Raw genomic sequence first — 57,374 nt, forward strand, 5'->3', positions numbered from 1 at the left:
TGCGGATGCCGAGGGACAATTTCACGAATCCGCTGCGGTGTGGTGTGTGCAGGGTGCGTATGGATGCGGTTGGCCACGCTGTGAGGGTGTCTCCGGTTAGTGTCAAGGATTTGTCGGTGAATAGTTCGGGGTGTCGGTGGCGCAGGTGTTGTAGTTGCCAGGGGTGGATGGGCAACACTGTGGCGTCGCCGTCGGGTTCGATGAGTCCGGGTATGGGGTGCCCGGCAGTTTTTAGTCCTTGTGCGCGTACTAGGGGGACATTGAGTGGTTCGGTGGTCTCGAGGTCGTATGCGGTGAAGTCGTGTGGTTTCCATCCCAGTCGTGTGCGGGCTAGGGCGTGTAGCCAGTGTCCACCGGTGGCTAGTGGTTCGAGGTGTCGGGTGATGTGGTGGTCGAATTGGTGTGGTTGGAGTGCGGCGGTGTAGTGCGCTAGTCCTTTGTCGGGCGAGGTTGCGACTGTGGTGGCTAGGGTGTCTCGATGTGTGGTGGCGCGATTGGTGGCTAGTTGGTGGCCGTGGACGGCGCTGGCGAAGTCGGCGGTTAGGTGGGTGGGGGTGGGTTGTCCGGTGATGGCGGTGAGGATGTCGTCGGCGGGTGCGGGTTGGCCGTTGAGGGTGGGTGGTTGGTGGAGGGTGAGGTGGTTGAAGGGGCTGTGGGTGGCGGTGAAGTGCAGGGGCCCGGATGCGGTGTTGAGTTGGTGGTGGTCGCCGTTGATGGTGGTGCGGTTTCGGATGTGGTTGAGGTTTTCGCGCCAGGCGGCGGCGATGGTGCGGGTGGCGACGTGGGTGTGGGTCACGGTGTGGTCGTCCGTTTGGTGAGTGGGTTGGTGGTGTATGCCCATATTTCGGCGGTGGGTTGGTGGGAGAGTCGCATGGCGGTGGTGGCTTTGAGGGGCCACGGTTTGCTTAGGGTTGCCTTAGCTATTTCAGGATAGTCTCTTGTGGCGGCGTGGGCGGCCTCTGCTAGGTGTGTCCACCACATGTGGGGGTCGATGTGTGTGTACCAGTGGCTGAGCGCGTCAACTAGTTGGTTGAGGGTGGTGTGGTAGGCGGCCAGGAGTTTGCGGGTGCGGGCGGGGGCGTGGGCTTCGTGGAGTGTTCCGGGGAGTTCTGGGGCGAGGTCGGCTGGTATGGCGATGCCGCCGAGGTCGCGGTAGATGATTCCGGTCGGGTTGGGGCCGGTGAGGGTGATGATGGTGTTTTGCCCGTGGGCTTCGAGGGCGACTCCGGTGGTGCCGAGGAAGGTCAGTGGCCGGGTGTAGAGCTCGCATAGTTGTGCCCACCATTGTTCGACGCTGTGTTGCGATTGTTCGATGAGGGCGGCGGCGATGGGGCGGCCGGTGGTGGGGCATTTTTCGGCCAGCGCGGCGATGGGTGTGGGGGTGGTGCCGGGGTGGAGGGTGTGGGGGGCGGGGCGGGTGATGGCGGAGAGTGCGCCGGGTTGGGGGTGGTTGGTGGTGATGGAGGATTCGCCTTGGAGGGTGATGCCGTGGTCGGCGAGGGGGTCGGTGAGGTGGGTGGTGAGGTGGGGTCCGCAGGTGGTGGCGTTGGGGGAGACGCCGCGGATGGCGGAGGTCATTTGGATGTCGATGGCGAGTTTGATGTGGTGGGTGCCGGTGGAGAGGGTGCGGAGGTTGGCGAGGGGGGCGGTGTTGGGCAGGTGGTGGGTGGGGTCTCCGAGTTGGGTTTGGTAGCGGTTGGCTTGCCAGGGGTGGACGGGTAGGGAGGTGGGTGGGTGGGTGCCGGCGGTGGTGGTGCCGGTGGGTGGTTGGTGGTGGGGGAGGTTGATGGTGGGTTGGTGTTCGGGGGCGTAGGTGCGGGTTTGGGTGTCGGTGAGGGGGTGGCGGTGGCGGGCGAGGGGGTGGGTGGGGTGTCCGGTGAGGATGAGTTGTTCGAAGAGGACGGAGGGGTCGGGGTGGTGTTGGTGGGCGGCGGTGAGGATGTTGGTGGGGTGGGTGGTGGCGGCGGTGAGGGCGAGGGCGTAGCCGTGGGTGGCGTGGGTGATTTCTTGGGTGAAGCGGTGGGCGTGGGGTGAGTTGCCGGCGAGGTGGGTGGCTAGGTGGGTGGGGTTGGTTTCGGTGCCGGTGTTGGTGCCGGGGAGGGGTTCGTGTTTGGCGGCGTGGTGGAGGCGTTGGCAGATGGCGGTGCGGGCTTGTTGGTGGTGGTGGGGGGTGATGGTGGTGTTTTGGTGTGCGTTGGTTTCCACGCCTCGAAGGTACTCGGGGTGGGGTGGGGGTGGGTAGGGGTTGTGGTGGGGGTGACGGTGTGGGGTTAGACGGGGCTGGTGTCGGGTTGGGTGGGGGTGAGTTGGATGGCGGTGAGGCGGTCGCGGAGGCGGCGGAGGGTGGGGAGGTGGAGGTGGTGGGCTTGGGGGGTGAGCCAGGTTCCGATGTCGGAGGCGGCTTGGTTGGTGGGGAGGTGGCTGATGGTGGTTTCGGTGCTGATGATGCGGTCGTCGGGGAGGGTGGGCCAGATGATCCAGCCGCGGATGTGGGTGTCGGGGAGGGTGTGGCGTAGTTCGTTGATGATGTCGGGGAGGGTTTCGGGTGTGGCGTCGTGGGGGTGGCGGGGGATGGGTGAGGCGATGATGGCGGCGCGGTTGCCGGCGAGGATGAGGTAGTCGGCGTGGTGTCCGGTGGTGGTGGGTACGGCGGCGAAGAGTCGGGCGGAGGGGATGTGGGTGAGGAGTTCGCGGAGGAGGGCGCCGGTGGCGCGGTCGGCGCGGGGTTGTTGGCCTGGTGGGGCGAAGGCGTTGTATTGGGTGAGTGCGGGTTTGATGGTGGCGCGTAGTTGGATGGTGAGGCGGAGTCGGCGGATGGTCCAGGGGACGGCTAGGCAGGCGAGGGCGTGGAGGGTGAAGGTGATGCCGATGGGGGAGGCGGAGGTGAGGTAGAGCATGGTGAGGGTGGCTAGGCCGGTGAGGATGGGGCCGGTTTTGGGGGTTTTGGGGGTGGCGGGGCGGGTGGATGCGTAGGTGATGAGGATGGCGGTGGTGGAGAGGAGGGGGATGGCGGTGGCGTGGAGGAGGGCGCCGTGGGTGTGGGTGAGGAGGGTGTGGGTGTAGAGGATGGCGGTGGCGATCCAGGTGAGGATGGCGCCTGCGGCGAGGCTGGTGCGGGTGAGGAGTGAGGGGGTGTGGGTGAGGCGGTTTTTGTGTATGCGGGCGTGCCAGGGTAGGGCGATGAGTTCGGTGGTGGTGGGGTTGTTGGTGGGGGGTTGTTTGGTGGTGGGGTTGATGCGCCAGGAGTGGGGGCGGCGGTGTTTTGAGCGGGTGTGGGTTTTGCCGTAGCGGCGGGCGGCGCGTTTGCCGTATTGGGCGAGGTCGTATTCGCGTCGGTGGCTGGGGTTGGAGAGGGTTTCCCAGGCGGTTTGGACGGCGTGGAATTCGGTGGTGGTGCCTCCGGCGTCGGGGTGGGTTTCGTGGAGGCGGCGCAGGTATGCGCTGCGGATGGTTTTGGGGTCCGCTTCGGGTGTGATGTGAAGTGTGCGGTAGTGGTCGGGTTCGCTCACGCCGTTGCTCCCGGATCAAGGTCAGGCGAGTGTGGGAGTTGCGCGCATGTGTGGGGGAGCGTGTGGTGTTGGCGTTGTGGTGTGTCCCCGTGGTGTCGCGCGTGTCCCGTGTCTGGTGACGGATTTACGACAGGTTCTCAGGGAGGGAAGTGTATCTATTGTTGGTTGGTTTGGGCTAGGGATTGGCGTGACTTTTGCTGGAGTTTGTGGATTTGTTGGTGGTTGGTGTTGTACCCGCACCTACCTGCGGATTGACTTTTGTCGATTTGGTTGTTGCGTTTGTCCTGACGCGACAAGTGAATGCCTCATTGGACAGTCGAATGGTGCGACGGTGGACGCGTTTTTGTTCGCCACCGGCCATCGCAAGGAATGTTCGAGTTCTTTTAGTTACTCCACCAGCGCGCCAACGCCGAAATGCTGGGGTCACGGTCGGCCTGGGCCGCCTCCCACGTGTCGTGGCCGCCCAGATCCGCCGGAGAGGGTGAGTCGAAATCCCCGCCGGGAATGAAGGCGACCGATTCGTGGCTGCCCAAGGCATCCACATCGGTCCAAGGGAACCCGTCAGATGGTTCAGGGGTGTCAATGTCCAGAATGGGTGGGGCCTGCCACGCCTGATCGGTGTCGCTGTAATTCTCAGCCACCAAAGGCAACTGCGGATGAGCCTCCACCGGGCCGGAATCGTCCAGAAACGTCCACTCCTCTTCGGGGAGACTCCCATTGGGTTCACCCTGACCCTGCAAGCCCACATCGCCCTCAGCGGCATCGCCAGTGTCGTTGACATCCAGATTGGCCCACGCATCAAGGTCTTCAAAGTCCGAGGGAAACAGCGGCCCATAGGCCTCGTCTGACTCGTGTCCCTCGGGTTCGTGGTCGTCGAGGTAGTCGTTGAAGTCATCCATGGAAGGCCCCTTGGGGAGTGATGGTGCGGGTCTTGGCCAGAACTTCGTCCAGCTGGCGAACTTTTTGACTCATGGCATCACGGCGACGCTTGAGCTGATCCTTTTTCTTAGCGCGAAGGTCCTTGTCAGCAACAGCGGCGGCCTCGGCGGTGCTGATACGGGCATCGATGGCCTCACCACGACGTCGCAAAGCCTCATCCAAAGCAGTGGTAAAGACGTACTCGATCTCGGTAAACCGATAGGCCACCTCCTCTTGCAGCGCAATACGAGCATCGACGAGAACATCGCGAACCCACCGGGCCGCGGCCTGCCGGTCACCGGTGATCTTGCGCCGATACAACAAAAACGCCCCAGCGGCGACCCCAATACCGATACCAGTGGCCGACAGCGCGGCGGTGGCCACCGTACCCAGGGCCCCCAACCCCAAAGCCCCAGCCCCAGCGGTGGCGGCCCGACCAGCCAGGAAAGCCACCCCAGCGGTGGAGGCAATCAAGAGAGCCGAATCGGCGTTGGCCTCCCTGCGGCGCCTACTCGGAGAAGTCGCGGTCAGCTGCGTGTGAATAGAACGGGTCGCCCTATCAAGCTCCGATTCAGTCAACAACTCAGACAACACCCGATGAGCCAGCAGCATAAACCTCTCGTGCAACTCCTGAGACAAACGCGAAGAGATAACCTGAAGAGCAACATCAAGCTTCTGCGGAAGAGCCTCGAGATCACTCTTCGAGGCACGTTCAGTATCGGTCAACAAAGACTCTTCGAGCTCCTTGAGATGACCCTTCAACCGAGAACCAACCTCAAGACGAGCACGAGCCGTCTCAGTACGCAAAGCCAAGTTCGCGCTGCGACTTTCGCTGTTCTTACGCTGAGCCAACAGCTTCTTCTCTTCACGCAGACGACTCACCACCTCAGGATCGGGATCCCAATCGGCCATCTCCTCCCCAGCCTCGGTAGCCAAACGCGCGAACTCAGAACGAGCCGCCCGCACCACGTTAGCCTCAGCCAACGCAGTGGAGGCCGAAGCGGCCGCCAACAGCGCCCTTTGCAGTTCACCCAAGCCCGACTGGGTGATGAGGGTGTGCTTGAGGTCGCCCTCGTAATGGTGGGCCTGTTGAGCCAAAAGAGCCGAGACCGGGTAATGAGCAGCAGTGCGGAAGCGGGAGGCGTGAGCGGCCAGGAGGTTCTTGTTTTCGGTGGCGATGGTGTGCCATCCAGGGTAGGCGTCGATCTTGGTGGTAGCGAAGACGACGTGATTGACCCGGCGGGAAGCCTCGACCAGGAAGGCCAGTTCAGTGGCGGTCATGGGAGTGGAAGCGTCGGTGACCATGAGCAGACAGGTGGCGCTGGCGGCGGCTTCGAGAGCGATGTGGGCGTGGTCGGGGTCCAGCCCGCCAGTGCCGGGGGTGTCGATGAGTCGGATGTGTTTGAGCAGCCCAGCGGGGTGACTGATACGCATGCGGCGTGGGGGCGCGATGCCCTCGGGTAGTTGTCCCAGCGCCGAGGCCCAGTTGGGGATGTCCTCGATCGGCACAGCGATGGGCTGATCGTGTCCAGGTTGCCAAGCTTGGGCTGCCAGGGTGGGGCCATGGACGAATTCGATGTAGGTGGAGGTGGCGGTGCGAACATCGACCGGGGAGAGTCCCGGCGCGGCCAACAGGGCGTTGATGAGGGAGGATTTGCCGCGTTTGGTTTCGCCGACCACGACGATGGATGCCTCACCGTGGGTGGATTGGGCCAACTGGTCGATGCTGGCCGCGGCAGTGGGATCGATAGTGCGCAGGCTTTGCCGAGCCGCTTGAGCGGCCTTACGGCACAAGTGCGTGATGTCGCTGCCGTGTGCGGAGGCGGTACTCATGAGGCGGCCTCCTGCTGAGAGTTGAGCTGTTGGGCCAGGAGGAAGAAACCACGGTGGGCCACGTGAGCGACGCGGGCTTGTTGAGGGGTGGCCATGCCGTTGGCGAAGGCACGCCAGCGTGAAGCGGCACTGAGTGCGGCGGTGCGTAGTTGCCGGTCGGTAGCCCCGGGCATGGCCAGCACCTGTGCGGGATCTTGGGTCAGCGCTAGCCGGGCCACCTCGGCTTCCATGTCTTCGGGGAGTGCCACCTGAGCGGTGGTGACCGCTGCGGCGGCGTCGAGAATCTTCAGCTGGTGGAATTCGGGCTTGGCCAGCAGCGTTTCGATGCCAGCGCGGATGATGTCGCGGTCGGCGTCGGTGGCGTTGGCCGCGTGTGCGCTCAGGCGCGAAAGCGCGAAGGAGGCTTTGATGATGTCGGCCCTTTGGGCGAAGGACTTGTGGAGGGTTTGTTGCAATCGGGGGTAGCCCGAGGCGGCTTGGAGCAATCGCAGCAGGTCGGCGGTGGCCAGGTGTGGGTTGGCGCGTAGTTGGGACAGTGCGAAGGAGATGCCGTACAAATCGAGGCGTTCCAGCAATCGGGTGCGGGCCTCGACGTCGACATCGCACGGCAGGGAGGTGAACAGGCCCACCGCTGTGCACATGAGCTGTTGGGTGGTTTGGGGGAGGGTCGCGATGGTGCGCAGGTGTTGGCAGTCGGTGGCGGTTAGCTGCCCGGCTTGAGCGGTTTCGGCTAGGAGGCCCACCAGTGGCACCACGTCGCAGACGTTGCGGCGTAGTACTTGGGCTTGTTCGCGGGCCAGTTCATCGGCGGTGGGCCAGGGGTCGGCTCCTGCTTGGGGGGCTAGGTGGTCGATTTTGTTGAACAGGGCCAGCGAGTTGACCGGGGAGGAGGACAGCTTGTGGGTGAGGGAGGCAAACGCTTCGAGGGCGTCGATGTCGTCGGAGCGTACTTGTTGGGTGAATACGTAGATGATTGCCTCGGCGGCTTCGGCGGCCGATTGGGAGTCATCGTCGATGTCCTCGGCTAGGGGCGCGTGGGAGAGGGCGGCGCGTGCGGCCTCGGAGATGGAGTCGTTGACTGATTGCAGCCCGGGGGTGTCGATGACGGTTAGCTCGCGCAGGTTGTCCGAGGCCAGGGTGACGTTGAGGTAGGCGATGTGGGAGGTGGGGCGGTCCAGGTGTTGTGGCACCATGCCCGCGTCGTCCAATGGCATTGAGCAGGTGGTGCCGTCGCGGCCGACGATGTCGACTCGGTCGGTGGGCCCATAGTGGTATTCGGTGACCAGTCGGGTGCATTCACCAGCGGCGGTGGGGGCTACGCGGCGCCCAATCAGGGCATTCACTAGAGTGGATTTTCCGGCCTTGAGGCGACCGGCGACAGCTACCCGCAGGGGCTGGTTGAGTTTGTCGGAGACTGGTTGGATCTTGGCGCGCGTCGCAGGTGTGACCTCGGTGACCAATTGCCGACACAAGGCAAGTACTTGGCCTGTTAGTTCACCGGTCACCTGCATACTCCTCATCGCCTCTAGTGTGCATGGACTAAATCGTGGACTGCAATATGTCGGGCGCTCTCATATGATGTCACTATCGGCCCGTTGTGCTTTCCAACTTAATGCCGCAACGCTTGCTTTCACCTCCCTGATTCGTGCCAAACGAAGGAGCGTCCCTCGTGCCCGAGACGGCCCACCTGCACCCTGCCAGCCACGCCCGTGCCGTGGAGAGGGTGTGCGACCTGGCCGACCAGGGTGCCTTCGTTACGCTTGTGGGGGCCGCCGGGGCTGGCCGATCGTGGGTGTTGCAGCAGGTTGCGCACCGATTTGGGTCCCGAGCGTTTGTGGGTGGCGGATTGGCCGCGCTTTCGTCCCATCCGGCGTTGGCGCTCATGCGAGCGCTGCGGGTGTCACTGCCGGGCGATGATGTGGCTCTATGCGCTGAGGCGGTCCTGTCGCGCACTCGTGGCGGCGTGGTGATCATTGACGATGCCCAGTTTTGCGATCCGGTCACCTTGGCGGCCCTGCCGCTTTTGGCTGGGCGGGTGCCCGTGGTGGTGGCGTTGCGTCAACCACATCGGCTCAGCGATACGGTCGAGGCCGCGCTGCTGGAATGCTCCCAGGTGGTCACCCTTGGCCCCTTGGAATACCAGGAAGCCGCCAGCATTGTCACCGCGATTCATCCCACCGCCCACCGGGTCGACATCGACCGTATCGTCAAAGCCTCAGGCGGTAACGCGGTGGCGCTCAAAGCCCTGGCGTGGCGTCACCGTACTGGCGCTGCGCACCGGGTGGCCGCCTCCGATGCGGAACTCACAGCGCATCGCGACAGCGATGCGGCCCTAGAGGCCATCGCCGAGGCCATCGCGGATGTGGATCGGGCCTGCCGTACCGCCTTGGTCGCCTTGGGGCTCCTGGGGCGACCCGCCCACGCCAGTTTGCTGGGAGACGCCGCTGGGCGCCTAGCCGAGGCAGGTTGGCTACGAGCAAGCCGGCACGGGCAAGGCTTTTGGGAACCGGTCTCCTGGTGGATGGCCGAATGCGCCGCCGGGCTGGCTGAAAAAACCGAACGAGACGACATTCACCGCCGATTGGGCATGGCCACCAAAGGTGTCGAATCAGCCCGCCACCTGGCTGCGGCCGGACTCGACGTCCCGGCCCGGGCCGCGGCCCTGACCGCAGCCGAGGAGACCACTTCGATTACCGACAAAGCCGAAGCCCTCCTGATAGCCCACCGGCTTAGCGACCAACCCGACCCCGACCTGGCAGTACAAGCCGGTCGGGCCGCGTTGGAGGCCGGACGCGGCCAGCAGGCGCTCGACGCGGTCGATGGCGTCGCCGGAGACCAGGCGGCCTGTATCCGCTCCTGGGCCCACCTATCGGCCGGACGTCGCAGCCAGGCATTGGAGGCAATCGACCAGGTGAAGGGGGCCGAAGCGGCCCGGCTGCGACTGCTGGCCAACCCCGAAGCATCCGTGGCTGACCACCTTGAGGATGAAACCGACCCGGCCTTGCAATGCGCCATCGCCGTAGCGCGCGCCCGCACCCGCCCCGGCTGGGAAGGCGACATCTCCCGGGCCGCGGCGATGGCAGAATCCAACGCAGACCTCCTGACGGCCCGGTGGGCCCTGTGGGCACTCACCTGCGCGCTCATCGACGAAGAACGCCTGGAGGAAGCCCACACCACCGCCACGGCCGCAGCGGCAGAGGCCAAGGCCGCAGGAGCCTACTCCTGGCACACCCGATTCATCTCCGCGGCCCTGTGGTGCCGCGCCTTGCAAAGCCACAGCCTCGATGAGGTCATCGCCGAGGGAGGAGACCTGGCCGACCGGGCCCTACCCGCTCACGCCCACGGACTCACCACCGCGGCCGTGGCGTTGGCCGAGGCCGACACCGGCGCGCTTCGCTCGGCGCGAGACCGGCTCGAAGCGGTAGGTGGCATCCCCACCGATATTGCCGCCTCGGTGGCCTGGGTTGCCTGCGAGGCGGCCTGGCTGGATGGACAACCGGCCGCGTTTGCTCACATCCCCTCGACGGGCCGTTCTCTGCCGGGGGGACTGGCTCACATCACCGCGCATTGGGCCGCTAGCGATGCCGGTATTTTCCCACCCCAGACCCCCGATGGGCGCTGGGGTGGCGCCGTGGAGACCACCTTGGAGGCCTGGCGGAAAGAAAACCCGCAGTCTTTTTGCCACGCCGCGGCCGCCTGGGATGGTCTGGCCGTGCGCGAACAGGCCCGATCGTTGATCGCCGAGGCCATGTTCGAGTCCGATCGTGACCGCGCCATCGCCTGTTTGCAACAGGCTGAGGCACTAGCCACCCAGGCGGGATTGGCGGTGCTGTGTGGCCGCATCCGCCGTTTGCTCCGCCAGCACAACGTGCGCCGTGATTCCCGGTCGCAACGTTCGGTCGGTGACATCACTCGCCGGGAAGCCGAAGTGTTGCATTTGGTCGCCGCTGGCGAACCCACCCGTCGTATCGGCCAGACCCTTGGCATCACCCCAGAGACCGTTGAGACGCATATCCGTTCGGGGATGCGTAAACTCGGCGCCCGTACTCGCACCGAAGCCGCTGTGCTCTTGGCCCGTCGAACCCAATGAGGTCACCATGCGCCCGCTACACGTTGTCGCCTCCACGGCCGAAGCCGAGGCCCTGATACGTAAATTGAGCCTGGCCGGATGGACCCGCCGCGACGGGTTCGCCCTCATGGACACCTCCTGGGACATCGGGCCGCAAACGCTGGTGTGCGTGGGGCGCCTGGGCGATACCCACACCGCCTCCCAAGCGGTGTTGGCGGCGGCTCGCGGCGCTGGCGTGGTGGCCATTTGCGACCCTACCGGGGCGTTGGGGCGGCGGGTGCGCAGAGACCTTGAGCGTATCGGCCCGCTGGGGTGGATGCCCGGTACAGGTGAGGCCAGCGCCAATGATGTGGGTTTGGATGAGCAGCAGTGCAAGCTGTTGGATCATTTGGCGCAAGGGTTGACCATTGCCGCTGCCGCCGAGGCTGAGTTTATTTCCTTGCGTACGGCCAATCGGCGTATTGCCGCGGCTCGGCGGTCTTTTGGTGTCTCCACTACTCGGCAGGCTGTGGTGGCTTATGTGCAGCACATTTCGGCGGCCGATGGCTAGGTGTGCCGGTCGGTGGCGCGGTTGGCTTTTTCCAGTTCAGCGATGCGGGCCTCGAGGCCGTCGAGGAGTGCGCTGAGTCCGAAGTGTAGTGGGTGGGGATGTCCGGGTGCGTTGTCGTCCCATACGTCTTCGTCCAACGCCTTCATGTGGGGGTATTCGCCGGTTTCCATGGCTCGTTCTAGGTAGGGCATTTGTGCTTGCCAGTATTCTTCGTCGCTGGCTTGCAGGTCGTCGGGGTGTTGTTGTGCGGCGGCCATGGCGGTGCGGGCGCATCCGTTGATGAAGTTGTCGATTGTTAGCAAGATGGCGATTTTTTCTTTGTCTGTGATGTTGAGGTTGGCGTAGGAGGCCAGTGTGGCTTCGAATCCGCGCAGCATTTTGGGGCCGAACACGGGGCGGGCTTGGTTGATTTCCAGCATCCAGGGGTGGGCCCGGTAGGTTTCCCACGCTTTGTCTGCCATGTGTTCGGCGGCCTGTCGCCAATGAGAGTTGCGGTAGGTGGCTTCGGCTTCGTCATCGATGGCGTTGAGGGTTTCGACCATGAGGTCCAGTAGTTCTCCTTTTCCGGGTACGTATCGGTAGAGGCTCATGGTGCCCGCGCCGAGTTTGTCGGCGACTGAGCGCATGGACAGGGCCGCTAGGCCTTCGGTGTCGGCGATGTCGATGGCGGCGTTGACGATGGCGGTGAGGGTCAGTTTTGGTTTGGGGCCGGGTTTGGAGGTCTCGTTGGGGGGCGTCCACATCAGTTCCAGTGAACGTTGTGGGTTACCTGCACCGGTGTGATAGCCAGCCATAATTAACAGACCTCCATATGGGTATGTTGTACGCGATCATTGGGTATAGTGTACGTTGATAAGTGAGTACGCGATACCCAAACAGGGATTAGTTCTGAGGAGTACCACCGTGAACACGCCCACCGTCGAAGCGACAGGCATCGGCAAAAACTACAAAAAAAACCACCGCCCTCACCGACTTCGGCCTCACCGTCCCCAGCGGAGAAGTCCGCGGACTCCTCGGCCCCAACGGGGCAGGCAAAACCACCGCCGTCAAGATACTCACCACCTTGCTACGCCCCGACACAGGGACCGCCCACGTTGGCGGCCACAACATCCGCACCCACCCAGCCCAAGTGCGCTCCTGCATCGGACTCACCGGCCAACACACCACCGTCGACGACGTCCTCTCCGCCAAACAAAACCTCACCCTCTTCGGCCGCCTCTTCCACCTGTCCAAAGCCGACGCCATGCGCCGCGCCGAGGAACTACTCGACCAATTCCACCTACGCCAAGTCGCCAACAAAGCCCCCTCCACCTTCTCCGGCGGCATGCGCCGCCGCCTCGACCTCGCCGCCAGCATGATCCTCGCCCCCAAAGTCCTCTTCCTCGACGAACCCACCACCGGCCTCGACCCCGCCGGCCGCCGCGAAGTATGGAACACCATCGGCCACCTGGCCTCCGGCGGCACCACCGTCCTGCTCACCACCCACTACCTGGACGAAGCCGACCAACTCTGCGACCGCATCACCCTGATCAACCACGGCCGCAACATCCGCGAAGACACCCCCGAAGGCCTCAAAAGAGCCATCGGCGCCGAAAGCCTCCACATCGTCGCCCACCACAGCGAAGACCTCAACACCATCAACACCATCATGGCCAAACACACCCACAGCGAACCGACCATCAACACCGAAACCCTCACCATCACCGCCACCTGCGACACCGGCGTGACCGCCCTCGCCGCCACCGCCGCAGACCTACGAGACCACCACATCGACCTAGCCGACATCAGCCTGCGCAAACCCACCCTCGACGAAGCCTTCATCGCCCTGACCACCGACGCCTAAGGACACCACCATGACCACCATCACCACACCCACCCCACCGAAGAACACCACCATGCGCGCCTACTGGGCGGTGCGCGACTGCTGGACCATCGTGGTCCAAGAACTCCACCACCACATCCGCCAACCCTCCATCTTCGCCTGGCAACTCGGCTTCCCCGTCGTCATGGTCTTGCTATTCGTCTACGTCTTCGGATCAGCCATGGACGTCACCGGAGCCGGAGCCGGCGAAGGATACCTCGCCTTCGCCATCCCCGGACTCCTCGCCATGACCATGTCATTCGGATTCATGAACACAGCCGTAGCCGTCGCCTACGCCAAAGAAAAAGGCTTCACCGACCGCTTCCGCTCCATGCCCATGGCCCCATCAGCCTTCGTCACCGGACGCGGCGTCGCCGACATCATCCACGCCGCAGTCGACCTCACCATCCTCATCCTCCTAGCCCTAGCCCTCGGATGGCGACCCGACAACCTCAGCGGAGTACTAGCCGCAGCCGCCATCCTCCTATGGCTACGCCTAGCACTCATCTGGGTCGGCGTCTGGATCGGCCTCCTCGTCGGCAACAGCGAAGGCGCCAACAACCTCTTCGCCCTCGCCTTCCCCGTCGGCATGATCTCCTCAGTCTTCACCCCACCAAGCATGATGCCCAACTGGCTAGGCACCATCGCCGCGTGGAACCCCGTCTCCGCCACCGCCACCACCGCCCGCGACCTCTTCGGAGCCCACAGCATCGCCTCAGACACCTGGATCGAAAACAACGCCGCAGCCGCCTCACTCATCTGGCCACTCATCATCACCGCGATCTTCCTACCCCTGGCCATCCACCGCTGGAAAAAACTCAGCCGCTAACACCAAAGGGAAAGCCCGGGAGCCCGAAAAACTCCCGGGCCCCACCCACACCAACCAACACCGCCAGCGCCTCTGGCCCCACCACAAATCGATCTAGCCAACCAAGCCACCGACAGCTACAGTCTGGACATGATCGTCGTACACGTCACCTTGCGCACCAACGAAAAAAACCGCCCCGCCACCATTGAGGCGCTGCGACAACTCCAAGACAACACCCGCAAAAAAGACCGAGGATGCCTCGCCTACAACTTCTCGGCCGACCTCGACGACGCGAACACCTTCTACTGCACCGAAGAGTGGACCTCCATGGGCGCGCTAGAAACCCACCTAGCCTCCGACCACATGGCCCAATCCGACGCGACCCTAGAAAAACTCCTCACCAGCAAAGCCGACGTCTCGGTCTTCACCGCCCAGAAAGCCCACATCCCCCAGCCCTAAACCAGCCCCACACAAACATCCCCCGCATCGGACGATGCGGGGGAGTGCCTTTATCCCTACTGCAACTGCGCCAAACGCGCCTCAGCGGCCTCCAACTGTGCCCGCAGCGCCTCAGCCTCAGCGCGCGCCTTCTGACGCACGCCCTCCAAGACCTCCTCAGCCACCGCATCCACCTCAGCAACCTCAGCGGCGTGAATCATCTTCTGCGCCACCGAAATATCCACCGCCGTAGCCGCCACCACCTTGCGCGCACCACGCGAAGCCGACACCTCCCAGGCCCCATCATGGAACGTCAACGTCACCGTCAACTCCGGATGCTTATCCTTAACCTTCGCCCGCTGCCGTGGAGCCGACTTCTTCTTAATCTTCGGCTCAACTACCTCAGACACACCATCCCCCTTCTTTGACACCGAATCTTCCTTCACCACAGAGGCGACCGACGAAGCCCTCTGACGAGGCACATCGGGCTCATCGTCATCCAACAACAAACCCGGCCCCGGCGGCGCAGCCACAGACTCCACCACCGGCGCAGGCTCGGAAGACTTCCGACGCCGCGACAACTCGCCGCGCTGCGGAAGCCGCACCTCATCGGCCGCGAACGGCAACTGATCGCGACCAAACGCCACCACCACAAAGTCACCCTCACGCGGCTGCGTCAGCTCAACAACCTTCCCAGTCCGGCCCGACACCTGCCCGGCCAGCTCCGTGAACACCACTCGCGGCTTCTTACCCGAGGCCAACGTCGACTCAACCGTGGCAATATCTGCCTCAGACAGACCCACAACCATCACATCCCTTTACACAGGTAGGTCACCTATACACCTACCGCATGCCCCCGACACCCCACACCACAACCCGCCCCTCACCAGCAGCAACGAACCCACCCCGGTTAGCGAGAACGACCACCCAAAGCCACCACGACGTCAACACCGATCCACCACGACGTCAACCAAACCCGCCACAGTGACACCATGAAAGTCGCACTCATCACCGAATCCTTCCCACCACACATAGACGGAGTCGCCGGAAGCGTCCTCCGCAGCGCCGAACACCTCCACGCCACCGGCCACCAACCCCACATCATCGCCCCCGCCCCACCCCGAAGCCACCACCGCGACCACTACCCCTGGCCAGTCAACTACGTACCCTCAATCCCCATACCCAGCTACCGCAGCTTCCGCGCCGGACTACCCACCGCCACCCTGACCGACACCCTCAACCACATCCGACCCGACATCATCCACCTAGCCAGCCCCATCGGATACACCACCACCGCCACCACCTGGGCCACCAAAACCCACACCCCAACCGTCGCCATCTGGCAAACCGACCTCCCCTCCTACACCGAGGCCTACCACCTAAAAAGCGCCGCAAACCTCCTATGGAAACACCTACGCCGCATCCACAACCGCGCCAACCTCACCCTCGCCCCCTCCCACAACGCCCGCACCCGACTCGAAACCAACGGCATCAACAACGTCAAAATCTGGCCCCGCGGCGTCAACCTCACCCAATTCCACCCCCGCCACCACAACCAAACCCTCAAAGACGCCCTATGCCCCAACGGAGAACTCCTCGTGGGCTACATCGGCCGCCTCGCCCGAGAAAAAGAACTCCCCACCCTCAAACCCCTCACCGAACTACCCGGCATCCGCCTGGTCATCGCAGGAACCGGCCCCCAACGCCGCCGCCTCGAACGCACCCTCCCACGCGCACTCTTCCTCGGCAAACTCACCGGAAACCACCTCAGCGCCCTCTACGCCACCCTCGACCTCTTCATCCACACCGGCCCCCACGAAACCTTCGGCCAAACCCTCCAAGAAGCCCACGCCAGCGCCACCCCCGTAGCCACGGTCAACGCCGGCGGAGCAGCCGAACTCGTCACCCACCACCGCGACGGAATCCTCCTACCAACCAACAACCCCGGCACCATCGCCCGCACCATCGGCCAACTACAACCCCAACGCCACACCCTGGCAACCTGGGGCCAAGCCGGACGCGCCAAAGTCGAACACCGCAGCTGGCACGCCATCGGCAACCAACTCATCACCCACTACCAGCACGCCCAAGGCCACCACCGCGAAAACCAACCCGACCCTACTGGCGCGTAACCACGCGTGTCGTAATATCAGCCCATGACAACCGCCACCACCACCGACACCACCCCCCGCCTACGCGGCTGGCTCCACCTAGCCACCCTCCCGATCATCATCATCGCCGGACTCACCCTCACCGCCCTCGGGCCCACCCTCCCCGCCCGCGCCGCCGCCGCCATCTACGCCCTAGCCTCCATGTCACTCTTTGGCATCTCCGCCCTCTACCACCGCGCCAACCTCACCACCCGCACCCGCCTAGCCCTCAAACGCTTCGACCACGCAAACATCTACCTCATCATCGCCGGCACCTACACACCCATCGCCCTCATCGCCCTCGAAGGCACCCCCCGCATCATCGTCCTCGCCACCATCTGGATCGGCGCCACCGCCGGAGTCATCTTCCGCACCGCCTGGACCGCCGCCCCCCGCTGGCTCTACACCGGCCTCTACATCGCCCTAGGCTGGATCGCCATCTTCTTCATCCCCCAACTCCTCCAAGGAGCCGGAATCACCGCCACCATCCTCGTCATCTGCGGCGGCATCCTCTACACCATCGGCGGCATCATCTACGCCCTCAAACGCCCCAACCCCTCCCCCCAATGGTTCGGATTCCACGAACTATTCCACTCCTTCACCATCGCCGCCTACATCACCCAATACATCGCCGTCTCCATCGTCATCTACACCGCCACCTAACCACCCCCACCACCACCAAAGGAACCATCACATACCCTCAACACCACACCCACCACAAACAAAAGGAAACACCCATGGGGCAGCCAGAACCACCAGCACTACCAATCACCCACCACATCGCCAACAGCACCACCAAAAACCGAGCCCTCGCCGCCCTATGCGCCACCATGGCCCTCAGCTGGACCATCACCACCCTCCTCGTAACAACCAACAACCCCGCCCGAGAACTCGCCTCCACCATCGACTACGCCATCAACCTCACCCTGCTAGCCGCCAACCTCATCGCCGCGACCGGACTATGGATCACCGCCAACAACCTCACCCACGGCGAAACATCCACCCCCGCCGAACGCAACAAACACTTCCTCATCGCCGCCCTATGCATCGTCACCGCCAGCGCCATCATGACCATGACCGACGTAGCCATGTACAACGAACGCATCGCCCACGCCACCGAACACGAACTAGAATCCGGCGACATCACCGCACTACAAAACATCACCCGCTGGACAGTCTTCACCTTCTGCATAGCCGCCAGCGCCGTCATCGTCGCCATATTCGCCATGCTGGCCCGACACCGCGCCGCCAGCGCACTCACCAAAGAAACCTTCATCGCCCAGCGCCAAGAACGCTCCAACGACCACACCGGCTGGTAAACCCAACGCACAACAGTTGAGCCACCACCCCCACAGCCCTAAACTCAAACCATGCTCACAGTCATCGGAGCCGGCCTACCACGCACCGGAACATCCACATTGCGCCAAGCGCTCACCGAACTACTCGGCCAACCCTGCCACCACATGACCGCCGTAGCAGCCGACCCAGAAACAAACATCCCCGCCTTCACCAAAGCAGCCCAAAACCACCCAGTGAACTGGGACAACATATACTCCAACTACGCGGCCGCCGTCGACTGGCCCACCTCCGCATTCTGGCCCGAACTCACCGCGCACTACCCCCAAGCACTAGTCATCCTCTCCGTACGCGACACCCCACAGGACTGGGCTCGCTCCATGAGCGACACCATCATCCCCACAATCCTGAACCCACAAAACCGCGACCACGAACCACCCGGATTCGACCGCATGGTCAACCTCATCTGGAAACGCGCACTGGGAATAACACCACAGGCCGACCCCAAAGACCTCGCCGAAGCCTACACAGCACACTGCCAGGCAGTCCGCCACCACATCGACCCCGCACGACTCCTGGAATGGAACGCACGCCAAGGCTGGCAACCACTGTGCGACGCCCTACAACTACCCGTCCCCAACAAACCATTCCCACACCTAAACACCACCGCAGACTTCAACCGCGACCACTAAAACCCACACAAAACCGCGCTGGCCGCACCCCACGTTCACATGTGGGGTGCGGCCAGCGCGGTGGGTTAGCGGGTTGTGTGGGCTCCGCCGTTGACGCGGATGGATTGGCCGGTGATGTGGGAGGCTCCTTCGGAGGCTAGGAAGAATGCTGTGTTGGCGATGTCGGTGACGGTGCCGGGGCGTTTGTTGTGGGTTTGACTGATGAGGCGGTCGTGTCGTTGGTCGGTCATGGCTCCTTTGAAGAATGCTGTGTCGACCACATAGCCTGCGGCGATGACGTTGCAGGTGATGCCGCGTGGGGCGAGGGTTTGTGACAGGGAGATGTTCCAGTTGGCCAAGGCGGCTTTTGCTGCTCCGTAGTTGCCTGCTCCGGTGTCGGCGGCGATGGAGCCGACACTGATGACGCGGCCGTTGTCGGCCAGGCGGTCTTTGAGCGCTTCGACGGTGAGGACTGCCGAGGTGACGTTGAGCGCGAAGGAGTCGGCCCAGGCGTTGGCGATTTTGGTCAGTGGGGGAGTGTCGCTGTGGTCGGCGTCGATGAGGCCGCCAGCGGAGTTGAATATGACGTCGACGGGGTCGCCGATGTGTTCGGGTAGGGCCGCGACTTGGGTGGGGTCGGTCGCGTCGCAGGCGATGGCGGTGGCGCCGATGTGTTCGGCTGCGGCGGTGACGGTGGTGTGGTTGCGGCCGGTGATGATGACGTTGTCGCCTTCGTTGATGAATCGTTGGGCGACGGCCGCGCCGATGCCGCTGGTGCCGCCGGTGATGAGTACTGTGCGAGCCAAGGCTCCTCCAAGCTACAATGCAATTACGTTTAGACCTAAATATCATAGCTAGGAACAGCGACAACGTCCAATGAATAGTGACCAATCTTCACACGAGGCAACTTCGGTGGCTGACATCACCGCCGCTTGGCAGCGCGAAAAGCCCGGAATGCCCACCGACAGCATCGCCATCCTCACCCCGATTACCCGCCTGGCCAAACTCCTCAACGACGACCGGGCCCGGCTGCTACGCCGGGCTGGCATAGACTCAGCCACCCTCGACCTGCTTTCGGTACTGCGACGCAGCGGGCCCCCATACGTCCTGACCACCCGCGACATCAGCGCCCGCAGCCTCGTCACCGCCGGAGCAATCTCCCAGCGGCTGAGTCGGGCCGAAAAAGACGGACTCATTCGCCGTGCCCCCAGCCCCACCGGACGCCGCGCCGTCGCCGTCACCCTCACCGACAAAGGCCACAGCCTCGTCGACGACGTGGTCGAGGACCTGCTCACCCACGAATCACACCTCATCGGTGACCTGACCGACCCCGAACGAGAAGCCTTGAAGACATTGCTGGACAAACTGGCCACCAGCCTCCAGCGCCACCTATCCGAGATCGGCGAGGATTCACCACCGGCATGAACCCGAGAGGGGAGAAGCACCACAAACGTGGAGGGTGGAAGGAACACGGGTTCCCTCCACCCTCCACTCGCGCGTTAAGCACCGACGTAATCGGCCAAATGTTCACCAGTCAACGTCGAACGAGCAGCGACCAGATCGGTGGGCGTGCCCTCGAACACCACCTGGCCACCGTCATGGCCCGCGCCCGGACCCAAGTCGATGATCCAATCGGCATGCGCCATCACCGCCTGATGATGCTCGATGACAATCACAGACTTGCCCGAGTCGACCAAACGGTCAAGCAACCCAAGCAGATGGTCCACATCAGCCAAATGCAAACCCGTGGTCGGCTCATCGAGCACATACACCGCGCCGTTGTCGCTCATCCGCGAAGCCAACTTCAGCCGCTGCCGCTCCCCACCGGACAACGTCGTCAACGGCTGCCCCAAACGCAGATAACCGAGCCCCACATCGACCAAGCGCTCCACCACCTTGTGCGCGGCCGGGATCTTCGCCGACCCCGAGGCGAAAAACTCCGCCGCTTGCGCCACCGACATCGCCAACACCTCGCTGATGTCACGGCCACCGAACTCATACTCCAACACCGAGGCTTGGAATCGCCTACCCTCACACTCCTCGCAAGTAATCGCGACCCCGGCCATCATCCCCAAATCCGTATACACCACCCCAGCGCCCTTGCAATGGGGACATGCGCCCTCCGAATTGGCACTGAACAGACCCGGTTTAACACCATTGGCCTTAGCGAAAGCCTTCCGAATCGGATCGAGCAAACCGGTATAGGTGGCCGGGTTGCTCCGGCGCGACCCCTTGATGGGAGCTTGATCGACCGTCACCACCTCCTGCCGATTCGCCACCGAACCGTCGATCAGTGAACTCTTCCCCGACCCCGCCACACCGGTAACCACGCACAAGAGCCCCAAGGGGATGTCGACATCCACATCGCGCAAATTATGAGAAGACGCGCCACGCACCTCAAGGGCACCCGTGGAGGACCGCACCGAATCCTTCAGCTTCGCCCGATCATCGAAATGTCGACCCGTGACGGTATCGCTGGCACGCAGACCCTCCACTGTGCCCTCAAAGCACACGGTTCCACCCTCAGAACCAGCCCCGGGACCCAGATCCACCACATGGTCGGCGTTGATAATGGCCTCTGGCTTATGCTCGACCACCAACACGGTGTTGCCCTTGTCTCGCAGCCGCAACAACAAGTCATTCATGCGCTCGATATCGTGCGGATGCAAACCAATCGTGGGCTCATCGAACACATAGGTCACATCAGTCAGCGACGACCCCAAGTGCCGAATCATCTTGGTGCGCTGAGCCTCACCACCGGAGAGCGTCCCCGAGGGCCGATCCAGCGACAAGTAACCCAACCCGATCTCAACGAACGAATCCAGCGTCTGAGCCAAAGCCACCAGCAGCGGCTTCACCGAAGGCTCATCGAGCTGGCGTACCCACTGCGCCACATCACTGATTTGCATCGCACACACATCCGCGATGCTGACCCCGTTGATTTTGCTGGAACGGGCCGCCTCCGTCAGCCGTGTCCCCTCACATTCAGGACAGGTCGCGAACGTGACCGCCCGCTCCACAAACGCCCGAATATGCGGCTGCATCGCCTCGGGATCCTTCGACAAAAACGACTTTTGCAGCTTGGGAATCAAACCCTCATAAGTTAGATTCGCCCCGTCTACCTTCACCTTGACCGGATCCCGATACAGAAAATCGTTCATCTCCCTCTTGGTGTACTTGCGAATCGGCTTATCGGGATCAACAAAACCCGACGCCGCATACACCCGCACAGTCCAAAAACTGTCCGACTTCCAACCCGGGATCGTAAAGGCACCCTCCGACAAGGACTTGGAGTCGTCATACAACTGCGACAAATCAATGTCGGACACCGACCCCCGGCCCTCACAGCGCGGACACATACCGCCGGTGACGCTAAACTCGCGCCGCTCCTTAGTCTTGCGGCCACCCTTATCCAACGTCACCGCACCAGCACCACTGACAGAGGCGACATTAAAGGAAAAAGCCTGCGGCGAACCAATATGTGGCCGCCCCAGCCGACTGAACAAAATCCGCAACATCGCACCCGTATCAGTCACCGTGCCCACAGTCGAGCGAGAATCACCGCCCATACGCTGCTGGTCGACAATGATCGCCGTAGTCAACCCCTCCAACACATCCACCTCAGGACGAGCCAGAGCCGGCATGAAACCCTGCAAGAACGCACTGTAGGTCTCGTTGATCATCCGCTGCGACTCCGCGGCGATCGTATTGAACACCAACGAACTCTTACCCGAACCCGACACCCCGGTAAACACCGTCAACCGCCGCTTCGGGATCTGTATATGCACGTCTTTGAGATTGTTCTCGCGCGCACCCCGCACCCGAATCACATCATGGCTGTCAGCAACATGCACAGCAGAAACCTTCCGGGCCATACGTCATCACTTTCTCCTTGCAGGCAATACCCCACACCATCGGAGGCCAAAGCGCACGGCTCAAGCCCGCTGCTGAATACGAATCAAATTGCCCGCCGGATCACGCACCGCGCCGTCACGGACCCCATAGGGCTGATCCATCGGCTCCTGCACCACCTCGACATCAGCCGAGGCCAGCTGCGCGAACAGAGCGTCGAGATCCGAGGCGGCCAAAATAACCGCGGCATAAGTCCCCTTGGCCATCATCTGTGCGATGACCTGCTTCTCCTCCTCGGTGATCCCCGGATCAGCACCAGGCGGGTGCAACACGATCGAAGTATCGGGTTGACCGACCGGCCCCACCGTTAGCCACCGCATCCCGTTGTAACCGACGTCGTTGCGAACCTCGAAACCCAGCGCGCCGCGATAAAACTCCAGTGCGGCTTCCGCATCATCATGCGGAAGAAAACTTGTGTGAATGGTGATGTCCATGCTGGTCAGCCTAACTCTGTGCGGAGCTGCGCGCTTCTTGATTCCTGATCGGTCTGGACACCTGTTTGGCCACACACGCGGGAATCCCTTCCCACGCCTGAGCCTCCTGCTTGCGATAGAGGCTTGGCGCCACCCCCACCAACTCGGTAAACCTAGTGCTGAAAGTGCCCAAAGACGAACACCCCACCGCAAAACACACTTCGGTGACGCTCAAATCTCCCCGCCGCAACAACGCCATAGCCCGCTCAATACGCCGAGTCATCACATACGAATACGGAGACTCCCCATAGGCCAGCCGAAACTGCCGACTCAAATGACCCGCCGAGACGTTGACATCGCGCGCCAACGCCTCCACATCCAGCGGCTGCGCATACTCACGATCGATGCGGTCACGAACCCGGCGCAGCCGCGCCAAATCACGCAAACGCTGCTGTTGGGCCGAGGAAGAACTCATTTTCTGATCGTGCCACGCCCCAGTGACACCTTCAACATAAATGCCCAACAACTAACCGGAAACTAGGGGAGTAGCTCCTAGGAATCGCTGGCCGCATCATCGGGAGCCTGCGCATGCGCCACCAAAGACTCGGCGCGCAACGCCCGCTGTGTCCACGAAGCCACTTCGGCGCGCAACGAGCTCACATCTTGGCGCAACACCTGTGTGGACTCCGTGGCCGCATCCAGCCGCGCCCGCAATGACGCCACCTCTTGCGCCGCACTATCGCGCTGCGCGGCTGCCCGCAATGCCTCTTGACGGGCTTCATCGGCCTGTTCTCGATCCCGCTGCGCGGCAGAGACCGCCACGGCCTGGGCCTGCAACGCTTGCTGCAGCTGCCCTTGCGCCTCCGCTGCATTCTCGGCGGCCGTATCGCGCTGCAACTGCAACTGTCGGGCCTCCTCGGCAGCCATATCGGCACGTTCTCGCGCCGCAGTCTCACCGCGACGGGCCTGCTCAGCGGCCGCTTCGGCCTCAGCAGCCGCATCCAGAGCCTCGTGGCGCTGTGATCGGGCCTGCTCAGCGGCCTCCTGTGCTTCCTCGGCCACTTCCTGGAACCGCTGGGCCTCCTGGATCGCCGCGTCGCGCTGCGCCTGAAGCTGTTTCACTTCCGCAGCGGAGGACTCTGCCTCAGCCTGAGCGGTAGCAGCCTTGTGGTCGGCCTCGCTCATGGCCGCTCGGGCATCCTCAAGCTGGCCGGTGAGCGAATCAATCGTCTCGCCTAGCCGCGCGATCTCATCGCGCAGGGCCACGGCCTCTTCCAACGCCGCGTCGCGCTCAGCACGCGCCGAGCGGACCCGGCCTTCGGAGGCCGCGTTGATGTCGGCGATCTTCGCTTCGATACCCGCCGGATCCGTCTCATAGCGCAACGCCTCGGCCAGGGGAGTAATGGCAGCGGTGAAGGAGGCCTCCATCTGCTCGTAGAGATCCTCGGCTCGGGCCAGCGCGCCTTCTAGACCGGGAGTGGAGCGGCGCATCGCGCGGGTCTTTTTCGCCTGTGCCGCACAGTCACCCTCAGGGCAATACATGCGCGGGCGTCCCCGGCCGCGCTGTTGTGGGATCGGATTTCCGCATCGCTTGCACAAGGTGACGTCTGTGTTCATACCGCCCAGCATACATTATTGATTTCCGGAAAATAAAAATATAAAAAGAAAATTAAAGCGTGTCCTCGGTTTCTTCCCGTGCGCAACATAACTCACGAGAAGTGCCGTTCCCGCAAGTTATGTGTTTTTGGGTCCGATGGTGAGGGTGCAGCAAATGGGCGCTCTTGAAGCTGTCGCAGCATGATGTGGGCCCGAACGGGCTGTCACAGACGGCGCGGCTCGGGTGGCGTAGTCGGACTACCTAGGGCTCGGCTAGGTCCGGTAAGCGACCTCGCGGCACTGATGTCGCCTTGATGATCACAAGTCGGATTTACGACATGTCTCGTTAGTGACGTTGTCTCCCATTTGCAGATGACTTACCTTGTGTGGACCTGTAGCCCCATCATTACTGCCCACCTGGGAGTTCTCATGACTGTACAGCCGTCTTCGCCAGAATCAATTCCCACTGGAATGCCAATGGAGAGAGAAACCCGGTATGACCCTCCAGCGGCCCTGACAGCGCTTCAAACCCACCCGCTGCGGCGCATCAAGTACTATCCCGAAGGCGTCGAGGGTTGGCTGGCCACCGGCCATGCCGAATCGCGTGCGATCCTGGCCGACCCCCGCTTCGCCTCGGGTGAGCCGTTCGTGCACTCACCAACCGAGATGCCACACATTTTCGTCGCATTCTCCCAACAAGCCCCGCCTGGATTCTTCATCTTCGATGACCCGCCCGAACACACTCGCCTGCGCCGTAAAGTCGCTGGAGTGTTCACCGTCAAACGGCTGAAGAAACTCGAACCACATATCGCCCACATCGTCGACCAGCGCATCGCGGCTCTACGCGAGGCTGGACCCGGTGCGGACCTGGTCAGTCAATTCGCCCTACCGGTACCTTCACTGGTCATCTGCGAGATGCTCGGTGTTCCCTATGCGGACCGAGACCAGTTCGAACGCGACTCCGCGGCCATGATTGACCTGAGCGCGTCAGTCGAGGAACGCAACGAGGCCATGGGGAGGGTACTGGCCTATATTCACCAGCTGATCCCCCGCATTAGAGCCAATCCGGGCAGCGACATGCTCAGCGCTCTTGTAGCCGACCCCGACCTCAGTGACGCCGAAGCTGCCGGAATCGGCCTGCTGTTGCTAGTGGCAGGGCACGAAACTACCGCGAATATGCTCGGGCTGGGCGCACTCTCCCTGCTGGAACACCCCGAGCAGCTGGCCCAATTGAGGTCCAATCCTGACCTCATGCCCACGGCGGTCGAAGAGCTACTGCGGTACCTGACCGTGGCCCACAATGGCATCATGCGGGTGGCCAAAGAGGACACTGAAGTGAACGGACATCTCATCCGTGCCGGTGAGCACGTCACCGTGGCGCTCCAAACAGCCAACCGCGACCCAGCTCAGTTCGACCAACCCGACAAACTCGACTTCGATCGCGACCCACGAGGTCACCTGGCATTCGGACACGGTCTCCATCAATGCGTAGGGCAACAACTGGCGCGAATCGAAATGGTCATTGGTCTGGGCAAGCTTCTGGAAGCGTTCCCTCAGTTGCGGCTGGCCGTACCAGTTGAGGACATACCGCTACGAAGCGACATGGCCATCTACGGGGTCCATTCGATGCCAGTGGAGTGGTGATCACCATGCGCATAGTGGTTGACCGCGAAGTGTGCATTGGAGCTGGCATGTGTGTGCTGACAGCCCCGGAGCTGTTTGATCAAGACGAAAGCGACGGCCGTGTACGCCTCCTGGCAAAGGAAATCACATCCGAGGTCGCTGCGGATGTGGAAACAGCGGTAACGCTGTGCCCATCCGGTGCCATTAGGACGGCGTGAGGCTGAGCGGTCACCCGCACCGACATGTGGGGCGCGCTCCATCGCAACTACCCCACCGAGGCCACAGTGCACACCACGGCCCCAAAGGCTATACGACGCCTTGAGTTCGCTCATCGACGTAGCGCACCTTGTCGATGAGAAGACTCAAGGCGCCTCAAACTCGCAACGAGAAAACCGTATCCCCAGGTTCATCCACAGCACCTCAGCTGTGTTGGGCCTACCGATCCAGCTGCAAACCACGCCAGGTCCACACTGTGGCGAGGGTAAAAACCAACCCCACCGCCGGCACAAGGCCCAACTGCCAGCCAGTGACCGCAGCGGGATCCATCGCCCAAAAAGTCGGCGCAGCGATGGGGTACCAAGCCCCTGAACCGGCCACGACCGCAAACTGGGCAGAGGCCACCAAAATCACCGAAACTGCAATACCAGGCAAGAGGCCGCGCCCAAGCGTGGCCGCCCACGCCGCTGGAATTGCCAATAGGCCCGAACCGATGACCAAGACAAACAGGCGCGATAGTGCGGCTAGGTCAAACAATCCAGGAAAGCCCAAGCCTAGCGCCAATCCTGCCACCAAGATAGCGGCCGTGACCAACAGCGCTATCAGAGCCGACCACAGGAGAAAAACGACCAGTTTCGCGAACGCGATCGCCTGAAGAGAAGCAGGCAACGCGAAAAGCCCGCTGATGGTGCCATCCATGAATTCTCGCCCAAAAATCCAGCTCAAAGCGGTACCGAACCCAAGCAGCACCGCCGCGGCCGCGATTTGGAACACGATCCCCATCAACAGTGGCCATCCCTCCAACTCCCCCATCGGCCCCAACTGAGCCACAACCTGTTCATTCCCCGCCCGTGCACCCAACGCCATCACGACGGCCAGCGCGGTGATTCCCAGGGTGAGTAGTGCGGTGGTGGTGGTCAGGACGGTCGAGTACAGAGCTTTGCGGGCTTCGACGGCGATGGTGGTGCGGATCATTCTTCTCCCCTGTGTTGGTCGTCGTTCCACACGAGGTTGAAGAATTCGTGTTCGATGTCGGTGGTTCCTGGTTGGAGGCTGCCGATGGTGTGGCCGCGGTTGATGACGGTTATACGGTCGGCCACGCGGGCTACTTCGTCGAGGTGGTGGCTGGAGACGAGGATGCCGGTGCCGTTGCGGGCGAGGTCGAGGAGGACTTTGCGGAGGCTGATGACTCCGGCGGGGTCGAGTGCGTTGGTGGGTTCGTCGAGGATGAGTAGTTGTGGGTGGTGGAGGAGGCCGGTGGCGATGCCTAGTCGTTGTCGGTTGCCCGCTGAGAGGTTTCGGGCGCGGATGTGTCGGTATTTTTCTAGGTTGAGGTCGGTCAGGACGTTGTCGACGGCGGTGGTGATGTGGTGTGGGGGTACTGCCCTGAGTTTGGCGGCGGTGGTGAGGTTGGCCTGGGTGGTCAGTTCGGCATAGACCGGTGGTGTGCCGACGGCGTGGCCGACGTGGGTCCATAGTTGGGGTTTGGTGGTCTGGAGGTTATGTCCTAGGAGGGTGACGGTGCCGTGGTCGGGTTTGAGCATGCCCAGTAGTAGGCGCATGAGGGTGGTTTTACCTGCTCCGTTGAGTCCGACGAGGGCGTGTATTTCTCCGTGGTGGATGGTCAGGTTGATGTTGTGGACTCCTTCGCCGCTGGGGTAATGGCGAGTGAGGTTGTGGGTGGTGAGTGTGTCAGTGGGTGCCATCGGGTGTCTCCAGTGTGGAGGTGGTTTTGGGGTGGGTGGGGTGGTTGGCCACGTTGGTTGTCTCGTTTGGTTTGCTTCCCGGTCAACTAGGTGAGTTGACCGGGTTGCGAGTGCCGATGTGGCTGGGCGAGTGGTTGGTGTTGATGGGCGGTGTCTGTCTGCGTTCGGTGTTGGCGTGTATCCGTTCCCTTGCGCAGCTTGGTGTTGTATCTAGTGGTTAGGTCTGGATGAGTTTTGTCGTATCCGGTGTTGGTGTGTTGTTTTTGTCTAGGTGGTGGCGCTCCAGTCTTGGGCGATGAGGCTGTAGAGCTTTTCGTGTGCGGTGTCTTTGTCAGGGAACGCCACTTGTACTTGTAGGTGTAGTTCTTGGCCGGCGAAGACTATGTGCTTGCCTTGTTCTGGTGGTGGGGAGCCGAGGAGGACGGTGCCGTCGGTGCCGTCCTTGATGAGGACGCCCCAGAATGTATCGGTAAATTGCTTGGCTAGGTGGGTTTTTGCGGGGAGTTGCCCGAACCCGATTCGCCATCGCTCCACCGGTGTGGTGCCGGCTTTGAGGACGATGTTGTAGGAGTAGATGTGTTCTTCGGTGCCGCTGCTGCTGTCTGACCAGCTTCCGGAGTACTTGTAGGAGACGGTGAGGTTTCGTGCTTCCACGGTGAAGGTGGATTGGGTTGTGGTGGACCGGTTTTGTCCTGCGAGGGCTGTGGCGTGGACTGTGTGTTCTCCGAGTGTCCATTCGGAGGTATTGGCATATGCCCATTTGTTGCTGTTAACTGGCGTGGTGCCGAGGATGCGGTCACCGTCTTTGACCTCGACGGCTTCGGCGTTGAATGCGTTGCCTTCGATGTGTGCTGAAGCGTCAACGTGTGAGCCGTTTTTTGGATTGGTGATCTGCACGGTGGCGGTTGGTCTCACCCGGTAGAAGTTGCGGTTGGCGCGGCCGGATTTTGCCTTGCCGTTTACGGCTAGGACGTTGAGTTCATGTTTTCCGTCGCTCCAGTCGGTGCTTGGTGTGAAGGTCCACGCGCCGTTGGTGACGGGTGCGGTCCCGATGAGTGTGAGTTCCTCATAGATTTCGACCTTGTCGACTTTCCCGGTCGCGGCTCCCGAAATGGGTTGTCTGGCATTGTCGACGTGGGCGTCGGCTTGCGGGATGTTGATGACTGGTACCGGTACGACTTCTTTGTACGCAAGTGCCGACTGTGGCTGGTCGTTCCAGGTGCCGGTGTTGCTTCCATCTAGGTTGTATTTGGTGAGGTCGGCGATGGCGGTGTTCGCTGGTACTGAGAGGCGTGCGCCGCCTTGTTCGACTTTGGTGAACAGGGCGTTTTCTTCGTTGGTGCCGTTGACCACGGAGGAGACTCCGTCTCCTGACTGGTCAAAGCCGTGTTCGGAGAAGTTGTTCGAGGTTGATTCGGCTGGTATGACGAGTATTGCGGTGCGGGGTCCGCCGACGTTGAAGTTGATGTCGGCAAAGAGGCAGAACGTGTTGGGGGGACACTTGTCTTTGCCTCGGCCCTGGATGAGGTATGGCTCGGTCATGTCCTTTTCCTTTCTCTGGTTTGGGCTATGTCGCTCCTATCCATTGAATATTGGTTCGGGCCATGGCAAAGCGAAATTGTCATTCGAGGCTGGGTTGATGCTTATCGGACTTCTGACACTCGGTTCCGATGGTGTGGGGTTGCCACGATCGGCGGCGGCTTGAGGTGCGGTGATGTTGGTACGTTCCTGGTTAGGGATGCGGTTTGCGGTGGCAATCGCGATGAGTGGGCTTGGGATTAGTGAGTGTTTTCCCAGCTGGGGTGGCGTGTGGTGGTCCAGTGATGTCGGGTGGCCGATTGCTCGTGGGTGCTGTGGGTTTGCGGTGAGCTTGTGAGTGTGTCAGTGGGTGCCATCGGGTGTCTCCAGCAGGTCGAGTGCGTGGTTGATCGCTTCGGACAGGGAGTGGGTTTCGCTGTGTGCCCAGGCGAAGATGGCGGCCATGAGGGCGGCGAGGACTGAGGCGGCGGCGATGCGTGCCGAAGGTGCGTCTGTGCCGTTGGCGATCAGGTTTTTGATGACGAGTTGTTCGGTTGCGGCGTTGTTGGCCCACATGTGTCCGTGCAGGGATGGGGTGTCGGCGACGATGCGGATGCGGCGACGTACGAGGTCGCTTTCGGGTTCGGGTATGTGTTGCCAGGCGGCGCGGAAGCCGTGGATGGTGCGTTTGAGTGGGTTCCATTGTGGTGGCTGTGCTGCGACCATGGAGGCGATGACGGGGTCGTAGGGGTCCTCGAAGAGGACTTGGTGTTTGGAGGGGAAGTGGCGGAAGAAGGTCACCGGTTGGACTCCGGCGCGTTGGGCGATGTGGGGGACGGTGGTTTGTTCGTACCCGTGTTGTTCGAAGAGGTCTATGGCGCATGAGATGAGGCGAGCGCGGGTGCGTTCGCGTTTGTTGGGTGGTGAGGTATCGGAATCCACCCTTAAATGATAGCTCATATCATTTTGGCGCGGGGCGGGATGCGATCCTGATGAACGTGATAGTCACGCCCGCTCTCCTCCCCCAGGTTATGACAGGTACGACAGGCGCACTTTCCGATCAGGGTTGTCCACGTTCGTGTCCACCACGGTGATCGACTGCCACGTACCCAAAGCCAGCTTGCCCTCCACGACCGGAAGGGTCGCGTATGGGGCGATGATTGACGGAAGTACGTGATCTCTACCGTGCCCAGGGGTGCCATGCTGGTGTTCCCACCGATCGTCTGCCGGTAGCAGGTCACGTAGCGCCAAGAGAAGATCGTTGTCCGATCCCGCCCCGGTCTCGATAATGGCGATCCCCGCTGTCGCGTGGGGTACGAACACGTTTAGGAGGCCCGATTCGGCCTCGCACTCGCGCAGAAAGGCCTCGCACTCGCTGGTGATGTCGGCAATCGTCTCGTCCTTGCCGGTGGTCAAGGACAGTACTCGGGTGCGCATGCGGAAAACCTTTCGTCGTGGTGTGTTTCTTTCCCACTGTAGGTTCTGCTGCGGCCCAGCGCGTGTTACTTAGGCTGAGCCTCGCTGCTAGCTGGAGGATTATCAGCGGCGGCGTGCGCCTGAGGTCGACGCTGAGTGGGCACCTTTCGGTGCGGTGCGCCCCTTAGCCAAACAAACACGCAAGCAACCAAAGCGCGGGGATTAATTTTCTCCAACGGGAAAAAACAAGTCATAGCGACCAAATGTGGCAGGAAACTGGTCGCCACGGTCACATAGACCAGCAGGTGAAAACCATAGAAAAACGCGACGATGGCATACCGGGCTCGAGGCCAGGCAATGAACAGCACGACCGGGGACAGAAGCTCAAAGCCAACAATCCCCCATTGGGCAGTGTGCAAAAGCCACGGAAAATCCAGCATCCACGTGGAGAAGTCAGTACCGCGACGGACGATAGCCCGCGCCATAGTCGCCGAGTTGACCCATTCGATCCCACCGAAACGGAACTTAGCGAACGCGGCCAGAACGTAGGTGCACACCACCGCGATTTGAACCAGGTTGACGGCCCACCCGGCCCGGTGCGACAGCCTCGTCGTATCGCCCCAACGTGCCTTGCGCAAAGTCGGCAGGACGAACAACAACACCAAGAAGGCAAACCGGTCGTGGTCGACCTTGCCATATGACATCGCGATGATCATCCACTGGAAGTACGAGAAGGCCACAACCCAACCCAGCAAGCGCGGGGCGATATTCAACATGGCCAACAAAGCCGCCGCCAGCACGACAAGAAGCGTACCCACCACTATGGAGTGAGTCGGAGCCGGCAGCGCGAGGACCCGACCAATGAACAGCGGCTGATACAACTCACCGGGAAGATGTCGATGACCCAAAATCCACGGACTGTAAAGCCACCAATCGATGAGAATAAACGCGTAGGCAAAGAAACGCAGCGCCGCGATCCGCCCCATGGCAACCGGCCGAAAAAACCACGACATCCCACGTTCCCACCAGTTCCTGCTAGGACACAGAAGTGGATCGCCACTCACCGCACCGCCTCCCCAACGGACCACGTCGCCTCCACAATGTCGGTCCGCTCCCCTGTCGGACGACCACCATGGAGTTGATAGTGGCGCACAATCAGATCAATGCGCACCAGCGACGGCTCCTGTGGGTTAGCTGACGCAAAGGCCACAGCGATAAGCTCCAAATCCGCTGGGTCCTCCCGAAAACGCGGCAACTGCCCTTCGAACTCGCCGCGCCGCATACCAATCAGGTCATGAGTCAGAACCACCCGCTCCCCTTCCACATTGATCGCTTCCAACCGCGCCGAATTCACCGTGCCGTCAGCCGAATTGGAATATGCGTACATGCGGAAAGGCGCGAAGGGAAAAAAGTCGTCAGACCCCCAAAAGGTCGTCACGACAATAAGAACGGTGACCGCCAGCGTCACCAAAACGCGAAAGAGACGCCCAAAAGGGCTCAAAGGGGGTTCGAGGGTGTGAGGCACGAACAAAAGTATGCCATGGCACCGCACACGACCATTAAGCTGCGAGAACCACCATGGCGCCACAAACAACCCACCGCAGCCACCAGCAAAGAGCCCCGGGCAAAGAAAAACCGCTCCCCCTCAAAGGAAACGGTTCAACACTCGAGGCGACCTAACGTTGCGCCTGCGGCAACGCACACGCGGCAGTACCACCAGGCAACCGGCCGCGATTGCGCGCCACCAACCGATACAGCGGCCACGTCAACCTCGAGGCCACAACATTGGACAAAACCCAACCAGCAGGTTTCCAATACCACTGAGCTCGACGCAGCAGCACCGCCACCGCATCAGGACCAGCCCGACGCATCCCCGGCTCAACCCACTGGATCGCCGCCTCGGCATCTTCGCGCCGAACCCCCAACGCCTCCAAATCGGCCCCCTGCCAGGGCACCACAGCCGCATCGGTACGGATCCGCTTGAGCACAAACTGCGCACTGCGCGAACAAAAGGCACAGTCACCGTCGTAGAGGAAAACTGGTTGACCCATGAATAACCTCCCACAATACGAATCATGTGTCCTAATAACCCCACCCTACCGCCAAGGCCCGCACCTGACTACACACCAAGTCAGTGACCCCCGCCGCGACTAGTCAACCGACAACTCCCCCAACACCGACCAATCATCGTGCCCAACCCAGGCATTGACAATCCGCGGTGTCCGCACCAAATGAGACGGCAACGTCCGCTGCGCTTGCCGAAAATGCTCCGAATTCACATGATGCGACGCCGCCTCCTCATCCCGAAACGCCTCCAACAACACATACTCGCCAGGATCGTCAACACTGCGCGACCACTCAAACCACAAACAGCCCGGCTCGGCGCGAGTAGCCGCGGTGAAATCAGCCGCCACCACCGGCCACGAATCAGCGAAATCATCCTTAACCTGGAACTTCGCAGCAATAAAAATCATAAAAATCCCCCTATCAGACCCGATGCGCCCCATCGTAAAACACCAACGGCCCACCCGGGCCACACTCAACAGAACAACCCGATCGACACCACAAGACACCCAAAGGCCACCACACCAACCAGCCGTGGCCTAACCTCAAAAGCAAAGCCACACATGTGAAAGGACGTGACCACCACGTGAGCGCCACACCCGATGCCACCTCAAAAGACCGCTCCAGCCGCCGCTGGGGCTGGACGCTAGCCGCCATCATCGCGCTGGCGCTGGCAGGGTTTGTCTTCTACGAATATCACCAGTTCAATCAGTTGACGCTGCATGAGGTGGCGCAAAACGAGTGCCTCATGGAGCGGGCGTGGCAACGATTGGACGCCCAGACTGAATCGGTTGAGGACACTTTCTTGTTTCGCGACTACCTAGCCTGCAAGTACACGCCGTGAGACATGTGCAGGTGGCATCGTCGGAGGTTTCCTCGGCTGGTCGAACAGCGTTAACGGTGCCTCTTGCGGCCCTGATCCCGCACTTTCCCGGGTGTCTAGTCAATGTCGCTAGCTGGTTTGACGCTGATGCCCAGCGCCGAGGCCAAGGCGGGAGCTACCACATAGAGTGCGTCGATGTCGATTGTCGCGCCTGCTAGGTGGGTTATTCCGTCGATGTCGGTGAGGTTGGTGGAGGTAAAACGGGTCCCGCCGGTGACCGTGGTGTGGTGAAAGGAAGCGCCGGTGAGGTCGCACTCAACGAAGGTGACATTGTCCAACGTGGCTTCGGTGAAATCGGCTTCGGTGAGGCGGCAGCGCCTAAAAGTGACGTTGCGTAGGCCGGTGAATCGATAGGCGGACAAGTCAAGTTGACAATCGGTAAAGGTGGTGTCGCGTATACGCCCGTTGATCAGGTGTAGCCCGGTGGCGCGGGTGTCGGTCAGGCCGCTGCGAATGATGGTGCTGTCTTCGGCGAAAAGCCCCGACAAGTCGCTGCGATCGAACGTGGTGCCACGAATCCGGGCCTTGGTTAGTTGAGCGCTGCTGAGGATGCCGTTGATGAGGTGACAGTCGCTGATATCGACGTCTTCGGCCTCGGTGTTGCTCCAGTCCCCGGCGGTGACGCTGAGGCGGTCCCATGTGGCTTCGTCGACCAGTTCGGGCTGAGTGATCATGTGTACCGCTTTCTTATCGGAGGCGTCATTAATACCCGTTGCCTATGACATCACAGGATTTTCTCCAGTGTTCTAGGCTGGGATACATGGCGTCGTCTGAGGTTGCGGATGTGCAGTGGTCCTCCGGTGGAGGGAACCTAGAGTCGATGGGCCCTGGGCGGGATCCCTATCGTGTGTACCTGGAGTCATTGGGGTCGAAGGAATCGCGACGGACCATGGCCGGATGTCTGGACCGTATCGCGCAAATGTTGTCCGGCGACGAGAATGCCACCGGGGCGGGCCAGCCGTGGCATTTGCTGCGCTACGAACACACCTCGACGTTGCGGTCGGTCATGTTGGATCGGGGCTGGTCGGGCTCGTACATCAATAAACACCTCGCGGCGCTGCGGAGGGTGCTGCAAGAGGCCTGGCGTCTGGACTTGATCGGCGCAGAGGACTACCAGCGCGTGTGTGACGTGCAGCCGGTGAAGGCGACTAGGCTCCCGGCCGGGCAGCAAATCGATGCGGAGACGCTCAGCGGAGCGTTGTACGCCTGCGACATGGACGATTCCCCCGCTGGGGCACGGGACGCGGCGGTGCTGGCGGTACTGTATTCGACCGGTTGTCGTCGTTCAGAAGTCGCGTCGTTGCGCTTGGTCGACTATGACGAATCCGAGCGAAGTCTGCGGGTATTGGGTAAAGGTAACAAGGAACGGCTGGTGTACCTCACCGAAGCGGCTCAGCAGCGTCTGGACCGGTGGATGAGTGTGCGTGGGCAGGGCCCTGGGGCGCTGTTTTGTCCGATTAACAAAGCCGGGCGGCCTCGCTATGTGGGAAAGACGCAATCGGGACGGTCCCTGTCGGCAATGACCGGCCAAGCCATCGCCGACCTGTTGGTCAAACGGTTGACTCAGGCCGGGCAGCGCCGCCACACGCCGCATGACTTCCGCCGCACCTTCATTGGTGAACTCTTGGACGCTGGCGTGGACTTGGCCATCACTCAGTCGCTGGTGGGCCACGCGTCGCCGGTGACTACGGCGCGCTATGACCGCAGGCCGCAACGGCGATCCCGGGAAGCGGTGGATAAGTTGCGCCTGCCCGAAGTCTGAGGCTGGTGTCGAAGCTCACCTAGTCGCGGATGCTTCATCGGCGCACAATGAGAGAAACCACCCCGCACCCCATCGCCGAGGAGTCACCTTGTTCGGAGTCATCGACTTGTGGGCGTACGTTATCGCCACGGTCATCATCGTGCTGCTGCCGGGCCCTAATTCGTTGTACGTGCTTTCGGTGGCGTCACGACGCGGAGCGCGCACGGGCTGGGCTGCCGCCAGCGGCGTCTTTGTTGGCGACACGATCCTTATGATTGCCTCTGCGGCTGGCCTTGCCTCGGTGTTTGCCGCTTCCCCGGCACTGTTCACGGTGGTGCGCTGGGCGGGGGCGCTGTATTTGACGTGGCTGGGGGTGACGTTGCTGGCCTCGGCGTGGAGGCGACTTCGACGTGACCCCTGTGCGGTATCCGCCGAGGTCACCTCTGAGAGCCTTCTGTCACGGGAGCGGCCCTTTCGGCGTGCGTTGATCGCCAGTTTGCTTAACCCGAAGGCCATTTTGTTCTTTGTGGCGTTTTTCGTGCAGTTCGTTGACCCCAACTATGCGTGGCCGGTGCTGTCGTATCTGCTGTTGGGTCTGATTGCCTTGTCGTGTTCGGCGGCCTATCTAGCGGTGCTGATTGTGTCGGGGTCGAAGCTGGCGGCGGCCTTTGCCCATCGGCGTCGCCTCGCTGCGGGTGGCACGTCTGTGGCGGGGGCGGTCATGGTTGGTTTCGCCGTGCGGCTAGCCGCTGGTAACTAATAGCGCCGTTATAGGGCGGTGATGTCGCCACGGGCGCGTTCGCTGCGGGCTAGGGCGCGAATGAGGTTCAGGCTGCCGTGGCGGGCGATCGACAGGTTCGCCAGCAGGGCGATGGCGGTGCGAGCGGCTGAGGTGTTGAGCTCAACCTCGTTGATCTCCAGGCTGGTGGCGAGGTCGTCTAGGTGGACGGCCATTTCCATGATCCGGGTGGCGAGGTAGTCGTCCAAGGAAATGCCGTAACCCCACTTGGCGATGTGAATAACATGGTCGGCCGGCAGTTCAAACAGCGTGTCTTGGAGCGAGTCGATGGCGGCGGTGACGTCGCTGACCAGCGCGGCGACACCGCCGGTGGCTAGGCGATCGCCACCGTCGCGGATGGCGGTGTTGCCCGGTGAGTCGATGCCGGTGTTGAGCCAGTCGGCCTGTGCGTAATGCTCATCGAGGGTGACGACCTTCGCCCCGGGCGGCGCATCGGTATCGAGCGCGGATTGGACCGACAGAATCTGGTAGGCGGTATGCCCGGCCAGCGCTTTGATGGTGAATTGGTCTAGGAGGCTGGGTTCTTCCCATCGTTGGGTGAGTCGTTGGTGGGTCAGGAGGGTGGCGGTGGTGGTGGCGGCGTGGATGAAGTCGGTGCGGATTGTGCTCATGGTGTGCCCCTGTGGTGGCCGGTGGTGTGGGTCTTCATTGTTCCTTGCTCAGCGGGCTGTTGGGGGTGTTAGCGCACTGAGACGTGGACGTGGTTGGTGTGGTCGCCGTTGGGGGTGCCGTTTCCGGATGAGTATGCCGACCAGCCTCGGCCGGGGAACCAGATCTGGTGGTACCAGATGACGTAGTAGACGCCCAGGGCGTCGGCGTGGTTGACATACCAGGCGGCGAGGTTGTCGCCGTAGGTTTTGTGGGCGCCTTGGGCGGCTTCGTTTCGGAATCCGTCGGGGGCGGCGGAGAAGTCGCAGGCGCGTCCTTGGGGGTGTTCGCCGCCTCCGCCTGAGCGGTAGCACGAGACGTAGTGGTTGAATCCAGCCGATTGGGTTTCGTTGAGCACGTGCAGGGTGCGGGGGGTGAGGCAGCCTGAGGTGGTGGGGTCGTTGACGGAGCAGGATTCTGAGGGCAGGGAGCCATCGGAGTTGCGTTCGACGGGGGCGGGTGCTCCGGCTCCGCCGTCGCCGCTGGGGCCGCCTTGGCTTTGCATGCGTAGTTCGTCGAGTTTTGCTTCGAGGTCGTCGCGGGCTGCTTGGGCTTCTTCGAGGGCCTCGGCGGCGGCTTCGAGTTCGTCTTCGAGGGCGGCCTGTTCGTCGCGGAGGCGTTGGGCGGTTTCTTCGACGTCGGCTACGAGGGCGGCGCGTTCTTCGGCTAGGAAGGTCAGGTAGGTCAGTGAGTCGATGGCGACATCGGGTGAGGGGGCCGACAGTAGGGCTGAGGTGGAGGCTAGGTCACCTTGTTGGTGTAGGTAGACGGCGTAGTCGTTGAGGTCGTCGGTGAGTGCTTCGGCTTGGGCTTCGGCTTGGGCGAGGGATTCTTCGATGTCCTCGGCGCGTTTTTCGGTGGCGGTGAGGGTGTCTTCGGCTTCGACGACGGCCTCGAGTGCTTCGGCGAGGTCTTCTTCGAGTGCGTGTTCGTCGGGGTCGGCCGATGCTGGTGGGGCCAGCAGGAATAGTAGCGCGATCACGGCGGTGCCGATGGCGATCAGGTGGCGTAGCAGCGGGGAGTGGTGTTGGGTGTGCACGGGTGGGTCAGCCTTTCTGCGTCGTTGGCCCCTTGGGGTAGGGGTTGAGACAACTCAGCCGTCCTTCACGATAGCTGCTTCTTCTGGGTGCCTGTTGTGCACGGTGTGGGTGTTGACGCTGTGTGAGGGGGTGTGAGCGCAGCGGTGGGGTGCTGGTTAGAGGTTGGTGTCGACCACGAGGGGGGCGTGGTCGGAGGCGCCTTTGCCTTTGCGTTCGTTGCGGTCGACGTAGGCGTCGGTGACGTGGGTCATCAAGGACGGGTTGGCTAGGAGGAGGTCGATGCGCAGGCCGCGGTTTTTGGGGAAGTCGAGGTTGCGGTAGTCCCAGAAGGTGAAGGGCTGGTCGTATTTGAGGGCACGGGGGTAGACCTCGGTGAGGTTGGTCTCTTGCAGCTCGTTCAAGGCGGCGCGTTCGGCGTCGGTTGTGTGGGTGGTGCCTTCCCAGGCGTCGATGTCGTAGATGTCGTCGTCGGTGGGGCACACGTTGAAGTCACCGGTGATGGCGTAGGGGCTGCTGTCGTCGCGGTTGGCGGCTTCGGCGGCCAGGGCGCCTAGGAAGTTGAGTTTGTATTCGTAGTGGGGGTCGGTGATGTCGCGGCCGTTGGGGACATAGACCGACCAGATGCGGACGCCGTTGCAGGTGGCGGCGATGGCGCGGGCTTCGGTGGCGTTGTTGAAGGCGGGTTGGTCGGTCAGGTCGCGTTGGATGTGGTCTAGGCCGACTCTAGAGAGGATGGCCACGCCGTTCCAGCGGCCTTGGCCGTGGGCGGCTACGGCGTATCCGGCGTCGTTGAATCGTTGGGCGGGGAAGGCTTCGGTGGTGGTTTTGAGTTCTTGAAGGCACACCACGTCGGGGGTGTTGGCTTCGATCCAGGCGGCGAGCCGGTCGGCTCGGGCGGTGATGGAGTTGATGTTCCACGAGACGATGCGCACCGTGATGGTTCCTTCCCAGGTTTCGTTGTCTCAGCTGCTGTGTTGACGCTACCAGCGCCTATTGGGGTCGGGCGGTGCCGCTGAGGCCTTCGGTGAGGGGGAGCTCCAGGTGGGGGGTGTCCTCTTCGGCGTTGGTGCGCAGCATTGTGGTCATGAATAGGGGGACGCCGACCACGGCGACGAATCCGGGTACGGCGATGCCGGAGTCGTTGACGAGGAACCCGATGATCGCCACGGCGGCTAGGCCGGTGAGCGCGGCTTGTTGGGGGCGTGACAGGTCGGCCAGCGCGCCGTGTCTCCACATCCAGATGATGGCGATGACGCCGGCGGCGACTAGGAGGGTCAGGGGGGTGTTGAACACGGTTGACCAGGCGGCTGCGGCTTTGCGCAGGATGGTGAGGAAGGCTTCGCCGCCGAGGATTTGTCCGACGAAGCGGCCGAGGTGGGTTTGTTGTTCTTCGGGGCGTAGGAAGTCGATGAAGCCGATGAGGGCGATGATGCCGGCGGAGGCGGATCCGGCGATGAGGGTGGTGGCGATGGAGAGGCGTTTGCCAAATAGTGCCAGGCATAGCAGCACCATGGTGGCGATGAGGGTGACGGTGCCGCCGACGTTGCGTCCCCACATGGGGGCGGCTACGACGATGCAGGCTGTGGCGGCGGCGGTGGGGGCGCCGTAGGTGAGGTAGCGGCCTTTCCATGGGGTGAGGGCGACTAGGAGGATGGCGGCGGCGGCGAAGGCGCCGAAGGCGTAGTTGCCCATTCCGGCGAAGCGGGCGCCGACTTGGGCGGTGTAGCCCATGGGGGTGTGTAGGGAGAGCGCTGATCCGGCGATGAGGTCGGCGGCGATGACGGTGAAGGTGAGTGCGGAGATGACTAGGGCGGGGCCGTAGCGTCGTTTGCGGACGGGGGCGATGGAGGCGGCGGCGGCGCATCCGATGGCGAAGGCGATGGTGAGGGCCCAGAGGGCGACGCGGGGGGTGCTGGCGTGCCACCAGGGGATGGATCCGGCTGCGGTGGCGGCTACGGGTAGGGAGGCCACGGTGAGCAGGCCGAAGGTGAGGAGGGCGCCGGGGGTGTGGTCGCGGCCGCGGATGGCGATGGCGGTGGCGCCGATGATGGCGATGATGCCGGCTACGGCGATGGTGAGGAAGAAGTTGGGCATGGCCGCGGCTACTGATTGGGCGGCGCGGGTGTGGGAGATGCCGCCGTCGATGGCTTCTTGTGCGGTGAGGGTTTCGTTGTTGGAGTTGATGCCGCGGCCGGTCATGGAGGGGTGGAGGGGGATGTCGACGGTGCGCAAGATGGTGGGGGCGATGTCGACGATTTGGACGTAGCCGTCGCGGCCGGTGGTTGGTGAGGATGCCCATCCGGGGTTTGTGGTGGGGCCGGTGTACATCAGTGGGTGTAGTGAGGTGGGGCTGTGGGAGTCGGAGATTCCGGCCACGATGATGTCGAAGGTGTCCGGTAGTGAGGCGAGGGCTTGGTTGAGGGCGGCGTCGGCTACGGCGGCTTGGGCGGGGCGTTGGGCGGCTTGGCGTTGTTCTTGGGTTTCCTCATCGATGGTTTCCTCGTCGATGGGGTCGATGTCTTCGGCTTCGGGTTGGTGTTCTTCTCCGGCTTCGGAGGCGTCGTATTCGACTTCGTGGGCTGATTGTGGCGACATGCCGATGGAGACGCCCGGGTCGATCAGGACGATGGGGCATTCGGCGGCGGCGTGGGCCGTTGAGGTGAGGTCGTCGCGCCAGTAGTCGAGGTGGCCTTCTTGTCCGGCGGCGGCCACGGCGGCTCCGCTGCCGATGGCGGCGATGCAGATGTCGGTGTGGTCGAAGCTGTCGCCGTCGAGGTCGGCTTCGTTGGCTTCGAAGCGGGCGGCGGTCACCGATTCGGCTAGCGCTCCTACGTGGGACCCGTAGGCGTATTTGTCGTTGACGGCGACGCGTTCGACCGCGTCGGGTAGTAGCCAGTTTCCGCCCAGGGAGATGGGGTTGGAGAAGGTGGATTGTTCGAAGCAATCGGAGGTGCGGGCGCCGATTCCTCCGGCGCGGTTGCCGGTGCCGATGGTGGCCCAGGCGGCTTCGGGGCAGGTCCAGGCGCCGATGGTGCGCACACTCATGGAGGCTACGGCGGAGGAGCCGGCCATGTCATAGAGGGTGGGGGTGTCGTGGGGGTTGATGTCGCCCCATTGCAGGCCGGGGATGCCGATGAGGGCGACGCCGGTGGGCTGGTCTTGTGTGGTGGTGTCGTCCTCGGCGAAGGCTCCCCCGGCGGTGCAGGCGGACAAGGCGACGATGGTTGCTGCGGCGAGGAAGGCGGTGGTGGCGCGGCCGATGCGGCCGCGTGCGCGCAGGCGGGCTTTGGGTGTGGGCGCAAGCTCAGTGGCCCGCCGCAAGCGGTTGAGTATCGGAAGAGTTTTCAATGCCGTCCCACCGGTGTGTGTGAACCAGTCTCTCAGCTTTCTCTGTGTGTGACTGAGAAACACTGTGTCATTTAGCCTAACGTGACGTTGCTGGCCGATAAGCCGCGACCTAAATGACGATGAGGCTGTCCCACATTTGGTGGCGGTTGGCCTCGCGCGGCGATGAGAGTGGATGGCTGCCCGGTAGAGTGTGCGGCATGTTCACAGTATCGACGATCAATGTCAATGGGATCCGCGCGGCGGCGAAGAAGGGCTTCCCTGCCTGGTTGGAAACCACGAAGGCCGATGTGGTGGCGCTGCAGGAAGTACGCGCTGAGGAGCATCAGGTTCCCGAGGCCGTTACGCGGGTGGAGGGCTGGAACTGGGTGTGGGTTCCCTCCCAGGTGGCCAAGGGACGTGCGGGGGTGGCGCTGGCGACGCGGGCGGTGCCGCAGGCGGTGCGCTTTGGTTTTGGGTCCGCGGAGTTTGACACGCATGGGCGTTATGTGGAGGTGGATTTGCCGGAGGTCACGGTGGGGAGTTTGTATTTGCCCTCCGGTGAGACCGGTACTGCGCGTCAGGATGAGAAGATGCGTTTTTTGGAGGAGTTTGGCGCCTATATGCGAGAGAAGTTGGATCAGTCGCGGCGCAGCGGTCGGCATTTTTTGGTGTGTGGTGATTACAATATTGCGCACACCGAGGCTGATTTGAAGAATTGGCGGGGCAATAAGAAGACGTCGGGGTTTTTGCCCGAGGAGCGTCAGTGGTTGAGTGACTTGTATGCCACGGGTTTGGTCGATGTGGTTCGGTCGTTGCATCCTGATCAGGAGGGGCCCTATTCGTGGTGGTCCTATCGGGGTAAGGCGTTCGACAATGACGCGGGGTGGCGTATCGACGTGCATGTGGCGACGCCTGATTTGGCCGCCAGCGCGCGCCAGGCCACTGTTGAGCGGGATGCCTCCTATGACTCTCGTATGAGTGATCACGCTCCGGTGACGGTCACCTATGACATTGGTTGAGTAGGGGTGGCGGGTTCTTAGGGTGTTTGTTCGGCCGCCTCGGGCACACAATGTGGCCCGCAGGTGGCGACGTGGCACCATTGACGCTTGTGAGCATCATTGACTTTCTGCCCAGCACCAGCGCCGATGGCGACGACGTATACGAGGCTTTTCATTCTTGGGCCGATCAGGAGGGCATTGACCTTTATGATCACCAGGAGGAAGCTCTCATGGGGTTGTGTGAGGGCAATAACGTCATCGTGTCCACGCCCACTGGTTCGGGTAAGTCGCTGATTGCCACCGCGGCTCACTTCTATGCCATCAGTCGCGGTGGTACCACTTTCTATACTGCTCCGATCAAGGCGCTGGTCTCGGAGAAGTTCTTCGAATTGTGTAACCAGTTTGGCACCGACAATGTCGGCATGCTCACCGGTGATGCGGCGGTCAACCCCGATGCTCCCCTTATTTGCTGCACCGCTGAGATCTTGGCCAATCTTGCTTTGCGTGAGGGCGCCGATCTTGACTGTGACCAGGTGGTGGCCGATGAGTTCCACTTTTACTCCGAGGTTGACCGCGGCTGGGCCTGGCAGGTGCCCTTGCTGTTGTTGCCCAAGACTCAGTTTGTGCTCTTGTCGGCCACGCTGGGTGATACGTCGTTTTTTGAGAAAGATCTCACCGACCGCACTGGGCGTGACACTCTTGCCGTCACGTCGGTGCAAAGGCCGGTGCCGTTGCATTATCAGTGGCGCGCTACCCCGTTGCATGACACGGTGGAGGATCTTCTGAATCATCAGCAGGCGCCGGTGTACCTGGTGCATTTCACGCAGGCTTCGGCGTTGGATTCGGCCTCGGCGCTCATCAGCGTCAACCCCTCCAGCAAGGAGGAAAAACGTGCCATCGCCGATGAGATCGCGGGTTTTCGTTTCACCACGAAGTTCGGCCAGACTCTTTCGCGGCTCATTCGTGGCGGGGTGGGTGTCCACCATGCGGGGATGCTGCCCAAATACCGTCGGCTGGTGGAACGTTTGGCGCAAAAGGGACTTTTGAAGATCATTTGCGGGACGGACACTCTCGGGGTAGGTATCAACGTTCCCATCCGCACCGTGGTCTTTACCGGCTTGACTAAGTATGACGGCCAGCGGACGCGCCGTTTGCGTGCTCGGGAATTCCATCAAATCGCTGGCCGGGCTGGCCGGGCTGGATTCGACACCGACGGCTATGTGATTTGTCAGGCCCCCGAACACGTCATCGAAAATGAGAAAGCGCTGCGCAAAGCCGCCAGCAACCCCAAGAAAATGAAAAAACTACATAAAAAGAAGCCGCCGGAAGGCACCATCACCTGGACCGAAGAAGGCTTCAACAAACTCATCGACTCCCCACCCGAACCACTCACCTCCCGCATGCGACTCACCAACTCCATGCTCCTAGCCACCCTCTGTCGCCCAGGCGACTCCTTCACCAACGTCCGCAACCTCATCGAAGGCTCACACGCCAACCGCAGCCAACAAATACACATGGCCCGCACCGCCATCTCCCTCTTCCGCACTCTGCGCGACGCCAACATCGTCACCGTCTTGGACCAACCCGACAACCAAGGCCGCACCATCGCCCTCACCGTCGACCTACCCGACCACTTCGCCCTCAACCAACCCCTCGCCCCCTTCGCCCTCGCAGCCCTGGACCTACTCGACGACCAAGCCGACACCTACCAAATGGACATCCTCTCCATCTTCGAGGCCACCCTCGACTCCCCCGGCAACATCCTGGCCGCACAACGCAAAAAAGCCAAAACCGAAGCCATGGACGCCATGCGCGCCGAAGGCCTCGACTACACCGAACGCATGAACCGCCTCGACGACATCGACTACCCCCAACCCCTAGCCGACGAACTCGACATCGCCTTCACCGCCTACAAAACCAGCCACCCCTGGGCCGGCGACTACCAACTAGCCCCCAAATCCATCCTCCGCGAACTCTGGGAAGGCGCCATGACCTTCTCCGAATACATCGCCCGCTACCAACTCCCCCGCGCCGAAGGCACCCTCCTGCGCTACCTCACCGACGCCTACAAAACCCTCACCCAAACCCTGCCCGAGACCCACAAAGGCGACCAACTCACCGACCTCCTCTCCTGGCTGGGCGAAACCGTCCGCCAAATCGACTCCTCACTGCTAGACGAATGGGAACAACTAGCCAACCCCACCGACACCGAAACCGACACACTCGACATCGGACGCCCCGGCACCGCCTTCTCCGACAACCGCCACGCCTTCACCGTCGCCATCCGCAACAGCGCCTTCCGCCACATCGAACTAGCCGCCCACGACAACATCAGCGCGCTGGCCGCGCTCGAGACCGGCTGGGGCAGCAGCGAATGGGACGAGGCGCTGGAGGCCTATTTCGCCCAACACGACGACATTGGCACCACCACCGCCGCGCGCGCCAAGAACATGATTGACATCCACGAAGAGGGCCGTATCTGGAAAATCCGCCACATCATCGATGACCCCCAGGGACACCACGACTGGCATCTGGACGCCGAGGTGGATCTAGACGCCTCCGATGAGGCCGGAGCGGTCGCCTTCACCGTGACAGGGTTCTCCAACGACTAGCCCCGCCCAACAAGTCGCGTACCTAAGCGGCAGGGGATTCGGGCACCTCTGCCATATACTGACCGGTCACCTCAAGATCGACCGATCCAGAGGAAAGCGACCGCAGTTGCGACTCCAAACCCTCCACATCATCAGTGGCCACATCAAACCTCATCGACGACCCCCAATGTACGTCGATGACGATCGCGGCCCCTGAACGCAACAGCGACTCAATCACCGGCCCAATCGCGTAGTCTGCCTCGATACTCACCCGATGCAGGGGCCGCAACAGGTGAGTCCCCACCGATTCCACCGCCTGCGCCACCGAAGTCGAATAGGCCCGCACCAGGCCACCGGCGCCCAACTTCACACCCCCGAAGTAGCGCGTCACAATCGCCAGGGTGTTGGTCAACTCCCGACCGGTGAGCACCTCCAACATCGGCGCTCCGGCCGTCCCGGCCGGTTCTCCATCGTCGTTGGAACGCCGCAACGGCCCCTGTGTGCCGACCACATAGGCGGTGCAATTATGCGAAGCATCCCAAAAAGTACGCCGATGCGCAGCGATGGCCTCCCTGGCCTGCGATTCGGTCTGAACTCGAAACAGAAAACACCAAAACCGCGACTTTTGAATCGTCACGTCGTGACGACCATTCGAACTGATGATGCGCACCCCAGTAGTCTCTCACTCGAATGCGTTCGGGGGCACCGCGTATACGCGGTGCCCCCGAATATGCCTAGGGAACGTTAACGACGCCCAGACACGGCCTTGCGGAAATCACGGTTGAGCTGGCCGATGACATCCAGCCCAATCTCCTTGGGACAGGCCACGGCACATTCACCGGTGTTGGTGCAGCCACCAAACCCAGCCTCGTCGTGCTCTTGGACCATGCCGATGACACGCGTGTGACGCTCCGGCTGCCCCTGCGGCACCAACCCCAGGTGAGCGACCTTGGAGGCCATGAACAACATGCCCGAACCATTGGGACACGCCGCCACACACGCACCACAGCCAATACACGCCGCGGCGGCAAAGGCCGCGTCCGCATCAGCCTTGGGTACCAGCTGCGCGTGCGCATCCGGCGCGGTCCCCGTCGGCGCCGAGATGTAGCCACCGGCGGCAATGATCTTATCGAACGCTTCCCGGTCGACCACCAGGTCTTTGATCACCGGGAAGGCTTTGGCCCGCCACGGTTCAATGTCGATGGTGTCGCCATCGGCGTAATGGCGCATATGCAGCTGACAGGTCGTCGTGGCCGCGTTGGGGCCATGCGGCTGCCCATCAATCACCAAAGAACACGCGCCACAGATACCCTCGCGGCAGTCATGGTCGAACGCGACGGGGTCCTCACCCTCGCCGGTGAGCTTCTCGTTGAGAACGTCCAGCATCTCCAGAAACGACATGTCGGGGCTGACGTCGTCGAGGATGTAGGAGACCATCGCGCCATCGGTGTCGGCGTCGGCCTGACGCCAGATCCTGAGTTTGAGTTTCACTTGTAGCTCCGCGTGCTGGGTTTGACGTATTCGAAGTTGAGGTCCTCTTTGTGGAGGATGGGTTTACTGCCCTGTCCCCACTCCCAGGCGGCGACATAGGAGAAATTCTCATCGTCGCGCATCGCCTCGTTGTCCTCCGTTTGGCTCTCGGCACGGAAGTGCCCACCGCAGGATTCCTCCCGATGCAACGCGTCGATACACATCAGCTCCGCTAGCTCAAAGAAGTCCGCGACACGGCCAGCGCGTTCGAGCGACTGGTTGAGTTCGGCACCGGTGCCAGGCACCTTCACGTTGGTCCAGAACTCTTCCTTCAAATCGCGAATGAGCGCGATGGCCTTGTTCAGGCCCGCATCGGTACGTTCCATGCCGCAGTATTCCCACATGATGCGGCCCAACTCGCGGTGGAAGGAGTCAACCGTGCGGCTGCCGTTGATGCTCAGCAGCTTCTCGATACGGCTGGTGACCGCCTGCTGGGCGGACTTGACATCCTCATGGTCCTCGCCCAGGGCCTCGAATGGCCCATCGGCCAGATAGTCGTTGATGGTGTTGGGCAACACGAAGTAGCCATCGGCTAGGCCCTGCATCAGTGCCGAGGCACCCAGTCGGTTCGCGCCGTGGTCGGAGAAGTTGGCCTCTCCAATCACAAACAGGCCCGGGATGCTCGACTGCAAGTCATAGTCGACCCACAGACCACCCATCGTGTAGTGCACGGCCGGGTAGATACGCATGGGCTGCTCATAGGGGTTCTCCCCAGTGATGCGCTCATACATGTCGAACAGGTTGCCGTACTTGGCCTCGACCGCCTCGCGTCCCAAACGCTCAATGGCATCGGCGAAGTCCAAGTACACGCCCAGCCCGCCGGGGCCGACACCGCGACCCTCATCGCAGACGTTCTTAGCCGCCCGCGAGGCGATGTCGCGCGGCACGAGGTTACCAAAGGAGGGGTAGATCCGCTCCAGGTAATAGTCACGTTCGGACTCGGGAATGTCGGCCGCGGCACGCTCATCACCGCCGGTCTTGGGCACCCACACCCGCCCGTCGTTACGCAGCGACTCACTCATGAGAGTGAGTTTGGACTGGTGATCACCCGAGACGGGGATACACGTGGGGTGGATCTGCGTGTAGCAGGGGTTGGCGAAGTACGCGCCGTGGCGGTGAGCCCGCCACGAGGCGGTCACGTTGCAACCCTTGGCGTTGGTCGACAAGAAGAACACGTTGCCATAGCCACCGGTGGCCAACACGACAGCATCGGCCAAATGGGTGGTGATCTCGCCGGAGACCAGATCCCGCACGATCACACCGCGCGCCTTGCCCTCGACGATAACCAGCTCAAGCATCTCGTGGCGCGAATGCTGGTTGACCGTCCCGGCCGCGATCTGCCGCTCCAGAGCCTGGTAGGCGCCCAACAGCAACTGCTGACCGGTCTGCCCTCGGGCATAGAAGGTACGCGAGACTTGCGCACCACCGAAGGACCGGTTGTCCAACATGCCGCCATACTCACGGGCAAAGGGAACACCCTGAGCGACACACTGGTCAATGATCTGCACACTCACCTCGGCCAGGCGATGCACGTTCGACTCCCGGGCACGAAAGTCACCACCCTTGACCGTGTCGTAGAACAGCCGGTGGATCGAGTCGCCGTCGTTGCGGTAGTTCTTCGCCGCGTTGATGCCACCTTGAGCGGCAATCGAGTGGGCCCGCCGCGGCGAGTCTTGGAAACAGAAGTTCTCCACCCGGTAGCCCAGTTCGCCCAGGCTGGCCGCCGCGGAGGCACCGGCCAGGCCGGTACCCACCACGATGACACCGAGCTTGCGACGGTTGGCCGGGTTGACCAGGCGCGCGGAGAAACGGCGCTGGCTCCAGCGTTCGTTGATGGGGCCCGTGGGGGCTTTGTCGTCGGCGATGTCCTCGCCGAGGGTGTAGTACTCGAATGACATTTAACTCACCAGCCCAAGGATGACGGCGGTCGGGACCGACAGGAACCCGACGACGATGATGATGGCGAACAGCGTGGAGGCCCGTTGCAGGGTCTGTTGGGTGCGCGCCGAGGACAGTCCTGCGGTTTGGATCGCTGACCATAGGCCGTGGCGTAGGTGTGCGCCCAGCATGAGGACTGCGGCTATGTAGATGAGGGTGACCCACCAGCGGTCGGGGGCGAAGGTGGCGATGACAGCGGCGTTGACGTCGCTGTGCTCTTCGACGGGGTTGACGTGGCGGGTGGTGAGGTCGAGGATGTGGAAGATGACGTAGAGGAAGATGATCAGGCCGCCCCAGCGCATGGTGCGGGCCGCGTAGGAGCCGCGGACGGGGGGCCGGTGGGCGTATTTGACCGGGCGGGCCGCATGCGCGCGTCGGGTGAGGACGATCGCCGAGGACACGTGGGCGATCAGTGCCACTAGCAAGACGATGCGGATGATCCACAGCAGTCCTTCGTAGGGCAGCAGCGGTGCTCCCAGGTTACGCAGCCATTCGGCGTATGCGTTGAAGGAATCTCCCCCGAAGAAGATCTTCAGGTTTCCGATCATATGGGCGACGATGTAGCCGATCAGGATGACACCTGAACCGGCCATCACATATTTGAGCCCGACCGACGAGCGCCGTTGCGTCGCGGGGGCTTTCGTTTTCACATCTGTTGACACCTTTCCAGGCTACGAAATGCCCCACTTAATCGTCTAATGCATGAAGCGACGCCATTCCATGCCAGTAGGCTATGAGGATGCGTTATGAACAGCTCATCGCGTTCCTCGCGGTCGCAAAAACCCGACATTTCACCCAAGCGGCGCAAGATGTCGGTGTGTCACAGCCCTCACTAAGCAAACAGATCCAATCACTGGAAACAGCGCTAGGCGCAAAAATCTTCACCCGATCCCGTGGACGCATCGAACTGACCGACGTCGGCCAAGCCCTCCTCACCCACGCCCGCCGCATCACCGGAGCCGTCGACGCGGCCCGCGCCGACGTCGACGACGTCCTAGCGGTGCGCTCAGGCCGACTACGACTGGGAGCCACGCCCTCCCTATGCGCCTGGCTCATCGCCCCACTACTAGCCCGCTACCTCGAACGCCACCCGCACGTCAACGTCGCCATCATCGAAGACGGATCCGAATCACTCACCGACCGACTCTCCGCTGGCGAAGTCGACCTCGTCTTCACCACCGCCCGCCCCGAATCGGCCGAACCACTCATCGTCCAACCCCTACTGACCGAAGCGCTCGTCGTAGCCTCAGCAGCCAGCCAGCCACCCCTATCAGCCCAAGAATTCATTGGACTAACCCAGCTGCGCGAACAACAATTCATCCTCCCCGCCACCGGATACGACCTACGCAGCCTGACATTGGCCGCATGCAAACAAGCGGGATTCACCCCCCGCATCGCCGTAGACGGCGGAGCCACCGACGCCGTCATCGGCCTCGTCGAAGCCGGACTCGGAGTCGCCCTCCTACCCGCCATGATCGCCGCAACCCGACCCGAGCTGCGCTCCACCCCCCTGGCCCCACCCGGCGCAGCACGCACCATCTCACTGACCCAACGCGGCGACATCACCCCCACCAACGCCGCAGCCGCCTTCGCCGAATGCGTCGACGAACACCTCACCGACCTCCACGCCTGGGGACGACTACCCGAAGGCATGAAAGCAATCTGACCGACCACAACAAACACCACCGGCCAACCACTCTCACTCCCGATGACGAAACGCCCGCCGATAAGCATCCGGAGCAACCCCCACCACCGCCTTAAACTGCCGCCGCAACGTCGTAGCAGTCCCCAACCCAGTAGCCACCGCCACAGCCACCACACTCAAATCAGTAGCCTCCAACAACTCCTGCGCCCGCCGCACCCGCTGCACCAACAACCACCGCATCGGCGTCTGCCCCGTCACCGCCCGAAAACGCCGAGCCAAATGACGCGAACTCATATTCGCCTCTCGCGCCATATCAACCACACTCAACGGCCGATCCAAACGCGACAAAGCCCACTCCAACACCGGCGCCAACGCATCCCCAGCCCGGCCCGGCACGGGCGAAGTCACAAACTGCGCCTGACCACCCAAACGATGCGGCGGAACCACCAGCCGCCGCGCCACCGCATTAGCCACCGAAGCCCCAAAATCACGCTGCACCACATGCAAACACACATCCACCGCAGCGGCCTTCCCCGCCGACGTCAACACCGAACCGTTATCGGTATACAACACATCCGCATCCACCACCGCCCCGCCAAAACGCTCACCCAACTCCCGCGCATGAGCCCAATGCGTCGTCACCCGCCGCCCATCCAACAGACCCGCAGCACCCAACACAAACGCCCCAGTACACAACGACACCACCCGAGCCCCCGCCGCATGAGCCGCCCGCAACGCCTCAATAACCTCACCCGAAGGCACATCCCCAACATCAGCCAAAGCCGGCACCACCACCACATCAGCACCAACCAAACCCTCCAACCCAACCTGAGGCTCCACCACAAACGGCCCCACCCGCGCCGAGGCAGGACCACACAACTGAACCTCATACCAACCATCGGGCCCATCAACCAACGGACGCCCAAAAATCTCACACGCCACCGCCAGCTCAAAATGCAACAAACGACCAGCCACCAACACCGCAACCCTCGACATGTCCGAAATTGTACGCACCACGGCGTTCCAGACACACCCACCAACCCCACCAGGAGAGCAAACTAGAACCACCAACCACACCAGAACGGACCCACATGACCACCACACAACCCATAGCCATCTACGGAGCCACCGGACACACCGCACAATTCATCACCCGCGAACTACACCACCGCGGATACCCCACCATCATCTCCGGCCGCGACACCACCACACTGACCGCGCTGGCCCACACCTGGAAACACACACAGGCGCGACCGGCATCCATAGAAGACCCATCCGCACTCGACCGAGCCCTCGACGGCTCCCAAGCCGTCATCAACTGTGCCGGACCCTTCGCACTCACCGCCACACCACTCATCGAAGCAGCACAGCGCGCGCACATTCCCTACCTCGACATCGCCGCCGAAATCGAAGCCAACCTCGACACCTTCACCAACTACGCCACCGCATCCATACCCATAGTGCCGGCCATGGCGTTCTTCGGTGGCCTAGCCGACCTACTAGCCACCGCCGCCATCAGCCCCGGCCAGCATGCCGAAGCCATCCACATCGCCTACGGGCTCACCAGCTGGCACCCCACCCCCGGCACCCGCAGCGCCGGACGCATCTCGGCCCAACGTCGCGCTGGAAAACGCATCCGGTTCGCCGATAAGACCTTGCAATACCACGACGAACCAGCCCGGCAACAAGAATGGACCTTCCCCGCCCCGCTGGGTCAGCAAACAGTATGGACCGAATTCACCATGGCCGACGTCGTCACCATCCCCAGCCACCTCAACGTCACCGACATACACACCTATATGACCCACACCGCCGTCGAAGACATATCCAACCCCGACACCCCAGCGCCACAACCAACCGACACGCAAGGCCGCTCCGATCAAAGATTCACCATCGACCTCACCGTCGACACCCAAACTCACCAACAGCGGGCAACCGCACACGGACGTGACATCTACGCGACCACCGCCCCCCTGGTAGTCGAAGCGCTCCAACGCATCCTGGCCCGAAAAACCCACACCACCGGCGCCGCCTCGCCCGGGCACATGTTCGACGCGGCGGACTTCCTACGCACCCTGGCCCCACACCTCGACGTCACCATCGAACAAAGGCCCAACCGGTAAAACAGCCCTAACCAGCCGGTCGATACCACCACCGAAGTTCGCGCCCCAACACAACGACCAGACAACCGCCCCTACCCGCATCAACACGCTCAACCCAAATCAGGGTGAAGACCAACCCGGTCAAACATCGCCGCCGTCTGCCGAGCCGAGGGCTGGCCCGCATCAGGGTCAGCCCCCAACTTCAACAACTGCTCCACCACCGCAGCCGAGCCCTTGAAAACCGCCCCCGCCAACGGAGACTGGCCCCGATCATTCAACGCATTCACATCCGCACCCCGAGCCGCCAACGCCGCCACCGTCGCAGCATGACCATGATAAGCCGCCAACATCAACAACGAATCCCCCGAACCCGTCGCCAAATCCACAGGCAAACCCGCCGACAAATACGCCTCTAGCCGGTCGGAATCACCCGTACGCGCCAAATCGAATGCCCGCTGCGCAATATCAGCGAAATCCTCACCACCGGGCCCCTGGCCAGAAAACCGCTCAACCTCATCCTGTGCACTCATAGATCAAGACTGCCACAAACCACAACCGGACAGGCCCACACCGCACACCCGAACACACCCTCAACGACTCAACCCATGACCACGCTCGAACAACACCTCGCCACCAGCGTCAACCACATCAACCGGCAACCTTCCCGTGGCATCACGCTCACCAAAAATCACCCCCGCCAACGACCTAACCGCAGAAGCCGTCGTCGCATACGTCGCCACCGCCGCACCCGGAGCATCCATATAGGCAATATCGCTCGGATTCTCCACCGCCACCGCCACCACATCAGTACCCGAACCAATAAGCGCCTCCACCAACGCCACCTGATCAGGACTACTACGCAAATTACGAGTCAACACCACCACCACATCAGCATCCTCCGAAGCCGCAACCGCCCGCGCAATCTGCTCAGCAGACGGCTCCACCCCCGTAGCCAACGCCTCCGCATTCACACCACGAGCAGGAAACTGCTCAGCCAACGACGCCGTCACATCCTCCCCCACGCCCGTCACCAACACATCCGCACCCGAATCCACATCCAACGGCAACACGCCCTCATTGGACAACAACGTCGTCGTCGCATCCGTAATATCCTGCGCCGAAGCCGTATTCTTCGCCGAACCCACCACCGCATCAACCCGATCCACATTCACCATCGGACTCGACACAATGCCCCGGTCAAACTTCAACCGCAAAATCCGGGCCACCGACTCATCAATACGCTCCTCAGTCAACTCACCAGAAGACACCGCATCCAACACCGCATCAAAAGCCACCTCCAAATCCGCAGGCATCAACAACATGTCCACCCCCGCCTGCAACGCCTTCACCGGGATCTGCGCATCCGAATAATCAGCCCTAACCCCCTCCATCTCCAACGAATCAGTAACCACCACACCATCAAAACCCAACTCATCACGCAACAAACCCGTCATGATCGGCTCAGACAACGTCGCCGGCGTACCCGAGGCATCCAAAGAAGGAAACCGCAAATGCGCCGACATAATCGAATCCACCCCCGCCTCAATCGCCGCAGCAAACGGCGGCAAATCCGTCAACTCCCACTGCTGACGATCATGCGTAATCTCCGGCAAAGCCACATGCGAATCCACATCCGTATTCCCATGCCCCGGAAAATGCTTCGCCGCCGCAGCAACATGGAACCGATACCCCTCCACCTGAGCCGCAGTCAACTCCGCAACCACACCCGGATCAGACGAAAACGACCGCACCCCAATCACCGGATTAGCCGGATTCACATTCACATCAGCCACCGGCGCGAAATTGTAATTCAACCCCATCGCCGCCAACTCCTGCCCCGAAATACCCGCCGCCAACCGAGCATCCTCAAAATCCCCCGAAGCACCCAACGCCATCGAACCAGGCAACGCCGTCACCGGATCACCAATACGAGTAATAAGACCATGCTCCTGATCAGTCGAAATCAAAGCCGGAACCCCCGCCCCCGACGACACCGCCGCATCCTGAATCCCATTCGACAACTGAGCAATCTGCACCGGATCACCCAAATTATCCGCCCACGAAAAATAAATCACGCCACCAACATGAAACCGCTCAAACAACTCATCCGCATTATCAACCCCATGCGCATCCTGATTCGCCGCCACAAAATCCGCATTCGCCGTATCCGCAGCATCACCGAAAACATAGGTCATAAACAACTGACCCACCTTCTCCTCCAGCGACATCTGCCCAACCATGTACTCCACATAGTCGCCACCATCATCAAACGACCGAGAATCCCGCATACCCTGCCCATTCCCCTTACCCAACACCACAACAAACACAACAACCAACACCGCCACCGCAGTCACCACACCGGCAACAAACAGCGCCCCCCGCCTACTCAAAGAACCGCCCACAGACATCACACACTCCCCCCACTCACATAACCCGCACAATCAAACACCACTAAACAGAAAAACTAAAACCCAGACCGCTCAACCCGCGCCCGCGCCACCAACGCCCGCTCACGCCGCGCCAACCCAAAAGCAGCCAACAACCCAGCCAACAACCCACACAAATGCGCCTGCCAAGAAACATGAGCCTCCTGCGGAAAAACCCCCCACACAAGAGACCCATACACAACCACGACAACCACACTCAACGCAATATCACCAAACTGCCGCACAAAAACACCACGACCCACCAAATAACCAAAATAGCCGAAAACCACCCCAGAAGCTCCGACCGTCACCGTAGCCGACGGCGCAATCAACCACACCCCCAACCCCGACAAAACCACAATCACACCAGAAGCCACCACAAACCCACGCCAATCACGCAGCGCCGCCACCACCCCCATCAACACCAACGGAACCATATTCGACACCAAATGCCCCGCACCCACATGCAACAAAGGAGCCACCACCACCCCCGGCACCAACCCCGACCACGACCGCGCCTCAATCCCCCACGACGTCAACGCCCACGGCAACAACCAATCAACCAACACCAACAACCACAACAAACCCAACACCAACAACCACAACAAAACAACCCGCTTCACAAACCCCACCGACGAAGACGACCGCCCCAACTCAAAACCCATAACCCCCAACCTACCCACCACCAACCAACCCCCAAAAAACCACCACAACCCAAACCCAAAACTGCCACACACAGTATTGACACAACCACAGCCACCCATAGAGGATGGAAACCGGCAAACCCAAAAATGCCGACAAACACACCCAACAACAGGAGACCACCCACACAAAAACACCACAACAAACAAACACACAACAACCGGAACAACTCCACGGTGGGGATAGGAGAAACCGGCGTGAACAAACCTGTGGTCTTGGGACAATTCCAACTCGAACACCGCACCATCGAAGTCACCGGACGCGAAGGGAACACGGTGTGGCTCATGCGCATCTACCCCGACCCGCCCATGGCACTCGGATGCGTCGTCGAACTCGACACCGACACACCCCGACTACGCCTATACCGAGCCGAATGGCCCGAACAACTCCGACAGGAGGCCAAACAACAAGCAGCCACCATCTGGAAAAACACCCACAACATCCACAGCGACGCAACCTAGACAACTAACACACCACCACAGCAACGCCTGAACGGGGCGCTGGCAGAGGAACCCTGCCAGGTCAGCCCCCAAGGGTGTTTCTCACCCCAAGGGCTTTCGCGTGCGCTTCACGCACCTCGGCATCCGGGTCGCTGCGCCAGGTAATGCCACCGCCAGCCCACAAATGGACCCAATCAGGCTCTAGGGCGATAGTGCGGATCGTCAAACCCAGGGCCAGGCGCTGTCCGGTCAAGAAACCAAGTGCGCCCATAGATGGGCCCCGCCCGACCGGCTCCAAGTCGGCGATTGTCTCCAACGCGGTGGCCTTCGGGGTGCCGGTGACCGACCCGGGCGGGCACATCGCCCGCAGCACATCAGCCAATCCGAACCCAAACTCCAATTGTGCCCTCACGGTGGACTCGGCCTGCCACAAGTGGGCCCACGAACGGATCGCGAACAGTTGCGGGACCGACACCGTCCCGGGTCGAGCGACGCGGGAGATGTCATTGCGTTGCAGATCAACGATCATCACATGTTCCGCGCGTTCCTTCACCGACACAGCAAGCTGCTGTCGCCCCCGCGCCGTGGCAGGCGCGGTTCCCTTGATCGGGTAGGTCGCTATATGTCCATCCTCTACGGTCAGAAAACACTCCGGTGATCCCGAAGCCACCGCCCAATCGGTACCAGCGATACTGCCAGCCCAATGGGCCCCCTCGACAGCGGCAACCGCGTCGGCGGCCGCCTGCGCCGACCCTGACCAGCGAGACCGCTGATGCCCGACCATATTGACCTGGTACACAGTGCCATCGGCAATGTGCGAACGCACCGCGTCCACCGCTGCGGCATGCTCGGGCTCGCTCCACGAAGAAGTCCAGCCATGAGCGGAAAACGCCATCGGAATCGGCATTGGCGCCATCACGCCCTCACCATGGGCATAAACCACCGCAGCGACATCCGGCACCGCAGCGGCCGGAGAGGGAGAACCAGTCGCTCCACTAACCATGTAGGCACCGGCGGCAGCGCCTACCAGGATCGCCATTCCACACACGCTGCCTGGCGTCTCATCGTGGGGCACCGAAGGTGACCACCACGAACCAAGACCCCAGCGTTGGGCCAACTGTGCCAAGGACGTTGCCGGGTCGCCACCATCAGCGACCCGCCATTCCCATCGGTCAACCTCCCGCAAACGATCCCGACATGAAGGGGGAACACCCGGCGGACGAGCATAGATCAATTGAACAACTCCGAGCGCAACTGGCCCAACAACTCATGTGGATCCGGCGCATTCACATACGATCCCTGAGTCGACGAGGCCAGCAGTTCCAAAGCCGACTGATCCGCATCTCCCAGGCCCACAGTAATAAGCCGCACCGGGTTGGACCGATCTGCCGACAACGTCGCGAGCGTGTCGGCTGTCTGATCCAATGTGGGGGCGCTCACCGGGTCCGTTCCCCCATTGGTCACGACGACAACCACATTCGCCGCGCCCTCGTCATAGTGCGACTGCAAATATTCATAACCGGCGACCGTTGCCGAGAACAGCGACGACCCGCCTTGCTGCGTCACAAAGCCATTCACCGTGGTGACCAGCGACTCCGATTGGCTGGCATCCACCGTCCCCAACGACACACCCTCGCGCCAATGTTGCCCATCGCCGTCGATATTGCCCGCGAAGTCCCACAAGCCCATCTGAGAGGACGAACCAAGACCATCAGCCAAAGCCGCCACCTGACGCTTCGCGGCCTCATGGGCCGACACGAATTCCCCGTCGACCTCGACTGTTTCAGTCCCCATCGTCACCGACGAATCGACGACAACCAGCACATTGAGACTTCGGCGCAGCGCCTGCCACTGCTGCAACACAGAAGCTACGGCCGCCTCATCGGTCACGATGGCACCCGCGTCGGTATCACCGTCGTAAGCGGCCTCCACGGCCTCCTCATCAGTCTCCGTGGGAAGGCGGAAACCGGCCTCTTCGAACACCGCCTGCGCTTCGG

General features: G+C 62.0%; 56 protein-coding genes and 1 pseudogene (2 of these 57 cut by a window edge). 20 read left to right on the forward strand and 37 right to left on the reverse strand.

Annotation, left to right across the window (positions count from 1 at the left end):
* The 6 genes from JQS30_RS07800 to JQS30_RS07830 form a co-directional block, all read right to left on the reverse strand.
* Positions 1-796 carry the beginning of an IucA/IucC family protein gene (locus JQS30_RS07800; protein ID WP_213172789.1) on the reverse strand. 833 nt of this gene lie to the left of the window's left edge, so 796 of the gene's 1,629 nt are visible here — the first part of the coding sequence; it begins with the start codon at positions 794-796; its stop codon lies off the left edge, out of view.
* Entirely contained in the window at positions 793-2,205 is a 1,413-nt protein-coding gene (locus JQS30_RS17520) for an IucA/IucC family protein (RefSeq protein ID WP_281398788.1), read from the reverse strand. The genes JQS30_RS07800 and JQS30_RS17520 overlap by 4 nt, the downstream gene beginning before the upstream one ends.
* Before the next feature lie 65 nt (positions 2,206-2,270).
* Positions 2,271-3,509: a J domain-containing protein gene (locus JQS30_RS17525; RefSeq protein WP_281398789.1), complete on the reverse strand. Its 1,239-nt coding sequence runs from the start codon at positions 3,507-3,509 to the stop codon at positions 2,271-2,273.
* Positions 3,510-3,892: 383 nt separating this feature from the next.
* Positions 3,893-4,408, reverse strand: a complete 516-nt coding sequence (locus tag JQS30_RS07820; RefSeq protein ID WP_213172790.1) for a hypothetical protein — start codon at positions 4,406-4,408, stop codon at positions 3,893-3,895.
* Complete coding sequence (locus tag JQS30_RS07825) at positions 4,401-6,260, reverse strand: dynamin family protein (RefSeq protein ID WP_213172791.1); 1,860 nt, start codon at positions 6,258-6,260, stop codon at positions 4,401-4,403. Before JQS30_RS07825 ends, JQS30_RS07820 begins: the two co-directional genes overlap by 8 nt.
* Positions 6,257-7,780 (reverse strand): dynamin family protein, encoded by a 1,524-nt coding sequence (locus JQS30_RS07830; protein WP_246498115.1) that lies wholly within the window; start codon positions 7,778-7,780, stop codon positions 6,257-6,259. Before JQS30_RS07830 ends, JQS30_RS07825 begins: the two co-directional genes overlap by 4 nt.
* 149 nt (positions 7,781-7,929) lie before the next feature.
* Between JQS30_RS07830 and JQS30_RS07835 the strand changes: the two genes are divergently transcribed.
* Positions 7,930-10,350, forward strand: a complete 2,421-nt coding sequence (locus tag JQS30_RS07835) for a LuxR C-terminal-related transcriptional regulator (protein ID WP_213172792.1) — start codon at positions 7,930-7,932, stop codon at positions 10,348-10,350.
* Between the two features lie 7 nt (positions 10,351-10,357).
* Positions 10,358-10,879 carry a LuxR family transcriptional regulator gene (locus JQS30_RS07840; RefSeq protein ID WP_213172793.1) on the forward strand — a complete coding sequence of 174 codons (522 nt, stop codon included), beginning with the start codon at positions 10,358-10,360 and terminating at the stop codon, positions 10,877-10,879.
* Here JQS30_RS07840 and JQS30_RS07845 read toward each other — a convergent pair.
* Positions 10,876-11,673 carry a TetR/AcrR family transcriptional regulator gene (locus tag JQS30_RS07845; protein ID WP_213172794.1) on the reverse strand — a complete coding sequence of 266 codons (798 nt, stop codon included), beginning with the start codon at positions 11,671-11,673 and terminating at the stop codon, positions 10,876-10,878. The two genes, JQS30_RS07840 and JQS30_RS07845, sit on opposite strands and share 4 nt — an antisense overlap.
* A gap of 212 nt (positions 11,674-11,885) precedes the next feature.
* On the opposite strand from JQS30_RS07845, the pseudogene JQS30_RS07850 reads away from it, so the two are divergent.
* The 3 genes and pseudogenes from JQS30_RS07850 to JQS30_RS07860 form a co-directional block, all read left to right on the forward strand.
* Positions 11,886-12,722: pseudogene (locus tag JQS30_RS07850) on the forward strand (ATP-binding cassette domain-containing protein); the annotation flags it as partial.
* Between the two features lie 10 nt (positions 12,723-12,732).
* Positions 12,733-13,569 (forward strand): ABC transporter permease, encoded by an 837-nt coding sequence (locus JQS30_RS07855; protein WP_213172795.1) that lies wholly within the window; start codon positions 12,733-12,735, stop codon positions 13,567-13,569.
* Positions 13,570-13,698: 129 nt separating this feature from the next.
* The gene (locus tag JQS30_RS07860) at positions 13,699-14,007 is read left to right on the forward strand and encodes a putative quinol monooxygenase (RefSeq protein WP_213172796.1); all 309 of its coding nucleotides are present in this window, start codon (positions 13,699-13,701) and stop codon (positions 14,005-14,007) included.
* Between the two features lie 56 nt (positions 14,008-14,063).
* Here the strand turns inward: JQS30_RS07860 and JQS30_RS07865 are convergent, their stop codons facing one another.
* Positions 14,064-14,795: a DUF6319 family protein gene (locus JQS30_RS07865; RefSeq protein WP_213172797.1), complete on the reverse strand. Its 732-nt coding sequence runs from the start codon at positions 14,793-14,795 to the stop codon at positions 14,064-14,066.
* Between the two features lie 183 nt (positions 14,796-14,978).
* On the opposite strand from JQS30_RS07865, the gene JQS30_RS07870 reads away from it, so the two are divergent.
* From JQS30_RS07870 to JQS30_RS07885, 4 genes are all read left to right on the forward strand, one after another.
* Positions 14,979-16,118: a glycosyltransferase family 4 protein gene (locus tag JQS30_RS07870; RefSeq protein ID WP_213172798.1), complete on the forward strand. Its 1,140-nt coding sequence runs from the start codon at positions 14,979-14,981 to the stop codon at positions 16,116-16,118.
* 24 nt (positions 16,119-16,142) lie between these two features.
* Complete coding sequence (gene trhA / locus JQS30_RS07875; protein ID WP_213172799.1) at positions 16,143-16,799, forward strand: PAQR family membrane homeostasis protein TrhA; 657 nt, start codon at positions 16,143-16,145, stop codon at positions 16,797-16,799.
* A gap of 74 nt (positions 16,800-16,873) precedes the next feature.
* The gene (locus JQS30_RS07880) at positions 16,874-17,455 is read left to right on the forward strand and encodes a hypothetical protein (RefSeq protein ID WP_213172800.1); all 582 of its coding nucleotides are present in this window, start codon (positions 16,874-16,876) and stop codon (positions 17,453-17,455) included.
* Positions 17,456-17,506: 51 nt separating this feature from the next.
* Positions 17,507-18,124 carry a sulfotransferase family protein gene (locus tag JQS30_RS07885; protein ID WP_213172801.1) on the forward strand — a complete coding sequence of 206 codons (618 nt, stop codon included), beginning with the start codon at positions 17,507-17,509 and terminating at the stop codon, positions 18,122-18,124.
* 65 nt (positions 18,125-18,189) lie between these two features.
* Here JQS30_RS07885 and JQS30_RS07890 read toward each other — a convergent pair whose 3' ends face one another.
* Positions 18,190-18,909 carry an SDR family NAD(P)-dependent oxidoreductase gene (locus JQS30_RS07890; protein ID WP_213172802.1) on the reverse strand — a complete coding sequence of 240 codons (720 nt, stop codon included), beginning with the start codon at positions 18,907-18,909 and terminating at the stop codon, positions 18,190-18,192.
* Positions 18,910-19,015: 106 nt separating this feature from the next.
* Here JQS30_RS07890 and JQS30_RS07895 point away from each other — a divergent pair, with 106 nt between their 5' ends.
* Complete coding sequence (locus tag JQS30_RS07895) at positions 19,016-19,528, forward strand: MarR family winged helix-turn-helix transcriptional regulator (RefSeq protein ID WP_213172803.1); 513 nt, start codon at positions 19,016-19,018, stop codon at positions 19,526-19,528.
* Between the two features lie 74 nt (positions 19,529-19,602).
* Here the strand turns inward: JQS30_RS07895 and JQS30_RS07900 are convergent, their stop codons facing one another.
* The 4 genes from JQS30_RS07900 to JQS30_RS07915 form a co-directional block, all read right to left on the reverse strand.
* Complete coding sequence (locus JQS30_RS07900) at positions 19,603-21,978, reverse strand: ATP-binding cassette domain-containing protein (RefSeq protein WP_213172804.1); 2,376 nt, start codon at positions 21,976-21,978, stop codon at positions 19,603-19,605.
* Between the two features lie 60 nt (positions 21,979-22,038).
* Positions 22,039-22,449, reverse strand: a complete 411-nt coding sequence (locus tag JQS30_RS07905) for a VOC family protein (protein WP_213172805.1) — start codon at positions 22,447-22,449, stop codon at positions 22,039-22,041.
* Between the two features lie 10 nt (positions 22,450-22,459).
* Positions 22,460-22,903 (reverse strand): helix-turn-helix transcriptional regulator, encoded by a 444-nt coding sequence (locus JQS30_RS07910; RefSeq protein WP_213172806.1) that lies wholly within the window; start codon positions 22,901-22,903, stop codon positions 22,460-22,462.
* A 77-nt stretch (positions 22,904-22,980) separates the two neighbouring features.
* On the reverse strand, positions 22,981-24,045 hold the full coding sequence (locus JQS30_RS07915; protein WP_213172807.1) for a coiled-coil domain-containing protein: 1,065 nt from the start codon (positions 24,043-24,045) through the stop codon (positions 22,981-22,983).
* A gap of 351 nt (positions 24,046-24,396) precedes the next feature.
* Between JQS30_RS07915 and JQS30_RS07920 the strand changes: the two genes are divergently transcribed.
* Positions 24,397-25,668 (forward strand): cytochrome P450, encoded by a 1,272-nt coding sequence (locus tag JQS30_RS07920; RefSeq protein WP_246498117.1) that lies wholly within the window; start codon positions 24,397-24,399, stop codon positions 25,666-25,668.
* Between the two features lie 5 nt (positions 25,669-25,673).
* Entirely contained in the window at positions 25,674-25,865 is a 192-nt protein-coding gene (locus tag JQS30_RS07925; RefSeq protein ID WP_213172808.1) for a ferredoxin, read from the forward strand.
* A 217-nt stretch (positions 25,866-26,082) separates the two neighbouring features.
* Here the strand turns inward: JQS30_RS07925 and JQS30_RS07930 are convergent, their stop codons facing one another.
* The 9 genes from JQS30_RS07930 to JQS30_RS07970 form a co-directional block, all read right to left on the reverse strand.
* Positions 26,083-26,838: an ABC transporter permease gene (locus tag JQS30_RS07930; RefSeq protein ID WP_213172809.1), complete on the reverse strand. Its 756-nt coding sequence runs from the start codon at positions 26,836-26,838 to the stop codon at positions 26,083-26,085.
* Positions 26,835-27,569 carry an ABC transporter ATP-binding protein gene (locus tag JQS30_RS07935; protein WP_213172810.1) on the reverse strand — a complete coding sequence of 245 codons (735 nt, stop codon included), beginning with the start codon at positions 27,567-27,569 and terminating at the stop codon, positions 26,835-26,837. Before JQS30_RS07935 ends, JQS30_RS07930 begins: the two co-directional genes overlap by 4 nt.
* A 267-nt stretch (positions 27,570-27,836) precedes the next feature.
* Positions 27,837-29,111, reverse strand: a complete 1,275-nt coding sequence (locus JQS30_RS07940) for an Ig-like domain-containing protein (protein WP_213172811.1) — start codon at positions 29,109-29,111, stop codon at positions 27,837-27,839.
* A 339-nt stretch (positions 29,112-29,450) separates the two neighbouring features.
* Positions 29,451-30,029 (reverse strand): TetR/AcrR family transcriptional regulator, encoded by a 579-nt coding sequence (locus tag JQS30_RS07945; RefSeq protein ID WP_213172812.1) that lies wholly within the window; start codon positions 30,027-30,029, stop codon positions 29,451-29,453.
* 87 nt (positions 30,030-30,116) lie between these two features.
* Positions 30,117-30,524 (reverse strand): secondary thiamine-phosphate synthase enzyme YjbQ, encoded by a 408-nt coding sequence (locus tag JQS30_RS07950; protein ID WP_213172813.1) that lies wholly within the window; start codon positions 30,522-30,524, stop codon positions 30,117-30,119.
* Positions 30,525-30,589: 65 nt separating this feature from the next.
* Positions 30,590-31,516 (reverse strand): hypothetical protein, encoded by a 927-nt coding sequence (locus JQS30_RS07955; protein WP_213172814.1) that lies wholly within the window; start codon positions 31,514-31,516, stop codon positions 30,590-30,592.
* A 47-nt stretch (positions 31,517-31,563) separates the two neighbouring features.
* The gene (locus tag JQS30_RS07960) at positions 31,564-31,971 is read right to left on the reverse strand and encodes a hypothetical protein (protein WP_213172815.1); all 408 of its coding nucleotides are present in this window, start codon (positions 31,969-31,971) and stop codon (positions 31,564-31,566) included.
* A 208-nt stretch (positions 31,972-32,179) separates the two neighbouring features.
* Complete coding sequence (locus tag JQS30_RS07965) at positions 32,180-32,554, reverse strand: thiol-disulfide oxidoreductase DCC family protein (RefSeq protein WP_213172816.1); 375 nt, start codon at positions 32,552-32,554, stop codon at positions 32,180-32,182.
* Positions 32,555-32,653: 99 nt separating this feature from the next.
* Positions 32,654-32,977: a putative quinol monooxygenase gene (locus tag JQS30_RS07970; RefSeq protein ID WP_213172817.1), complete on the reverse strand. Its 324-nt coding sequence runs from the start codon at positions 32,975-32,977 to the stop codon at positions 32,654-32,656.
* Positions 32,978-33,153: 176 nt separating this feature from the next.
* Between JQS30_RS07970 and JQS30_RS07975 the strand changes: the two genes are divergently transcribed.
* Positions 33,154-33,411 carry a hypothetical protein gene (locus JQS30_RS07975; RefSeq protein ID WP_213172818.1) on the forward strand — a complete coding sequence of 86 codons (258 nt, stop codon included), beginning with the start codon at positions 33,154-33,156 and terminating at the stop codon, positions 33,409-33,411.
* 95 nt (positions 33,412-33,506) lie between these two features.
* On the opposite strand, the gene JQS30_RS07980 is transcribed toward JQS30_RS07975, so the two are convergent.
* Positions 33,507-34,124, reverse strand: a complete 618-nt coding sequence (locus JQS30_RS07980; protein ID WP_213172819.1) for a pentapeptide repeat-containing protein — start codon at positions 34,122-34,124, stop codon at positions 33,507-33,509.
* Positions 34,125-34,339: 215 nt separating this feature from the next.
* Between JQS30_RS07980 and JQS30_RS07985 the strand changes: the two genes are divergently transcribed.
* Together JQS30_RS07985 and leuE are read left to right on the forward strand one after the other, a co-directional pair.
* Positions 34,340-35,212, forward strand: a complete 873-nt coding sequence (locus JQS30_RS07985) for a tyrosine-type recombinase/integrase (protein ID WP_213172820.1) — start codon at positions 34,340-34,342, stop codon at positions 35,210-35,212.
* 88 nt (positions 35,213-35,300) lie between these two features.
* Positions 35,301-35,951, forward strand: coding sequence for a leucine efflux protein LeuE (gene leuE / locus JQS30_RS07990; RefSeq protein WP_246498118.1), 651 nt, complete (start codon positions 35,301-35,303; stop codon positions 35,949-35,951).
* A gap of 8 nt (positions 35,952-35,959) precedes the next feature.
* Here the strand turns inward: leuE and JQS30_RS07995 are convergent, their stop codons facing one another.
* From JQS30_RS07995 to JQS30_RS08010, 4 genes are all read right to left on the reverse strand, one after another.
* Positions 35,960-36,601, reverse strand: coding sequence for a maleylpyruvate isomerase N-terminal domain-containing protein (locus tag JQS30_RS07995; RefSeq protein WP_213172822.1), 642 nt, complete (start codon positions 36,599-36,601; stop codon positions 35,960-35,962).
* Between the two features lie 68 nt (positions 36,602-36,669).
* Positions 36,670-37,677, reverse strand: a complete 1,008-nt coding sequence (locus JQS30_RS08000; RefSeq protein ID WP_213172823.1) for a coiled-coil domain-containing protein — start codon at positions 37,675-37,677, stop codon at positions 36,670-36,672.
* Between the two features lie 156 nt (positions 37,678-37,833).
* Positions 37,834-38,610, reverse strand: coding sequence for an exodeoxyribonuclease III (locus tag JQS30_RS08005; RefSeq protein ID WP_213172824.1), 777 nt, complete (start codon positions 38,608-38,610; stop codon positions 37,834-37,836).
* A gap of 58 nt (positions 38,611-38,668) precedes the next feature.
* Positions 38,669-41,026, reverse strand: coding sequence for a hypothetical protein (locus JQS30_RS08010; RefSeq protein ID WP_213173121.1), 2,358 nt, complete (start codon positions 41,024-41,026; stop codon positions 38,669-38,671).
* 197 nt (positions 41,027-41,223) lie between these two features.
* On the opposite strand from JQS30_RS08010, the gene JQS30_RS08015 reads away from it, so the two are divergent.
* Together JQS30_RS08015 and JQS30_RS08020 are read left to right on the forward strand one after the other, a co-directional pair.
* Complete coding sequence (locus JQS30_RS08015) at positions 41,224-42,024, forward strand: exodeoxyribonuclease III (RefSeq protein ID WP_213172825.1); 801 nt, start codon at positions 41,224-41,226, stop codon at positions 42,022-42,024.
* Positions 42,025-42,113: 89 nt separating this feature from the next.
* Positions 42,114-44,615: a DEAD/DEAH box helicase gene (locus tag JQS30_RS08020; RefSeq protein WP_246498119.1), complete on the forward strand. Its 2,502-nt coding sequence runs from the start codon at positions 42,114-42,116 to the stop codon at positions 44,613-44,615.
* 22 nt (positions 44,616-44,637) lie between these two features.
* On the opposite strand, the gene JQS30_RS08025 is transcribed toward JQS30_RS08020, so the two are convergent.
* From JQS30_RS08025 to JQS30_RS08040, 4 genes are all read right to left on the reverse strand, one after another.
* The gene (locus tag JQS30_RS08025) at positions 44,638-45,264 is read right to left on the reverse strand and encodes an IMPACT family protein (protein WP_213172827.1); all 627 of its coding nucleotides are present in this window, start codon (positions 45,262-45,264) and stop codon (positions 44,638-44,640) included.
* A gap of 74 nt (positions 45,265-45,338) precedes the next feature.
* Positions 45,339-46,085, reverse strand: a complete 747-nt coding sequence (locus JQS30_RS08030) for a succinate dehydrogenase/fumarate reductase iron-sulfur subunit (RefSeq protein WP_213172828.1) — start codon at positions 46,083-46,085, stop codon at positions 45,339-45,341.
* On the reverse strand, positions 46,082-48,022 hold the full coding sequence (locus JQS30_RS08035) for a fumarate reductase/succinate dehydrogenase flavoprotein subunit (protein WP_213172829.1): 1,941 nt from the start codon (positions 48,020-48,022) through the stop codon (positions 46,082-46,084). The genes JQS30_RS08030 and JQS30_RS08035 overlap by 4 nt, the downstream gene beginning before the upstream one ends.
* Entirely contained in the window at positions 48,023-48,712 is a 690-nt protein-coding gene (locus tag JQS30_RS08040; RefSeq protein WP_213172830.1) for a succinate dehydrogenase cytochrome b subunit, read from the reverse strand.
* An 89-nt stretch (positions 48,713-48,801) separates the two neighbouring features.
* On the opposite strand from JQS30_RS08040, the gene JQS30_RS08045 reads away from it, so the two are divergent.
* Complete coding sequence (locus JQS30_RS08045) at positions 48,802-49,728, forward strand: LysR substrate-binding domain-containing protein (protein ID WP_213172831.1); 927 nt, start codon at positions 48,802-48,804, stop codon at positions 49,726-49,728.
* Positions 49,729-49,761: 33 nt separating this feature from the next.
* Here the strand turns inward: JQS30_RS08045 and JQS30_RS08050 are convergent, their stop codons facing one another.
* On the reverse strand, positions 49,762-50,703 hold the full coding sequence (locus tag JQS30_RS08050; protein ID WP_213172832.1) for a GlxA family transcriptional regulator: 942 nt from the start codon (positions 50,701-50,703) through the stop codon (positions 49,762-49,764).
* A 95-nt stretch (positions 50,704-50,798) separates the two neighbouring features.
* Here JQS30_RS08050 and JQS30_RS08055 point away from each other — a divergent pair, with 95 nt between their 5' ends.
* Complete coding sequence (locus JQS30_RS08055; RefSeq protein WP_213172833.1) at positions 50,799-51,830, forward strand: saccharopine dehydrogenase NADP-binding domain-containing protein; 1,032 nt, start codon at positions 50,799-50,801, stop codon at positions 51,828-51,830.
* A gap of 89 nt (positions 51,831-51,919) precedes the next feature.
* Here JQS30_RS08055 and JQS30_RS08060 read toward each other — a convergent pair whose 3' ends face one another.
* From JQS30_RS08060 to JQS30_RS08070, 3 genes are read right to left on the reverse strand one after another with little or no spacing between them, the layout of a single operon-like run.
* Positions 51,920-52,339 carry an ankyrin repeat domain-containing protein gene (locus tag JQS30_RS08060; protein WP_213172834.1) on the reverse strand — a complete coding sequence of 140 codons (420 nt, stop codon included), beginning with the start codon at positions 52,337-52,339 and terminating at the stop codon, positions 51,920-51,922.
* Between the two features lie 60 nt (positions 52,340-52,399).
* Positions 52,400-54,217, reverse strand: coding sequence for a glycoside hydrolase family 3 protein (locus JQS30_RS08065; protein WP_213172835.1), 1,818 nt, complete (start codon positions 54,215-54,217; stop codon positions 52,400-52,402).
* 56 nt (positions 54,218-54,273) lie between these two features.
* Positions 54,274-54,828 (reverse strand): rhomboid family intramembrane serine protease, encoded by a 555-nt coding sequence (locus JQS30_RS08070; protein WP_343076202.1) that lies wholly within the window; start codon positions 54,826-54,828, stop codon positions 54,274-54,276.
* Positions 54,829-55,134: 306 nt separating this feature from the next.
* Here JQS30_RS08070 and JQS30_RS08075 point away from each other — a divergent pair, with 306 nt between their 5' ends.
* Positions 55,135-55,398 carry a hypothetical protein gene (locus tag JQS30_RS08075; RefSeq protein WP_213172837.1) on the forward strand — a complete coding sequence of 88 codons (264 nt, stop codon included), beginning with the start codon at positions 55,135-55,137 and terminating at the stop codon, positions 55,396-55,398.
* Positions 55,399-55,459: 61 nt separating this feature from the next.
* Here the strand turns inward: JQS30_RS08075 and JQS30_RS08080 are convergent, their stop codons facing one another.
* Entirely contained in the window at positions 55,460-56,608 is a 1,149-nt protein-coding gene (locus JQS30_RS08080; RefSeq protein WP_425498859.1) for a chorismate-binding protein, read from the reverse strand.
* A protein-coding gene (locus JQS30_RS08085) for a substrate-binding and VWA domain-containing protein (RefSeq protein ID WP_213172839.1) crosses the window boundary here: on the reverse strand, positions 56,608-57,374 show its end. Its footprint extends 1,021 nt past the window's final position; 767 of the gene's 1,788 nt are visible here — the last part of the coding sequence; the start codon falls outside the window, past its right edge — the gene reads right to left on this strand; its stop codon occupies positions 56,608-56,610. The genes JQS30_RS08080 and JQS30_RS08085 overlap by 1 nt, the downstream gene beginning before the upstream one ends.

This window comes from Natronoglycomyces albus (assembly GCF_016925535.1).
GTDB classification, from domain to species: domain Bacteria; phylum Actinomycetota; class Actinomycetes; order Mycobacteriales; family Micromonosporaceae; genus Natronoglycomyces; species Natronoglycomyces albus.

What these genes read in the sequence shown, in the direction of transcription:
- JQS30_RS07820 (WP_213172790.1), bottom strand. Translation starts at nt 4,408, where the DNA reads ATGGATGACTTCAACGACTACCTCGACGACCACGAACCCGAGGGACAC.
- JQS30_RS07825 (WP_213172791.1), bottom strand. Translation starts at nt 6,260, where the DNA reads ATGAGTACCGCCTCCGCACACGGCAGCGACATCACGCACTTGTGCCGT.
- JQS30_RS07830 (WP_246498115.1), bottom strand. Translation starts at nt 7,780, where the DNA reads ATGAGGAGTATGCAGGTGACCGGTGAACTAACAGGCCAAGTACTTGCC.
- JQS30_RS07840 (WP_213172793.1), top strand. Translation starts at nt 10,358, where the DNA reads ATGCGCCCGCTACACGTTGTCGCCTCCACGGCCGAAGCCGAGGCCCTG.
- JQS30_RS07845 (WP_213172794.1), bottom strand. Translation starts at nt 11,673, where the DNA reads ATGGCTGGCTATCACACCGGTGCAGGTAACCCACAACGTTCACTGGAA.
- JQS30_RS07855 (WP_213172795.1), top strand. Translation starts at nt 12,733, where the DNA reads ATGACCACCATCACCACACCCACCCCACCGAAGAACACCACCATGCGC.
- JQS30_RS07860 (WP_213172796.1), top strand. Translation starts at nt 13,699, where the DNA reads ATGATCGTCGTACACGTCACCTTGCGCACCAACGAAAAAAACCGCCCC.
- JQS30_RS07865 (WP_213172797.1), bottom strand. Translation starts at nt 14,795, where the DNA reads ATGGTTGTGGGTCTGTCTGAGGCAGATATTGCCACGGTTGAGTCGACG.
- JQS30_RS07870 (WP_213172798.1), top strand. Translation starts at nt 14,979, where the DNA reads ATGAAAGTCGCACTCATCACCGAATCCTTCCCACCACACATAGACGGA.
- trhA (WP_213172799.1), top strand. Translation starts at nt 16,143, where the DNA reads ATGACAACCGCCACCACCACCGACACCACCCCCCGCCTACGCGGCTGG.
- JQS30_RS07880 (WP_213172800.1), top strand. Translation starts at nt 16,874, where the DNA reads ATGGGGCAGCCAGAACCACCAGCACTACCAATCACCCACCACATCGCC.
- JQS30_RS07885 (WP_213172801.1), top strand. Translation starts at nt 17,507, where the DNA reads ATGCTCACAGTCATCGGAGCCGGCCTACCACGCACCGGAACATCCACA.
- JQS30_RS07900 (WP_213172804.1), bottom strand. Translation starts at nt 21,978, where the DNA reads ATGGCCCGGAAGGTTTCTGCTGTGCATGTTGCTGACAGCCATGATGTG.
- JQS30_RS07905 (WP_213172805.1), bottom strand. Translation starts at nt 22,449, where the DNA reads ATGGACATCACCATTCACACAAGTTTTCTTCCGCATGATGATGCGGAA.
- JQS30_RS07910 (WP_213172806.1), bottom strand. Translation starts at nt 22,903, where the DNA reads ATGAGTTCTTCCTCGGCCCAACAGCAGCGTTTGCGTGATTTGGCGCGG.
- JQS30_RS07915 (WP_213172807.1), bottom strand. Translation starts at nt 24,045, where the DNA reads ATGAACACAGACGTCACCTTGTGCAAGCGATGCGGAAATCCGATCCCA.
- JQS30_RS07920 (WP_246498117.1), top strand. Translation starts at nt 24,397, where the DNA reads ATGACTTACCTTGTGTGGACCTGTAGCCCCATCATTACTGCCCACCTG.
- JQS30_RS07925 (WP_213172808.1), top strand. Translation starts at nt 25,674, where the DNA reads ATGCGCATAGTGGTTGACCGCGAAGTGTGCATTGGAGCTGGCATGTGT.
- JQS30_RS07930 (WP_213172809.1), bottom strand. Translation starts at nt 26,838, where the DNA reads ATGATCCGCACCACCATCGCCGTCGAAGCCCGCAAAGCTCTGTACTCG.
- JQS30_RS07935 (WP_213172810.1), bottom strand. Translation starts at nt 27,569, where the DNA reads ATGGCACCCACTGACACACTCACCACCCACAACCTCACTCGCCATTAC.
- JQS30_RS07940 (WP_213172811.1), bottom strand. Translation starts at nt 29,111, where the DNA reads ATGACCGAGCCATACCTCATCCAGGGCCGAGGCAAAGACAAGTGTCCC.
- JQS30_RS07950 (WP_213172813.1), bottom strand. Translation starts at nt 30,524, where the DNA reads ATGCGCACCCGAGTACTGTCCTTGACCACCGGCAAGGACGAGACGATT.
- JQS30_RS07955 (WP_213172814.1), bottom strand. Translation starts at nt 31,516, where the DNA reads ATGTCGTGGTTTTTTCGGCCGGTTGCCATGGGGCGGATCGCGGCGCTG.
- JQS30_RS07965 (WP_213172816.1), bottom strand. Translation starts at nt 32,554, where the DNA reads ATGGGTCAACCAGTTTTCCTCTACGACGGTGACTGTGCCTTTTGTTCG.
- JQS30_RS07970 (WP_213172817.1), bottom strand. Translation starts at nt 32,977, where the DNA reads ATGATTTTTATTGCTGCGAAGTTCCAGGTTAAGGATGATTTCGCTGAT.
- JQS30_RS07980 (WP_213172819.1), bottom strand. Translation starts at nt 34,124, where the DNA reads ATGATCACTCAGCCCGAACTGGTCGACGAAGCCACATGGGACCGCCTC.
- JQS30_RS07985 (WP_213172820.1), top strand. Translation starts at nt 34,340, where the DNA reads ATGGCCGGATGTCTGGACCGTATCGCGCAAATGTTGTCCGGCGACGAG.
- JQS30_RS07995 (WP_213172822.1), bottom strand. Translation starts at nt 36,601, where the DNA reads ATGAGCACAATCCGCACCGACTTCATCCACGCCGCCACCACCACCGCC.
- JQS30_RS08015 (WP_213172825.1), top strand. Translation starts at nt 41,224, where the DNA reads ATGTTCACAGTATCGACGATCAATGTCAATGGGATCCGCGCGGCGGCG.
- JQS30_RS08035 (WP_213172829.1), bottom strand. Translation starts at nt 48,022, where the DNA reads ATGTCATTCGAGTACTACACCCTCGGCGAGGACATCGCCGACGACAAA.
- JQS30_RS08045 (WP_213172831.1), top strand. Translation starts at nt 48,802, where the DNA reads ATGCGTTATGAACAGCTCATCGCGTTCCTCGCGGTCGCAAAAACCCGA.
- JQS30_RS08050 (WP_213172832.1), bottom strand. Translation starts at nt 50,703, where the DNA reads ATGTCGAGGGTTGCGGTGTTGGTGGCTGGTCGTTTGTTGCATTTTGAG.
- JQS30_RS08055 (WP_213172833.1), top strand. Translation starts at nt 50,799, where the DNA reads ATGACCACCACACAACCCATAGCCATCTACGGAGCCACCGGACACACC.
- JQS30_RS08060 (WP_213172834.1), bottom strand. Translation starts at nt 52,339, where the DNA reads ATGAGTGCACAGGATGAGGTTGAGCGGTTTTCTGGCCAGGGGCCCGGT.
- JQS30_RS08065 (WP_213172835.1), bottom strand. Translation starts at nt 54,217, where the DNA reads ATGTCTGTGGGCGGTTCTTTGAGTAGGCGGGGGGCGCTGTTTGTTGCC.